This is a genomic window from Parapedobacter luteus, from assembly GCF_900168055.1.
GTDB classification, from domain to species: domain Bacteria; phylum Bacteroidota; class Bacteroidia; order Sphingobacteriales; family Sphingobacteriaceae; genus Parapedobacter; species Parapedobacter luteus.
Genome location: NZ_FUYS01000010.1, coordinates 57,672 through 115,342 on the forward strand (window position 1 = coordinate 57,672; position 57,671 = coordinate 115,342).

The 57,671-nt window shown below is 48.7% G+C and carries 55 protein-coding genes (1 of these 55 only partly in view); 20 read left to right on the forward strand and 35 right to left on the reverse strand.

Annotated features, from left to right (window positions below; all coding sequences use genetic code 11):
* From B5X72_RS16515 to bshA, 6 genes are all read right to left on the reverse strand, one after another.
* Window positions 1-67, reverse strand: partial view of an NADH-quinone oxidoreductase subunit A gene (locus B5X72_RS16515; protein WP_079718026.1) — the 5' portion only. 536 nt of this gene lie to the left of the window's left edge; the window shows 67 of its 603 coding nt (coding positions 1-67); its start codon is at window positions 65-67; the stop codon falls past the left edge of the window.
* Between the two features lie 38 nt (window positions 68-105).
* Window positions 106-1,446 carry a signal recognition particle protein gene (gene ffh, locus B5X72_RS16520; RefSeq protein ID WP_079718027.1) on the reverse strand — a complete coding sequence of 447 codons (1,341 nt, stop codon included), beginning with the start codon at window positions 1,444-1,446 and terminating at the stop codon, window positions 106-108.
* A 106-nt stretch (window positions 1,447-1,552) separates the two neighbouring features.
* Window positions 1,553-2,239, reverse strand: a complete 687-nt coding sequence (locus tag B5X72_RS16525) for a zinc metallopeptidase (protein WP_079718138.1) — start codon at window positions 2,237-2,239, stop codon at window positions 1,553-1,555.
* Window positions 2,240-3,466: 1,227 nt separating this feature from the next.
* On the reverse strand, window positions 3,467-4,030 hold the full coding sequence (gene frr / locus B5X72_RS16535; protein ID WP_079718029.1) for a ribosome recycling factor: 564 nt from the start codon (window positions 4,028-4,030) through the stop codon (window positions 3,467-3,469).
* A 33-nt stretch (window positions 4,031-4,063) separates the two neighbouring features.
* The gene (gene pyrH, locus B5X72_RS16540; RefSeq protein WP_079718030.1) at window positions 4,064-4,771 is read right to left on the reverse strand and encodes a UMP kinase; all 708 of its coding nucleotides are present in this window, start codon (window positions 4,769-4,771) and stop codon (window positions 4,064-4,066) included.
* Window positions 4,772-4,853: 82 nt separating this feature from the next.
* Window positions 4,854-5,993, reverse strand: coding sequence for an N-acetyl-alpha-D-glucosaminyl L-malate synthase BshA (gene bshA / locus B5X72_RS16545; RefSeq protein ID WP_079718031.1), 1,140 nt, complete (start codon window positions 5,991-5,993; stop codon window positions 4,854-4,856).
* A gap of 253 nt (window positions 5,994-6,246) precedes the next feature.
* Here bshA and B5X72_RS16550 point away from each other — a divergent pair, with 253 nt between their 5' ends.
* From B5X72_RS16550 to B5X72_RS16560, 3 genes are all read left to right on the forward strand, one after another.
* The gene (locus B5X72_RS16550; protein WP_079718032.1) at window positions 6,247-6,633 is read left to right on the forward strand and encodes a BlaI/MecI/CopY family transcriptional regulator; all 387 of its coding nucleotides are present in this window, start codon (window positions 6,247-6,249) and stop codon (window positions 6,631-6,633) included.
* Window positions 6,630-8,345 carry a TonB family protein gene (locus B5X72_RS16555; RefSeq protein WP_079718033.1) on the forward strand — a complete coding sequence of 572 codons (1,716 nt, stop codon included), beginning with the start codon at window positions 6,630-6,632 and terminating at the stop codon, window positions 8,343-8,345. Before B5X72_RS16550 ends, B5X72_RS16555 begins: the two co-directional genes overlap by 4 nt.
* Window positions 8,346-8,444: 99 nt before the next feature.
* Window positions 8,445-9,692 (forward strand): DUF819 family protein, encoded by a 1,248-nt coding sequence (locus tag B5X72_RS16560; protein WP_079718034.1) that lies wholly within the window; start codon window positions 8,445-8,447, stop codon window positions 9,690-9,692.
* Window positions 9,693-9,716: 24 nt separating this feature from the next.
* On the opposite strand, the gene B5X72_RS16565 is transcribed toward B5X72_RS16560, so the two are convergent.
* The 10 genes from B5X72_RS16565 to B5X72_RS16610 all read right to left on the reverse strand — a co-directional run bounded on the left by B5X72_RS16565 (window position 9,717) and on the right by B5X72_RS16610 (window position 19,819).
* Window positions 9,717-11,288: a M28 family peptidase gene (locus B5X72_RS16565; protein ID WP_079718035.1), complete on the reverse strand. Its 1,572-nt coding sequence runs from the start codon at window positions 11,286-11,288 to the stop codon at window positions 9,717-9,719.
* Between the two features lie 44 nt (window positions 11,289-11,332).
* Window positions 11,333-11,773 (reverse strand): ribose 5-phosphate isomerase B, encoded by a 441-nt coding sequence (gene rpiB, locus B5X72_RS16570; protein WP_079718036.1) that lies wholly within the window; start codon window positions 11,771-11,773, stop codon window positions 11,333-11,335.
* Between the two features lie 16 nt (window positions 11,774-11,789).
* Window positions 11,790-12,671, reverse strand: a complete 882-nt coding sequence (gene tatC, locus B5X72_RS16575; protein WP_079718037.1) for a twin-arginine translocase subunit TatC — start codon at window positions 12,669-12,671, stop codon at window positions 11,790-11,792.
* A 67-nt stretch (window positions 12,672-12,738) separates the two neighbouring features.
* The gene (gene accC, locus B5X72_RS16580; protein ID WP_079718038.1) at window positions 12,739-14,079 is read right to left on the reverse strand and encodes an acetyl-CoA carboxylase biotin carboxylase subunit; all 1,341 of its coding nucleotides are present in this window, start codon (window positions 14,077-14,079) and stop codon (window positions 12,739-12,741) included.
* 75 nt (window positions 14,080-14,154) lie between these two features.
* A complete protein-coding gene (accB, locus tag B5X72_RS16585) occupies window positions 14,155-14,631 on the reverse strand; it encodes an acetyl-CoA carboxylase biotin carboxyl carrier protein (protein ID WP_079718039.1) in 477 nt (158 codons plus the stop codon).
* A 70-nt stretch (window positions 14,632-14,701) separates the two neighbouring features.
* A complete protein-coding gene (locus B5X72_RS16590; protein WP_079718040.1) occupies window positions 14,702-15,697 on the reverse strand; it encodes a beta-ketoacyl-ACP synthase III in 996 nt (331 codons plus the stop codon).
* Between the two features lie 6 nt (window positions 15,698-15,703).
* Window positions 15,704-16,642 carry a phosphate acyltransferase PlsX gene (plsX, locus tag B5X72_RS16595; protein ID WP_079718041.1) on the reverse strand — a complete coding sequence of 313 codons (939 nt, stop codon included), beginning with the start codon at window positions 16,640-16,642 and terminating at the stop codon, window positions 15,704-15,706.
* Between the two features lie 177 nt (window positions 16,643-16,819).
* Window positions 16,820-17,011 carry a 50S ribosomal protein L32 gene (gene rpmF, locus B5X72_RS16600; RefSeq protein WP_079718042.1) on the reverse strand — a complete coding sequence of 64 codons (192 nt, stop codon included), beginning with the start codon at window positions 17,009-17,011 and terminating at the stop codon, window positions 16,820-16,822.
* Window positions 17,012-17,025: 14 nt separating this feature from the next.
* On the reverse strand, window positions 17,026-17,556 hold the full coding sequence (locus tag B5X72_RS16605; RefSeq protein ID WP_079718043.1) for a YceD family protein: 531 nt from the start codon (window positions 17,554-17,556) through the stop codon (window positions 17,026-17,028).
* A gap of 178 nt (window positions 17,557-17,734) precedes the next feature.
* Window positions 17,735-19,819 carry a fasciclin domain-containing protein gene (locus tag B5X72_RS16610; protein ID WP_079718044.1) on the reverse strand — a complete coding sequence of 695 codons (2,085 nt, stop codon included), beginning with the start codon at window positions 19,817-19,819 and terminating at the stop codon, window positions 17,735-17,737.
* A 174-nt stretch (window positions 19,820-19,993) separates the two neighbouring features.
* Here B5X72_RS16610 and tpx point away from each other — a divergent pair, with 174 nt between their 5' ends.
* On the forward strand, window positions 19,994-20,590 hold the full coding sequence (tpx, locus tag B5X72_RS16615) for a thiol peroxidase (protein WP_245826964.1): 597 nt from the start codon (window positions 19,994-19,996) through the stop codon (window positions 20,588-20,590).
* Between the two features lie 15 nt (window positions 20,591-20,605).
* Complete coding sequence (locus B5X72_RS16620) at window positions 20,606-21,457, forward strand: dienelactone hydrolase family protein (protein WP_079718139.1); 852 nt, start codon at window positions 20,606-20,608, stop codon at window positions 21,455-21,457.
* On the opposite strand, the gene B5X72_RS16625 is transcribed toward B5X72_RS16620, so the two are convergent.
* The gene (locus B5X72_RS16625) at window positions 21,438-22,115 is read right to left on the reverse strand and encodes an epoxyqueuosine reductase QueH (protein ID WP_079718046.1); all 678 of its coding nucleotides are present in this window, start codon (window positions 22,113-22,115) and stop codon (window positions 21,438-21,440) included. The two genes, B5X72_RS16620 and B5X72_RS16625, sit on opposite strands and share 20 nt — an antisense overlap.
* Window positions 22,116-22,265: 150 nt before the next feature.
* On the opposite strand from B5X72_RS16625, the gene B5X72_RS16630 reads away from it, so the two are divergent.
* Window positions 22,266-23,171 (forward strand): pirin family protein, encoded by a 906-nt coding sequence (locus tag B5X72_RS16630; protein WP_079718047.1) that lies wholly within the window; start codon window positions 22,266-22,268, stop codon window positions 23,169-23,171.
* 47 nt (window positions 23,172-23,218) lie between these two features.
* On the forward strand, window positions 23,219-24,295 hold the full coding sequence (locus tag B5X72_RS16635) for a PQQ-dependent sugar dehydrogenase family protein (protein ID WP_079718048.1): 1,077 nt from the start codon (window positions 23,219-23,221) through the stop codon (window positions 24,293-24,295).
* A 40-nt stretch (window positions 24,296-24,335) separates the two neighbouring features.
* Here B5X72_RS16635 and B5X72_RS16640 read toward each other — a convergent pair whose 3' ends face one another.
* Together B5X72_RS16640 and B5X72_RS20845 are read right to left on the reverse strand one after the other, a co-directional pair.
* Window positions 24,336-25,190, reverse strand: a complete 855-nt coding sequence (locus tag B5X72_RS16640; RefSeq protein ID WP_079718049.1) for a transglutaminase-like domain-containing protein — start codon at window positions 25,188-25,190, stop codon at window positions 24,336-24,338.
* Window positions 25,191-25,238: 48 nt separating this feature from the next.
* Entirely contained in the window at window positions 25,239-25,448 is a 210-nt protein-coding gene (locus tag B5X72_RS20845; protein WP_079718050.1) for a hypothetical protein, read from the reverse strand.
* Between the two features lie 240 nt (window positions 25,449-25,688).
* Between B5X72_RS20845 and B5X72_RS16650 the strand changes: the two genes are divergently transcribed.
* From B5X72_RS16650 to adhP, 10 genes are all read left to right on the forward strand, one after another.
* A complete protein-coding gene (locus tag B5X72_RS16650) occupies window positions 25,689-26,255 on the forward strand; it encodes an RNA polymerase sigma-70 factor (RefSeq protein WP_079718051.1) in 567 nt (188 codons plus the stop codon).
* Between the two features lie 4 nt (window positions 26,256-26,259).
* Complete coding sequence (locus B5X72_RS16655; protein WP_079718052.1) at window positions 26,260-27,195, forward strand: FecR family protein; 936 nt, start codon at window positions 26,260-26,262, stop codon at window positions 27,193-27,195.
* Between the two features lie 19 nt (window positions 27,196-27,214).
* The gene (locus B5X72_RS16660) at window positions 27,215-28,855 is read left to right on the forward strand and encodes a carboxypeptidase-like regulatory domain-containing protein (protein ID WP_079718053.1); all 1,641 of its coding nucleotides are present in this window, start codon (window positions 27,215-27,217) and stop codon (window positions 28,853-28,855) included.
* Window positions 28,856-28,955: 100 nt separating this feature from the next.
* Window positions 28,956-29,843: a lysophospholipid acyltransferase family protein gene (locus tag B5X72_RS16665; protein ID WP_176146252.1), complete on the forward strand. Its 888-nt coding sequence runs from the start codon at window positions 28,956-28,958 to the stop codon at window positions 29,841-29,843.
* Between the two features lie 27 nt (window positions 29,844-29,870).
* The gene (locus B5X72_RS21065) at window positions 29,871-30,347 is read left to right on the forward strand and encodes a hypothetical protein (protein WP_079718055.1); all 477 of its coding nucleotides are present in this window, start codon (window positions 29,871-29,873) and stop codon (window positions 30,345-30,347) included.
* Between the two features lie 61 nt (window positions 30,348-30,408).
* Window positions 30,409-31,038: an RNA polymerase sigma factor gene (locus tag B5X72_RS16675; protein WP_139378745.1), complete on the forward strand. Its 630-nt coding sequence runs from the start codon at window positions 30,409-30,411 to the stop codon at window positions 31,036-31,038.
* Window positions 31,039-31,105: 67 nt separating this feature from the next.
* The gene (locus B5X72_RS16680) at window positions 31,106-32,065 is read left to right on the forward strand and encodes a FecR family protein (protein ID WP_079718057.1); all 960 of its coding nucleotides are present in this window, start codon (window positions 31,106-31,108) and stop codon (window positions 32,063-32,065) included.
* A 32-nt stretch (window positions 32,066-32,097) separates the two neighbouring features.
* Window positions 32,098-35,577 (forward strand): SusC/RagA family TonB-linked outer membrane protein, encoded by a 3,480-nt coding sequence (locus tag B5X72_RS16685; RefSeq protein WP_245826971.1) that lies wholly within the window; start codon window positions 32,098-32,100, stop codon window positions 35,575-35,577.
* Between the two features lie 27 nt (window positions 35,578-35,604).
* Window positions 35,605-37,086 (forward strand): SusD/RagB family nutrient-binding outer membrane lipoprotein, encoded by a 1,482-nt coding sequence (locus B5X72_RS16690; protein ID WP_079718058.1) that lies wholly within the window; start codon window positions 35,605-35,607, stop codon window positions 37,084-37,086.
* A 131-nt stretch (window positions 37,087-37,217) separates the two neighbouring features.
* A complete protein-coding gene (adhP, locus tag B5X72_RS16695; protein ID WP_079718059.1) occupies window positions 37,218-38,261 on the forward strand; it encodes an alcohol dehydrogenase AdhP in 1,044 nt (347 codons plus the stop codon).
* 8 nt (window positions 38,262-38,269) lie between these two features.
* Here adhP and miaE read toward each other — a convergent pair whose 3' ends face one another.
* Both miaE and B5X72_RS16705 read right to left on the reverse strand, forming a co-directional pair.
* The gene (gene miaE / locus B5X72_RS16700; protein ID WP_079718060.1) at window positions 38,270-38,851 is read right to left on the reverse strand and encodes a MiaE family protein; all 582 of its coding nucleotides are present in this window, start codon (window positions 38,849-38,851) and stop codon (window positions 38,270-38,272) included.
* A gap of 98 nt (window positions 38,852-38,949) precedes the next feature.
* Complete coding sequence (locus tag B5X72_RS16705) at window positions 38,950-39,531, reverse strand: hypothetical protein (RefSeq protein WP_139378746.1); 582 nt, start codon at window positions 39,529-39,531, stop codon at window positions 38,950-38,952.
* Between the two features lie 231 nt (window positions 39,532-39,762).
* On the opposite strand from B5X72_RS16705, the gene B5X72_RS16715 reads away from it, so the two are divergent.
* Entirely contained in the window at window positions 39,763-40,176 is a 414-nt protein-coding gene (locus B5X72_RS16715) for a hypothetical protein (protein WP_079718063.1), read from the forward strand.
* A gap of 2 nt (window positions 40,177-40,178) precedes the next feature.
* Here the strand turns inward: B5X72_RS16715 and recG are convergent, their stop codons facing one another.
* The 12 genes from recG to B5X72_RS16770 all read right to left on the reverse strand — a co-directional run bounded on the left by recG (window position 40,179) and on the right by B5X72_RS16770 (window position 53,184).
* A complete protein-coding gene (gene recG / locus B5X72_RS16720; protein WP_079718064.1) occupies window positions 40,179-42,284 on the reverse strand; it encodes an ATP-dependent DNA helicase RecG in 2,106 nt (701 codons plus the stop codon).
* A 25-nt stretch (window positions 42,285-42,309) separates the two neighbouring features.
* Window positions 42,310-43,209 carry an EamA family transporter gene (locus B5X72_RS16725; RefSeq protein WP_079718065.1) on the reverse strand — a complete coding sequence of 300 codons (900 nt, stop codon included), beginning with the start codon at window positions 43,207-43,209 and terminating at the stop codon, window positions 42,310-42,312.
* Window positions 43,210-43,593, reverse strand: a complete 384-nt coding sequence (locus B5X72_RS16730) for a RidA family protein (protein WP_079718066.1) — start codon at window positions 43,591-43,593, stop codon at window positions 43,210-43,212.
* Between the two features lie 46 nt (window positions 43,594-43,639).
* On the reverse strand, window positions 43,640-43,780 hold the full coding sequence (locus B5X72_RS21155) for a DUF6728 family protein (protein WP_317043121.1): 141 nt from the start codon (window positions 43,778-43,780) through the stop codon (window positions 43,640-43,642).
* An 88-nt stretch (window positions 43,781-43,868) separates the two neighbouring features.
* On the reverse strand, window positions 43,869-44,735 hold the full coding sequence (locus B5X72_RS16735; RefSeq protein ID WP_079718067.1) for a cupin-like domain-containing protein: 867 nt from the start codon (window positions 44,733-44,735) through the stop codon (window positions 43,869-43,871).
* A gap of 187 nt (window positions 44,736-44,922) precedes the next feature.
* Complete coding sequence (locus B5X72_RS16740; RefSeq protein ID WP_233632681.1) at window positions 44,923-45,852, reverse strand: gliding motility protein GldN; 930 nt, start codon at window positions 45,850-45,852, stop codon at window positions 44,923-44,925.
* Between the two features lie 53 nt (window positions 45,853-45,905).
* Window positions 45,906-47,432, reverse strand: coding sequence for a type IX secretion system motor protein PorM/GldM (porM, locus tag B5X72_RS16745; RefSeq protein ID WP_079718069.1), 1,527 nt, complete (start codon window positions 47,430-47,432; stop codon window positions 45,906-45,908).
* Window positions 47,433-47,483: 51 nt separating this feature from the next.
* Window positions 47,484-48,287, reverse strand: a complete 804-nt coding sequence (porL, locus tag B5X72_RS16750) for a type IX secretion system motor protein PorL/GldL (protein WP_079718070.1) — start codon at window positions 48,285-48,287, stop codon at window positions 47,484-47,486.
* Window positions 48,288-48,336: 49 nt separating this feature from the next.
* Entirely contained in the window at window positions 48,337-49,641 is a 1,305-nt protein-coding gene (gene porK, locus B5X72_RS16755) for a T9SS ring complex lipoprotein PorK/GldK (RefSeq protein WP_079718071.1), read from the reverse strand.
* 341 nt (window positions 49,642-49,982) lie between these two features.
* On the reverse strand, window positions 49,983-50,756 hold the full coding sequence (locus B5X72_RS16760) for a uroporphyrinogen-III synthase (protein WP_079718072.1): 774 nt from the start codon (window positions 50,754-50,756) through the stop codon (window positions 49,983-49,985).
* A 10-nt stretch (window positions 50,757-50,766) separates the two neighbouring features.
* The gene (locus B5X72_RS16765; protein ID WP_079718073.1) at window positions 50,767-51,744 is read right to left on the reverse strand and encodes a DUF4271 domain-containing protein; all 978 of its coding nucleotides are present in this window, start codon (window positions 51,742-51,744) and stop codon (window positions 50,767-50,769) included.
* A gap of 48 nt (window positions 51,745-51,792) precedes the next feature.
* Window positions 51,793-53,184, reverse strand: coding sequence for a 3-keto-disaccharide hydrolase (locus B5X72_RS16770; RefSeq protein ID WP_079718074.1), 1,392 nt, complete (start codon window positions 53,182-53,184; stop codon window positions 51,793-51,795).
* Window positions 53,185-53,329: 145 nt separating this feature from the next.
* On the opposite strand from B5X72_RS16770, the gene B5X72_RS16775 reads away from it, so the two are divergent.
* Window positions 53,330-53,674 carry an MGMT family protein gene (locus B5X72_RS16775; RefSeq protein ID WP_079718075.1) on the forward strand — a complete coding sequence of 115 codons (345 nt, stop codon included), beginning with the start codon at window positions 53,330-53,332 and terminating at the stop codon, window positions 53,672-53,674.
* Here B5X72_RS16775 and hpt read toward each other — a convergent pair.
* Both hpt and B5X72_RS16785 read right to left on the reverse strand, forming a co-directional pair.
* Complete coding sequence (gene hpt / locus B5X72_RS16780; RefSeq protein WP_079718076.1) at window positions 53,653-54,192, reverse strand: hypoxanthine phosphoribosyltransferase; 540 nt, start codon at window positions 54,190-54,192, stop codon at window positions 53,653-53,655. The two genes, B5X72_RS16775 and hpt, sit on opposite strands and share 22 nt — an antisense overlap.
* Window positions 54,189-56,270, reverse strand: a complete 2,082-nt coding sequence (locus tag B5X72_RS16785; protein WP_079718077.1) for a biosynthetic peptidoglycan transglycosylase — start codon at window positions 56,268-56,270, stop codon at window positions 54,189-54,191. Before B5X72_RS16785 ends, hpt begins: the two co-directional genes overlap by 4 nt.
* Window positions 56,271-56,475: 205 nt before the next feature.
* Between B5X72_RS16785 and B5X72_RS16790 the strand changes: the two genes are divergently transcribed.
* The gene (locus tag B5X72_RS16790; protein WP_079718078.1) at window positions 56,476-57,537 is read left to right on the forward strand and encodes an Mrp/NBP35 family ATP-binding protein; all 1,062 of its coding nucleotides are present in this window, start codon (window positions 56,476-56,478) and stop codon (window positions 57,535-57,537) included.
* The last annotated feature ends 134 nt before the right edge of the window (window positions 57,538-57,671 follow it).

Consider the following 57,671-nt stretch of genomic DNA (forward strand, 5'->3'; position numbering starts at 1 on the left):
ATACGATACCCGTTACCCCTATGAGGAGTATTTTGCCAAATTCGGTTATCTGACTCGGGTCGTCCATGACACAAAGATAAATAAATTATTAATTTTCCCGTCTTCCTACCTTCCCATCGGCATCTTGGGCATGCCACGCATCATCCGGGCCATGGCCGCGGGGTTGGACATCTGCTTCATCACCTTGCGCATGTCATTGAATTGCTTCATCAGCTTATTGACTTCCACCAAGTCCGTACCTGACCCTTTGGCGATACGTGCACGACGCTTTTGATCGATGATATCCGGATTTTCCCGTTCATACGGCGTCATGGAGTTGATAATCGCTTCAATGGGCTTGAAGGCATCGTCGTCGATATCCACATCTTTAAGGGCTTTGCCAACACCGGGAATCATGCCCATGAGGTCCTTCATGTTGCCCATCTTTTTGATTTGCTGGATTTGGCTGCGGAAATCGTTGAAGTCAAACTTATTCTTGCGGATCTTCCGTTGCAGTTCAGCGGCTTCTTTTTCATCAAATTGCTGCTGAGCACGTTCAACGAGTGACACAACGTCGCCCATGCCCAGGATACGAGATGCCATCCGGTCCGGGTGAAAGACGTCAAGCGCCTCCATCTTCTCGCCTGTGCCGATAAATTTGATGGGTTTATTGACCACCGACTTAATGGAGAGTGCAGCACCTCCACGGGTATCGCCATCCAATTTAGTAAGCACGGCACCGGTGAAGTCCAGCCGGTCGTTGAAAGTCTTGGCTGTATTCACTGCATCCTGGCCGGTCATCGCATCGACCACAAAAAGGATTTCATGGGGCTGCGTGGCTTCTTTCACGGCCGATATCTCGTTCATCAGTGCTTCGTCGATAGCCAAGCGGCCGGCGGTGTCCACGATAACGACATTGTAACCTTTCTGCTTGGCTTCAGCTACACCGGCCTTGGCAATGCCGATGGGGTCTTTTGATTCCGTGTCGGCGTACACAGGTACATCCACCTGTTGGCCAAGCACCTGTAGTTGGTCTATGGCCGCAGGACGGTACACGTCGCCAGCCACCAGCAAAGGCTTCTTTCCTTTCTTTTCTTTAAGAAATTTTGCCAGTTTGCCCGAAAACGTGGTCTTCCCGGCACCGTTGAGGCCTGCAATGAGGATGACCGTAGGACTTTTGGATAAGTCCAGTTCAGTAGCTGACCCACCCATCAGTGCGGTCAGCTCATCGTTCATGATTTTGGTGAGCAACTGCCCCGGAGAGATGCTGGTGAGTACGTTCTGGCCGAGGGCCTTCTGCTTCACCTCATCGGTAAATGCTTTGGCGGTTTTGTAGTTTACGTCAGCATCGAGCAACGCTTTGCGGATTTCCTTCATGGTCTCCGCTACGTTGATTTCGGTAATATTTCCCTGGCCTTTTAATACCTTAAAGGCTCTGTCAAGTTTGTCCTGTAGATTCTGAAACATCGTCAGTTGCTATATAGATATGAACGAAATGCAAAGGTACAAAATCTGTAATAAAAAAGCCCGCCCCGAATCCCGGGACGGACCACCTAACTATGAAAAACAATGCTTAGTCTCTTCTTCCAAGCAACATGCTGGCGTAATAAAGCAACGTTACCAGGGACGACAATGCTGCGACCACATAGGTCATGGCAGCCCACCAAAGGGCATCCTTGGCTCCGTCATGCTCTACGCTGCTATGGGTAATGCCCTTATTATCCAGCCAGGCCAAAGCGCGTTTTGAGGCGTCAAACTCTACCGGTAAGGTTACGAAGCTGAACAGCGTTGTGATAGCCAATGCGGCTACGCCGATAGCCAATAACCAAAGGTTGCCCGAAAAAGCCATGATTACACCGATCATCAATACCCAGGTGACAAGTTTAGACGCCACGCTCACAGCAGGCACCATTGCCGAGCGGAATTGCAGCCACGAATAGGCCTTGGCATGTTGCACCGCGTGTCCGCATTCGTGGGCAGCCACTGCCGCCGCAGCCACGCTACGCCCACTATATACCTCCGGACTTAGGTTGACTGTTTTATTTGCCGGATTGTAGTGATCGCTCAACTGCCCCTGCGCAGAAATAATCTGTACATCGTAGATGCCATAGTCATGCAGCATCTTTTCGGCGACATCCCGTCCCGTCATCCCGCTGCTAAGTGGCATTTCAGAATAGCGCTTAAACTTGCTTTTGAAACGCCACTGTACAATCATGCTGACCAACATGATTCCGATAAAAATAATCCAATATCCTGCCATCATAATTTCTTTTCGCTGTTTGTTTTTTTTATTACTATTTTGTCGAGTTATTTACTGCAAAAAGCATACCGCGTGCCGTTTGCTGACGATATGACCGTATCTCGACGTGACGAATATAATCAATATGGCACGGCTCTGCAAATCCGTCTTGTCTTCCTGATGGTTTGGTGACATTGTTGTCAGGTGCTTAATTTCCCTTCAGTGCCTTTGAAAAATAAACCCTTGGACCTTACGTAAAAATTCAGGTAGGCCTCCAGTATTGATGCCAACACTGGCTTTCGGTGGAGTAGAAATCCGGTCACGGGACTTCGAAAATGCCAGCTAGTTTTACACCAGTGGAAAAAGCGCTTATTGTAACCCTACGATACTGGTAGTGAGCGTAATCCACAAACCACAAGTTTTAAACGCGCCATAGGTTTTTTGCAACGTCGCGCGTTAATGTCGAAATTTGAAATACCCAGTGCGCAAAGGGTGAGTAATTAGCTGAATTTTTTTAAATTTAAACGTTTAAAGATGAAAGCATTAAGGTTTGAACAAATGGAAAATTTAAATGATGGCGACGCATGTACTTGGAGCCCAGTGGGGGCATTAGCCTCAGGATGGGGTGCTATAATTACTGCCGCGACTGTTTCGGGTCCTGTGGGTTGGGCCGCTCTTGTATAGCTGCCGTTGGCTGGTGCGCTTCTATGTTTTTTAAGCATTGATATGACTGTTTTAAAGTTTGTAGTACTCGGTTTTTTTGTTTATGCATTGGTGCATGTAACATTTTTTTCAGATTTCGATAATAAGATATTCCTTGTTGTCAGTTTCTCCTGTTGTTTAGTGGTTTGGAGTATCATTTTCTTTAAAAAAGAGATAAATAATATCGTCTTCCGTAAAAGGAATCTTTAAAGCAACTTGGAGGCACAGTAGTTTTGAACCAAGTAGGGGTGGAGTTGGTGAGATTGCAATTGCAATGGGGAGGTATTTCGGCAGGGAGCCCTTTTATAACTTGGTTATTGCCCTTTTTTTGTGGCTATTCCGTTTGTTTCTATCTCAGAAAAGCTTCAACTATCGAATGAGGATTTTGATGGTGACGCATTGCCAGCGCCCAGCCCGTTTGGCAGATCAGGTATATGTACTGGGACACGGGGCAACCGTCGGCATGCCTCTGGATAAAAAAGATAAAGCCACTTTTTAGCGTGGCTTTACGACTATGGTATACTGTGGTATGTCCAATAATGGGACTTACACGGTCATAATATCCTTTTCCTTTGCTTCCGCAAGTTTATCTACATCGGTGATGTACTTGTCGGTCAGTTTTTGTACCTCAGCTTCTCCCGCTTTGATTTCATCCTCTGATACGCCTTCGCTTTTCAGCTTCTTAATACCATCATTGGCTTCCTTGCGGATATTGCGCACCGCCACACGGCCTTTTTCGGCTTCTTCCTTTACCTTTCGAACCAAATCACGCCGCCGCTCCTCTGTGAGGGGAGGGATGTTGAGCCGGATGACCGTCCCGTCATTTTGTGGGGTTAGTCCGATGTTGGCATCCAAGATGGCTTTTTCAATGGTAGACAACAGGTTTTTTTCCCAAGGCTGAATCACTAACGTGCGTGCATCGGGCGTATTGATGTTGCTGACCTGGGCGAGAGGCGTGGCGGTTCCGTAGTAGTCTATGTAAATACCGTCAAGCATGGAAGGCATTGCCTTGCCTGCCCGGATTTTGGTGAGTTCGGATTCGGTATGTGCCACGGCTTTTTTCATCTGCTCGGCACTATCGTCTAATTGTAAGGATATCAATTCGTCCATGGTAATTCGCGTTATGGTTTTGGTCAAAGATAGTTATTCTCGTACTAAAGTTCCAATGGGTTCGCCCTCGGCGAGTCGAGCAAGATTGCCTGGTTTGTTCATGTCAAACACGATGATGGGCAGCTTATTTTCCTGGCAAAGGGTGAATGCGGTCATATCCATCACGCTGAGTCCGCGATTGTATACGTCTTGAAACGTAATCTCGTCAAAACGGGTTGCCGTGGGGTCTTTCAACGGATCGGCCGTGTAAATGCCATCTACACGGGTGCCTTTGAGTACGACATCGGCATTGATTTCAATTGCACGGAGCGATGCGGCGGTATCCGTGGTAAAATAAGGGTTTCCCGTGCCCGCACCGAAGATGACCACCCGTCCTTTTTCGAGGTGACGTACCGCACGACGCCGGATGAAAGGTTCGCAGATTTGCTCCATCTTGATGGCCGTAAGCAGACGTGTTTTGATGTCCTGCTTCTCCAACGCATCCTGCAAGGCCATGCTGTTGATGACGGTAGCCAGCATGCCCATGTAATCGGCCTGCACGCGGTCCATCCCTGCCTTTTCGGCACTGAGCCCGCGATAGATGTTGCCACCTCCGATGACGATGGCTACTTCCATGCCCTTGTCATGAATTTCTTTGATATCCTTAGCGTATTGGGCTACGCGGTTGATGTCAATACCGTAATTTTGGTCGCCCATAAGGGCTTCTCCACTGAGTTTGAGTAGGATGCGTTTGTATTTCATATAACTTGCTGTCTTGGACAGGGACTTCCAAGCGGCAAAGATAAGAGATTTTTTTTAACTGCCCGTTTTCACTGGCATGTGATTAAGCATTTTGCTGCACACTGTCGATAACCTCTTGGTAATATTGCTCATATAAAGGCATGATGTTGGCCAGTTTAAAGTCTTTGGCGCGTTCTAACGCAGCTTCCTTAAATTGCGCTAAGCGTGCACTGTCTTCCAAAATATGGATAGCATTTGCTGCCATGGAATCCACATCACCCACGTCACTGAGGAAGCCCGTCACGCCATCGATGTTCAATTCCGGCAGCCCGCCGGTGTTGGACGATATGACCGGTACTTTGCAGGCCATGGCTTCCAGGGCAGCCAGTCCGAAACTCTCGGAGCCCGAAGGAATAATAAACAGATCGGACACCGACAGAATTTCCTCGATAGCATCCTGCTTGCCGAGAAACCGGATGTCGTTTGCTACGCCCAGTTCGCGCGACAATTGCTCCGCAGCGGTTCGCTCCGGTCCGTCGCCCACCATGAGCAGCTTGCTGGGTACTTCTTGCTGTACTTTCTTGAAGATTCGAATAACATCGGTGGTGCGCTTCACTTTCCTGAAATTGGACGTATGCACCAAGATGCGCTCATCTCCCGGAGCGATGGCCTGCTTGAAATGCTGGCGAGGCTTGAGACTGAAACGATCTAGATCCACAAAATTGGGGATAACACGTATTTCCCGCTGCACGTCAAAATAACTCAGGGTCTCTTCTTTCAAATTTTGGGACACCGCAGTGACGCCGTCCGATTGGTTAATTGAGAAGGTTACCACCGGGCTATAGCTGGCGTCTTTGCCCACGAGCGTGATATCTGTGCCGTGCAAGGTAGTCACCACGGGGATGTGGATGCCATAAGTGGCCAAAATCTGCTTAGCCATGAACGCAGCCGATGCATGGGGTATTGCATAATGAACATGCAGCAAATCAAGTTTTTCAAACCGTACCACATCCACCAGCTTGCTGGCTAAAGCCAGCTCATACGGGGGGAAATCAAACAACGGATATTTGGATATCGTAACCTCATGATAATAGAGGTTCTCTGAAAAAAAATCCAAGCGGGCCGGTTGGCTGTACGTGATAAAATGGATTTGATGGCCGTTGGCCGCCAAAGCTTTACCGAGTTCTGTGGCCACCACACCGCTTCCGCCGAAGGTGGGATAGCATACGATACCTATTTTCATTGGCTCCCTTCAATTGCTTGCCACAAAATACGGATAAATTTTCCGATAGGATGTTCACATAAACGTAAAAAGATTGGTATAATCATCAAAGCAACTGGGAGAAAACTGAATAAATTATTTAGAAACTAAGCCGTTAGTTTTATATTTGCTTTATATAGGGTGTCGGTATTCCGCTGGCGCCTGCCTTGAGGGCAGGCGTCCGGTAACATGAAGTGTGGTCTGGCAATATTTCACAAAGCAAAATAAACAATCGATGAAAGAACTAAAAGAATTGACACGTGCGGAAGAACAAATTATGCAGGAATTGTGGGATCTTGACAAGGCATTTGTCAAGGAAATCATTGACAGGCTGCCCGATCCCAAGCCGGCTTATAACACGGTGTCTACCATTGTGCGGATTCTGGAGACCAAGGGTTTTGTTTCGCATGAAGCTTTTGGAAAGAGCCACCGGTATTTTCCGTTGGTTTCAAAGGAAGAGTACCGCACGTTTGCAACCGGCAAACTGCTGCATGGTTACTTCAACAATTCGGCGCGGAACATGTTGTCGTTTTTTCTGGAAGAGCAGAAATTGGATCTCAAGGATGCGGACGAGCTTCTGCAACTGCTTGAAGAGGCAAAAAAGAAAGGGGGAAAGCCATGATTTATCTGGTGCTAGCCAACCTTTACCTTTGCATTTTCTACGCCTTTTACCGCGTCCTATTGTGCAAACGGACTTTTTTCCAGTGGAACCGGTTTTACCTGCTCGCAGGGCTGTTGCTCGCCTTTACACTACCGCTGCTCGAATACCCCGAGTGGAATACCTATGCGGGCAGTTATCCGGAATACCTGATCGGTATACAGGCGAGCGAGCCGGTTATCGTGGAGGCTGGCGCGGCAGTGGCGGTACAGCCGTCGCCGTTTTCGCTGCGCAATGTATTGACTTATGGTTATATCGGCGGTTGCATATTGACTTTTCTTCTGTTTCTGCGCAGCCTGACCTTGACCTTGCTTATGCTGCGCAGACACCCGGAAGGCGAGGCCTTTTCGTTTTTCAGCGCTGTACGGATCGACCGCACGCTTACCGGACATGACCAGATACGCCTGCATGAGGAGATTCATGCCAGGGAATGGCACAGCGTCGACATCGTGTTGATCCAGCTGGCGAAGATATTCAATTGGTTCAATCCCATCGTATATGCTTACGAGCGGGCACTCCGGCTGCAGCACGAATACATCGCCGACGGGAAATCGGCTGCAGGCAATGAAATGGGCTATGCCGAATTGCTGGTGGCCCGTGCGATAGGTGTCGAGCCTCAGGTATTGGCACACACGTTTTCAAGTAAACGGCTGCTTAAAAACCGCATTGCCATGCTGTTGCGCGACAAGTCGCCCAGGTGGGGGCTGCTTTCCTACGCCTTGTTGCTGCCGATCATCTGCGGAATGATGGTGGTTTCATTTGCGTGCAACCAACAACTGGAACAGCAACAGGGCAATGTAGTGGTCTATGATGAGGCTGATACGGTCACATCGGCGATTCAGGATGATGCGAAACGTTTTAAAGCGTATCTGGGCGGGAATATCGATTATGCGGCGGAGGCCATACGCGAAAATAAACAGGGGACAATAGCCTTTACTTACGAAAAAGCCGGGACGGGAAGTATCGAACGGGTGACATTTCTCAATGAGCTGTGGAGCGGTCAACAGGCCGACATCCTGAATGTGCTGCAACGTGAGCAAACAGGACGCCTGGCGCCTGCCGGTAAGTACCTTGTCGCCATAGATTTCCGAATCAGCGGGCAGGAGTTGAGCCAGGAGCCGCCACCGCCGGTCCCCGTATCAAACGGCTACACGCCGTTGGGTACTATTGTGATCATCGGCTATTCGCCGGACAGCCCGCCACCGCCGGCGGTAGAGCGGGCGCCAGCAAAACAGGAAGCCCATACATCTGGCCAGCGCTCCATGCCCGAGTTAGCCCCCGATCTTGTTGAAGCGGAACCGAACCCTACCCTGGCCATCGCCGTACCGGAAGAAAAACCGGTAGAAGAAGCGACGGACGTGATATTTCAGTCCGTCGAAATCCAGCCGGAGCCACCGGGTGGATTCCGGGCCTTCATGGAATATATTGCAAGAAACTATGATTATCCTCAGGAAGCTATTGAGGCCGGGGTGAATGGGCAAGTGCAAATTGCATTTATCATCGAAAAAGACGGTAGCCTTGCGGATATCCGGGTGGTAAGGGATTTAGGGTATGGCACAGGTGAAGCCGCCGTGCGCGTATTGCAAAGCAGCAGCAATTGGTCTCCGGGTATACAGAACGGCAGACCTGTGCGGGTGGCATACACCCTGCCCATCCGCTTTAACCTGCAAACGTGATTGGGATGATGTTGAGGTTTAAGGTAAGCCCGGCTCCGTGCTTTTTTTATTACCTTTGGCTCCGTGCTGAAATAGTTGTTTACTACCCAATCACCGATCATGGATAACACATCAAGTGCATCAGCCTGGATTACCGACGACGTGGCCGTATTCGGCTTGCTGATGGTCATCCTGGCCGTGGTTTTCTATACATCCAACAGCAAACACCCGGGCCTTCGCAAGTTTTACGCGATCCTGCCACCGCTGTTACTTTGTTATTTTGTGCCGGGTTTGTTTAATTCGTTCGGTGTGATATCGGGGAGCGATTCCCAGCTTTACAGCATGAGCTCAAACTATCTGCTGCCGGCGTGCCTGGTGCTCTTTACCTTGAATATCAATTTCCGCGAGGTGTGGCGGCTGCGTAAAAAAGCAGGTTTGCTTTTCTTTACCGGCATGATCGGTATTGTCCTGGGCGGGCCTTTTGCCGTTTGGCTGTTTTCGCTGATAGCTCCGGCAGCAGTATCAGGTGAGGTCTGGAGAGGATTGGCCACATTGGCGGGATCGTGGATAGGTGGTGGGGCCAATCAAGCGGCTTTATTCCGGATTTTTGAACCGTCACCCGAGATTTTTGCGGCTACGGTGGCGGTGGATGTTTTTGTAGCCTATGGCTGGATGGCCGTATTGCTTTACGGTGCGGGCAAGCGCCAACAGCTCGACCGTTACTTTAAAGCATCGGCCAATGAAGTGGAAGAGCTTACAGCGCGTATGGAGGAATATAGCAGGCAACGTACCGAAGCTGCGAGCACGAAGGATTACATGGTCATGCTGGGTGTCGCCTTTGGCGTAACCGGCATCGCTCACTTGCTGTCCGGTGTTATTGCAGACTACATCAGCGTCCATGCGCCGCAGCTCGATAAGTTTAGTCTCACTTCCAGTTTCTTTTGGCTTATTATACTTGCTACCTTGATGGGGGTGGGGTTATCATTCACTAAAGCCAGAAGACTTGAGACGATGGGTGCATCGCGCTTAGCCACGGTTTTCCTGTATATCCTTGTTGCCACCATTGGCATGCAGATGGATATTTTCAAGGTTATGGACAATCCTGCGCTGTTTCTGGTAGGCTTAACATGGTTATTATTCCACGCGTCGTTATTGTTCGTCGTAGCCAAACTGATCAAGGCGCCATTTTTTTTCTTGGCCATCGGCAGCATGGGCAATATCGGCGGGGTCGCATCTGCTTCGGTGACTGCTGGGGCTTTTCATCCCTCATTGGTACCGGTGGGCGTATTCATCGCCGTCTTCAGCTATGCGATTGGTACTTATGCCGGATACCTGTGCGGAATACTGATGCAGTGGGTAGCACCGTAATGCTTGCCAAGGCAGGATATACACTCACTCCTTGTTCGAATCGACCACCAGGCGCTTATCGCGATTGGCGATCTCCCATGCCGTATGGAACGCCAGACGGGCCCGTTTTGCCAACATCTCAAAATTGATCTTATCCACAGTGTCGGCAGGGGTATGGTAGTCCGGGTGCAATCCGCTGAAATAAAATACGACGGGGATGCCATGCTTGGCAAAGTTATACTGGTCTGACCGATAGTAGATACGCATAGGGTCTTTCGGATCATCATACATGTAATCCAATTCCATATGCGTGTATTCGGCGTTTGCATTTTCGTTGATGACCTTCAATTCGGAGCTGAGTTTATCTGATCCGATTGCATGTACATAGTTGTGGTTGCCACGGAGGTGCTTGTCATCGATGCGGCCAATCATGTCCATATTAAGGTTTACTACGGTATTTTCCAGCGGGAAGACTGGGTTCCGCGAATAATAATTTGAGCCCAGCAATCCTTTCTCTTCAGCCGTAAAGGCGATGAAAAGGATACTTCGCCGGGGGCCATGGCCCTCCGCCTTGGCTTTAGCGTATGCGCGTGCCAGTGTCAACACACCCGTGGTGCCCGAGCCGTTGTCATCTGCCCCGAAGAAAATGGTGCCATTTTGGTTGCCTTCATGATCGTAGTGCGCGGAGATGACCACCAATTCATTTTTCAGGTCGGTGCCTTCGAGGTAACCCAATACATTGGGCGATGTAAATGGCTCGCTGACCGAGCCAAAGGTCGTGCTAAGCCTCGCCTTGTAGGTCGTACTTTGCGGTTGTTGTGTATTGTTGATTTTTTGTTCCAATGCTGCAACAGAGGTCTTTGCCCTGGCTAAGAGCAGATCGGCCATTTCGGTGCTGATATTGGCTACCGGTGTCGTATTGGGCGAAGGTTGGCCAGCCCCTCCCTCGAGCGAAATTCGGGGCTGTACAAGCCGGCCGCCGAAGCGTTCGAGAGACTCTTTGATGGTGCTTGATACGGCGATGATGAGCTTAGGTTCCCTGGATGTAATGTTTTGCAACCGTTTGGTACGAGATGTTACCCATTCAGATGGTTCATTACTGCCGCTAATCAGGGAGTTGCCTTGTGCGTTCTTGGGTTCACCCTCGCTCAATAGCAATACGACCTTGCCCTTGATGTCGATACCTTTAAGGTCATCGTATTGCGTCTCGCTGATGCCATAGCCGATAAAAACAATTTCTTTAGCATCGATACGGCTTACAGGGCCACTGCCCACGAAGTAAAAATCTTCGCCATTGGCAAATGGTTTACCATTGATGGTAAAATCCTTGACGTCAAAGCGCGTCCGTGTCAGTTTTACAGGCTGGAAATAAGAGCCGTTCACAGGAGCGGCCAGTCCCAGTTTTTCAAATTCTCCGGCGATATAGGCAGCTGCTCGCTCGCCTCCGGCCTCACCGGTGCCGCGGCCTTCGAATTCGGCGGAAGCCAGTATGGAAAGATGTGCCTTAGCCGTTTCAGGGTTAATTTCAGCAGCGTATTTTTGTTGTACCGGATCCTGCGCTACAATGCATCCGCATAAAACTGGTATAAAGAAAAGTAAGGCTAAAAACTGCTTCATTGTGCTATGTTTTGATAGTTAATATTAGATTTTCGGCTTCCGGCTCAACACGAAATTTTACCTACGCGATTGGCATGGCGTCCACCCTCAAACTCGGTCGTCAGGAACGTATCAGTAATGGCTTTCGCCAATTCGACATCGATAAATCGTGCCGGAATGCATAATACATTGGCGTCGTTATGCTGGCGTGCCAAGGAGGCAAGCTGCTCCTGCCAGCAGATGGCAGCCCGAATTCCTTGGTGCTTGTTCGCGGTGATGGCCACGCCGTTTGCACTGCCGCAAACGAGAATCCCATATTCGAATTCGCCACGCTCCACCGCAGATGCTACCGGGTGAGCAAAATCGGGATAATCCACCGAATCGGCAGTGAAGGCCCCGAAGTTTTTAACGGTATATCCTGCATTTTCCAAAAAGCTTACCAATGCTTCCTTGTAGTCAAATCCTGCATGGTCACCGCCAATGGCAATTGTTTTTTTTGCTGTCATGGTGTATTGTAGTCCGTTATTTTTCGTCGTTATAAAAATCCAGTTCGGCTTTCATTCGCCTTTTTTCCACCCGGCTTGCAACGATGATACTTACTTCGTAGAGCAAAAACATGGGGAAGCTCACGGTAAGCATGGTGATGACGTCAGGCGTAGGGGTGATGATCGCTGCGATGATGAGGATAATGACAACGGCATACTGGCGCGATTTCCGCATAAACTGGGGCGTCATGATGCCCAGCTTTGATAAGATGAAGATGATGATCGGCAACTCGAACACGATGCCGCATCCAAGTGTGAGCGTCGCGACAAATGACAAATAATTATTAATGGTGATGGTATTGGCGATATCCTCGCTGATGGAATAGTTGGCCAAAAAATTCATGGCAAGGGGCACCACAATGAAGTAGCCGAATAAAATCCCTACCGCGAACAACAAGCTGGCATAAAAAACAAATCCGCTGGCAGATTTGCGCTCAATATCGGTTAGCGCCGGTTTTACAAACAGCCATATTTCATACAGCAGGTACGGAAAGCCCAGTACAACGGCAATGATAAGCGACGAATTGATTTGTAGGATAAATTGACCTGCCATCTGCGTGTTGATGATTGTGCCCGGTACTTCGGTCACGCAGAAATCAGGTGCATTGATCCACGCTCCGATTTTGCACATCATCCGATAAGTCCAGAATTCGGGGCTTTTAGGCCCCATGATAATGTCATCAAAGATAAAATCGTAAAACGAAAAGGCCAGAATCATGAAGACGGTCACAGCGATGGCCGATCGGATAAGGTGCCAGCGAAGCACTTCAAGATGGTCAAAAAACGACATTTCGGCTTCCAGGTTCTTGCCTTTACTTTTGATGGCATCGATCAGTTTCTTTCCGGATAACTTGCTCATGGTGATATAAAAAACAAAAATACCATTCTATTTGATAAGAATGGTATTTACTTTATGGATCTTGCATTTATTCGCTCAAATCAAACGTTTCCATAAACTTCGTAGTGAAGTTGCCAGCCCTGAAGTTGGGGTCTCGCATGAGCCTTAAATGCAGGGGGATGGTCGTTTTGATTCCTTCGATGACAAATTCGCTTAACGCACGCTCCATGGTGCAGATGGCTTCTTCACGGGTTTGGGCTACACAGATGAGCTTGGCAATCATCGAATCGTAGTTCGGCGGTATGACGTAGCCGGAGTAGGCGTGGGTATCTACCCGCACCCCGTGGCCACCGGGCGAATGGAAGTTGGTAATCCGGCCCGGCGATGGCCTGAATCCGTTGAACGGATCTTCCGCATTAATGCGGCATTCGATGGCATGCATCGTCGGCTCATAGTTATTGCCCGAAATCGGGATGCCTGCAGCCACCTTTATTTGCTCCTTTATGAGGTCGAAGTTAATGACCTCCTCGGTGACCGGGTGTTCCACTTGAATCCGCGTATTCATTTCCATGAAATAAAAGTTGCGGTGCTTATCGACAAGGAACTCAATGGTGCCGGCTCCTTCGTAGTTAACGGCTTTGGCACCTTTAATAGCCGCCTCTCCCATGGCCTTGCGGAGCTCTGGGGTAATGAAAGGAGAAGGTGCCTCTTCGATGAGTTTTTGGTGACGCCGTTGGATAGAGCAGTCGCGCTCAGACAGATGACATACCGTGCCGTACTGATCGCCGACTACCTGAATTTCGATATGCCGGGGATCCTCAACATATTTTTCGAGGTAGATTCCGTCATTGCCAAAGGCAGCGCCGGCTTCCTGGCGCGCAGAGTCCCATGCGGGTTCAAACTCTTCGTCTTTCCATACAATACGCATACCGCGGCCGCCCCCACCGGCAGTAGCTTTAAGGATCACGGGATAGCCTATCTCATTGGCTATTGTGATGCCTTCTTTAACGTTTTTAACCAGTCCATCCGATCCGGGAATAGTCGGTACGCCGGCACGTTTCATGGTGTCCTTGGCTGAAGACTTATCCCCCATCTGCTGGATCTGCTCGGCAGTAGCACCGATAAACTTGATGCCATACTGCTTGCATATCGACGAAAATCGAGCGTTTTCAGAAAGAAATCCGTATCCGGGATGTATCGCATCCGCGTTGGTCAGTTCGGCGGCGGATATAATGTTTGGTATATTGAGGTATGATTCTTTACTGGGGGGCGGGCCTATACAAACGGCCTCATCGGCAAAGCGCACATGAAGGCTATCGCGATCGGCAGTTGAATATACAGCCACGCTTTTAATGCCCATTTCACGACATGTGCGGATAATACGCAATGCGATTTCCCCACGGTTGGCTATTAATATCTTTTTGAACATGAATGTTAGCTATCTTCTATGGGTAGTGTATGCTTACTGTATAATCTTACTATTAAAACGGGTGGCACAGTAGGATTATTTGGGTTCAACCAAGAATAATGGCTGATCATATTCCACAGGCTGTGCGTCATCTACCAGTACTTTTACGATTTTTCCGGAAACTTCAGATTCAATCTCATTGAATAGTTTCATTGCTTCCACGATGCAGACAACTTTTCCAGCGGCGATTTCATCACCTACGTTTACAAAGACCGGTTTGTCTGGTGAAGGTGAGCGATAGAATGTTCCGATCATCGGTGATTTGATGGTCACATAGTTGGACGTATCTTCTGATTTCGGAGCAGACGGCTGAGGTGTCTCTGTGGGCGCGGGCGCAGGAGCCGCCGGAACAGGAACTGCTGCCTGAGCAGGTACCGTTGCCGTCACATAAGTGGGGGCCTGGTTTGTTTTTATTGTGATTTTGAAATCTTGTTCTTCAATAGATACTTCATTCACGCCCGATTTAGCCACAAACTTAATCAGGTCTTGAATCTGTTTGATATCCATGCTCATTGCTTAGTAGGTTTGATAATAAGAATCAAAAATATAATCTAGTCTGTTAATTAACAATTAAAAAGGAACATTATTGCCCATATGCCCATTTCAGGTATACAGAGCCCCAGGTAAATCCGCCACCGAAGGCAGCGAGAATGAGGGTGTCACCCTTTTTCAATTGGCTTTCCCATTCCCATAGGCACAAGGGGATGGTAGCAGCCGTCGTGTTGCCATAGCGCTGGATGTTCACCATCACTTTCTCTTCCGGAAGCCCCATGCGGTCGGCGGTGGCATCGATAATACGTTTATTGGCCTGATGGGGAACCAACCAGGTAACATCATCGGCGGTGAGGTGGTTGCGTTCCATGATCTCCGCGGCGACATCGGCCATGTTCGTTACCGCAAACTTAAACACTGCGCGACCTTCTTGGTAAGCATAGTGCATATCGGCATCCACTGTAGCATGCGAAGCAGGATGAAGTGAGCCGCCAGCTTTGATATTAAGATAGGGACATCCTGAGCCATCGCTCTTGAGGATGGAGTCCATCACGCCCAGGCCTTCTTCATTGGGTTCCAGCAGTACGGCGCCGCACCCGTCGCCAAAGATGATGCAGGTTGTGCGATCTTTGTAATTAATCACAGACGACATTTTGTCGCCGCCCACCACGAGTACTTTTTTGTGCATGCCGGATTCAATGAATTTGGCGCCGGTAGTCAGGCCGTAAATAAAGCCAGAACAAGCCGCCTGTAAGTCGTATCCCCAAGCATTTACGGCACCTATTTTGTCGGCAAGGATGTTTGCCGTAGCGGGAAATGGCATATCAGGCGTCACGGTGCAAAAAATAATCAACTCGATTTCTTCGGCGCCGATACCTCGTTTTTCAAGCAAGCCTTTCACAGCAGGCACAGCCATATCAGATGTCGCTTTGCCCTCACCCTTTAATATCCTGCGTTCTTTGATGCCCGTACGTGTGGTGATCCACTCATCGTTGGTTTCGACCATGGTTTCGAGCTCTTGGTTAGTCAAGATATAGTCTGGTACGTATCCGTTTACAGCCGTGATGGCAGCATGTATTTTTGACATATAGTTTTAGTTGAAAGCGGATTTGATTTTTTCAATAATATTGGATTCAATCATGCTTTTGGAGAGCAGTATCATGTTTTTTATGGCTTCGGGGCTGGAAATACCGTGGCCGATGATAACGGGAGCATTCACCCCCAAAATGGGGCTTCCGCCATACTGCTCATAGTTAAAGCGGTCGAAAAATGCATCATTGAATCCTTTCTTTCGTGTAAGCACATAAAAAGATTCGGCGAGCTTGAGTACTACATTGCCTACGAAGCCGTCGCATACGATTACATCGGCCTTGTCGTCAAACAGTTCGCGCCCTTCAATATTGCCTACGAAACGGATGCGATTATTTTCTCGCATGAGCGGATGGGCGCCGAGCGTCAGCATGTTGCCTTTTTCTTCCTCTTCACCAATATTGAGCAAACCTACGGTGGGCTCTTGAATACCGTAAATGTGTTCGGCAAAGAGGCTGCCTAACAGGCCGAATTGAGGAAGCATCTCGGGTTTACAATCCGCATTGGCACCCACGTCAAGCAAAATGCCAAAACCGCTTTTGATTTTGGGAACGTTGGTCGCTATCGCAGGGCGGATGATGCCGGGAATGGTCTTCACGCTGAATACGGCACCTACCAGCATAGCACCGGTGTTGCCAGCGGAGGCAAAGGAGTCGATGGCGCCATCTTTAAGCAGCTGGAATCCGCGACTGATGCTCGAATCTGGTTTTTGTGCGATTGCCTTGGTCGGATGTTCGCCCATGCCGATATTGTCTGGGGCATGTACGTATTCAAAAAAAGCAGGGTCTTCTCCTGCTTGCTCGATGTATTGCTTAGCAATGTCTTGGTCGCCTATGAGTACGATTTTCTGATCTTCCGAAAGCAGCTTCAAAGCCAGAAGGGCTCCTTCTATGGTTGCTTTCGGCGCAAAATCACCACCCAATATGTCTAACCCAATCTTCATCCGTTATTGTTTTTCTTCCGTAAAAGTTTACTTTTTAAGGCCGGAAGGAACCGCCGTGTCGATTTTTTGTTTGTCGCTATATGGCAGTTTCGATCCAATAATACGCAAAAACACCCCAAAGTAACGTATAAAAATTGGTTACACGTTATGGGATGTTCAATTTTTTGAAAGATCAATTTAGACGGTGGCAGCGTTTTCGATGATCAGTTTGCCGTTATAATAAAGGTTGCCGTCGACCAAGTATGCGCGGTGGGGCAGGTGCACAGCGCCTGTTTCCTTGCAAGTCGCTAAGGTAGGCCGTTCTGCCTTATAGTGTGTCCTTCTTTTGTCTCTCCGAGCTTTGGAGGTCTTACGTTTTGGATGTGCCATCTCGTACTGTTATTTTAGTTATATTTTATGTTTTTTAATGCATCCCAACGGGGATCTGTCTGTTTTTCTTCGTCCTGTTCCGGTGCAAGGCCGTTCAATTTTTCTAATACCGCCTTATCACAAGTAATATCGTCTCCCTGTTCGCTGCACTTGATATAATGTGGCACAGCGACATTAATGTATTCATATAATAGCCCTGCGATGTCCAATTCATGCTCATGCTTGGCCAACACCAGGATTTCCTCCGTGCTTTCCGTCATGTCCCCGTCCGTGAATTTGACGATTAGCCGTTCGTCAATAACGGTTTTGGAAGGAAATGAGGAAAGGCAAACGTCGCATGTCAGGTTGATGGTGCCTACAATATGAAACTGGAGTATCATCATGCTTTCTTGTTTGTGTAGGTTGACCGACACCTTGAGATTGCCGTCTTTCACTATGGAATAGTCATAACAATCAAAGAACGCCTTATCCACATCAAATTCGAAGTCATGCGTACCCAAACTCAACCCTGTAAAAGGTATCCGATATTGCTTCAAATAATTCACCGTCCCACAATTGAGCCTGCAAAGGTAAATATAAATTATAAGATATGAAAGTTTTTGTGATGATAAAGTATTGTGCCGCTATACCGTTTATGATATATGGCCTTAAGAAAAACATATCCAGCGCGGACACTCGGTCGTCTGCACTGGATATGTACATGCTGATGCGCGAAATACCCTTTTAGTAGCCGGGGTTCTGCATCATTTGCGGGTTGGCGTCGATTACGGCCATCGGTATGGGTAGCAATTGATGTTTTGGTTCATTGTAACCTCGGGCAGCAAGAAGTTCGGCGGCGCGTTCCCAGCGAATTAGATTGGGAAACTGAAAACCCTCCCGCTCCATGTCGCTAATCCAAAGATCTTGATATTGGGCTGTAAGCTCTTCCTTGGATATGCTGGGCGGCAATGGAGGCATGCCTTTTAGCGAGCAAAGCATGTTGAATGCATTTACTGCTGCTTCCGTGTTTCCCAGTGCTGCATTAGCTTCGATGTTCATCAGGTAAGTCTCCCGCAATCTCAGAAAAGGCAACTGGTCTCGTTGATAAAAGTAATCCTTCATAGCGCCGCTCAGCGCTACTGGGGATGCCCAGATGATTTCGGCACTGTTGGCACGGAAAACATGCTGATCGGGAACGAGCGAATGGTGTCCGGCTGTGATAATTTTAGCGGTCAATGCAGCTACTACGTCGTACTCCGCTCTCAGCAGGGCTAGTTTAGCCAGTAGCATATCGGCCGATCCCCTTGATAATAACGCAGGATCCTCAACCCGTTCAGGTAAACGGCTGGAAGCTCCTTCGAGTTCATCCTGTATGAAGGTATATACGTTGTCTACTTGCTGGTTATTAAGTTGTCCATGTTCGCCTTGCAAGGGAATATTGCCGAAGTACGTCAATAGCCGCAGGTAAGCAAACGCGCGGAGCAGTTTCAGGCTACCAGTGGATGCAGCCGACTGTGGGGCTCGTTTTTCAAGGGTATTGAGGTGCTCAATTAATCCGTAGCCTCCTTGCCATAGCTGCGTAATGAGCGGATGGGTTGCGCTGAAGGAAAAATCACCAATGCCTTGAAACCTACTATTCAAGGGGGGGCGCAGCTCACTTTGCCTGACGTCGCCAGCAAGCAGGGCGTCCGTAACAGCTAAATCGGCTTGCCAGTTGGCTAAATTGATCCGGAAACTTGCTAACTCATCGGCCAATTGCGCTTCTGTCAGCGGTTTGTTTTCTGCGTTATTTAGGTAGCCAATCAATACATCGATGGATGTGACCCGGCTATCTGACGCGGTGGCTTGCTCGTGAGGTATCGCCACGCGATCGGCTCCGTCTATCTTGCCGTCGCTGTTTGCGTCCAACCAGCGGAAATTGCCGGGCCGGGCGCCACCCTGTGTGGGCGAATTTTCTATTTCTGTTGCCGACTGAAATACGGTTATGGCCGCTAATCCTGTAAATAAACCATTTTCCGGCTGCGCGCTTTCAGCGAAAATATTGCTGCGGTCATCTTTAGATGCTTCGATAAAATACCGGCCAGGCGTGATGTTCGCAAATATGGCCTTCCCAGACGTATCCGTAACGGCGTTGTATGCAGGAACACTGTTGGCATAGTCCGTTTGCGAAGCGTAGAGAAACACCCGCGCGCCGGCGGCAATTACTCCTTTGGGGCGGTCGAGGCTCCATTCCATAGCGTCCCATACGGTGATTTCGAGCGTGGTGGTTTGGAGTGCGTCATCTACGGTTGTACCGGTCAATGGTTTTTTTACGGTGTAAATGATCTGGCGGCCGTCAGGGGCGATTTCGCCGCTGACAGGGACGCCATTGATCCAAACCCTTTCGCCAATCTGGGTCACCCGCAGTGTCTTGCCGCTAAGGCTGGTTAACGTTTTCCCATCTGTCAGGTCGCTCAGGTCGAAAACACCTTTAACCAAGTGATCCATCAAGACAGAGTCTGTGAGGTCATTGACCGAGAAGTCGTCCAGTGGCTCGGTGGCTGCGATCTTGCTGATAGTCTGTATATCGTTGTCCACAGGATTTAAGGGCGCAAAGACGGTCAGCCCATCTGTGATGTCTTCTTGCTGAAGCGACAACGTTTTCAGTGCGTTTGTAAATATGCTGATGCTGTCTGCATCGGCCATGTGCCTTGTAATGTCTTGAATGACTTCCGCAGGCGTGCGGTCTTCTATGTTATCATCCGGTATAGGGTCTTTTTTCTTACAAGCCCAGATGAGGCTTATGCCGAATAGGCTGAACAAACACAGTTTAGTTAAAGCATTTTTCATTGGTTGTTTGATTTTTGTTTATACCGGATAAAGGTATGGCTTCGATAGAAGCTAAAAAATACTCACTATGTGGTATTTTTGCTGTGTGGAGGACTAGTTTGTATCATTTTCATCGAACCGTATAATAAACGGGCATCAAAACGTTAATACAATAATGACTTCAGTAATAAGGCCATGAAATATCACCATATAGTCCGGCTAATGTGCTGCTTAGGTATCACGGTGCCGTTTGTGTGCTCACCTGTTTCCGCCCAGCAAAATACAACTTCGCCTACCACCATCACCATGCGTGGTATGCCGGTACATACGGTTGGCACCCTGCCAGCAGTGGGAACGCAGGCTAAAGATTTCACCTTGACGAACGTGGATCTTGCGGAAAAGACTCTAAAGGACTTTTCCGGAAAATACGTCATCCTCAATATTTTTCCAAGCGTCAATACCGGCGTGTGCGCGTTATCTGTACACAGGTTCAATGAGGATGCGGCAAACCTGCCCAACACCAACGTGTTGTGTATTTCCAAAGATTTACCCTTTGCACAAAAACAGTTTTGCGGAGCCGAAGGCATCGATAAGGTGGTGATGCTATCCGATTTTCGATCAGATTTCGGTATGCAATACGGTGTGCAACTGGCCGACGGGCCGATGCGGGGTTTATTGAGCCGGGCCGTGGTTGTCATCGATCCGCAGGGAAAAATCGTATATGAAGAACAGGTGTCCGAATTATCACAAGAACCCAATTATGCGGCTGCCTTGGCAGCCGTGAAACCCTAATAAAAACCGATGAAGATGGATCAGAAAATCATTAACCTCTACGACCAGTACACACACAGTCAGCTCACCCGCAAGGAGTTTATGAAGCGGTTGGCCATGCTTGCAGGCAGCACAGCTGCGGCGACTGCCTTATTGCCATTGCTGCAAAACAATTACGCAGCTGCAACTCCGTTTTACAGTGACGATGTTACTTCCGAAAACATCACCTATCCCGGTGTAGATGGTGATGTAAAAGCCGTGTTAGCTAAGCCCAAAAATAAAACAGGTGTCGGCGGTGTCGTCGTTATCCATGAAAACCGGGGGTTGAATCCGCACATCATTGACGTTACCAAGCGGATCGCAGCCGAAGGGTTCGTTGCTTTGGGGGTGGATGCATTGTCTCCGTTCGGCGGTACGCCCGCCGATGAAGATAAGGGGCGCGAACTCATCGGTAAGCTGGATATGGACCAGACGGTCCAAAATTACTTAAAGGGGCTTGATTACCTGCGTACGCTCGACGGGAACAATGGTAAAGTGGGCTGTGTAGGTTTTTGCTGGGGAGGGGCGATGGCTGGACGACTTGCCGTGAACGACCCGCGATTACAAGCTTCCGTGGCATACTATGGTAGCCAGCCGGACATAGCCGATGTGCCTAAGATTAAAGCCAGCGTGCTGCTGCACTATGCCGGGCTCGACGAGCGGATAAACGCGGGTATCCCAGCGTATGAAGAAGCATTAAAGGCAAGCGGTGTAGACTATCAACTGTTTGTGTACGACGGCGTAAATCATGCCTTCAATAACGACACCTCACCCACGCGGTACGATGAGGCGGCGGCCAAGCTGGCATGGCAGCGGACGATAGGCTTTTTTAAGAGCAAGCTGGGGTAGCCCCCTCATCGCCGTAATAATTCTTGCCAAGCTCGATCCGCTCACGGCCATTCTGCAAGCGCCAGTGGTTTGTGTCGCGCAGGGAATATGCACAACCACAGTATTCTTGCATATAGAAACGTTCGCGTTTGCTGATTTCAAGCATACGGGAAGAGCCTCCCTTCTTGCGCCAATTATATGTCCAATACGTAATACCGGGATAATGGCTGGCAGCACGCTCGCCGCAATCGTTGATCTGTTCGAAATTCTTCCAACGGGAGATGCCCAGTGAGCTGGTGATGACCGGAAATCCATGTTCATAGGCATACAGTGCCGTTCGCTCAAAGCGCATATCAAAGCACATTGTACAACGGATGCCGCGCTCAGGCTCATGTTCCATGCCTTTTGCACGGACAAACCAATTGTCTACGTCATAGTCGGCATCCACGAAAGGAATACCATGCTTTTCGGCAAACCGGATATTTTCATCTTTGCGCAGGTCGTATTCCTTGCGAGGGTGGATGTTAGGGTTGTAGAAGTAAATCGTGAAGTCAATATCCGACGCAATCAGCGCTTCCATCACTTCTCCCGAACAGGGTGCGCAGCAAGAATGGAGCAGCAGTTTGTTTTCACCATTCGGTAATTCCAGTTTCTCGCGTGTAAATCCCGTAGTTTCCATCTTCGTACCCACTTGTTTGAATGTGCAATATTAGTGATAAAAGGACATTGTTGCAAGTGATTGGTGGAGGTGTTTCCGTAAATGGACGGGTAATTCATTTTTTTATTCGTATGTTTGTTTAGTCCTGTCACGTAATAACATTTTTATATCATGTCAAACGTAGGAATGATCATCGAGGAGCGGCCAGCAGATATTGGCAACTTCATGGTGGGAAGATTACTGCCTTTCCGGGGCAAGCGCATGGTTGGTCCTTACATTTTCATTGATCACATGGGGCCGGCTAAACTGAGTGACACGCAAAACGTGGATGTACCACCTCATCCGCATATCGGCCTGTCTACACTTACTTACCTCTTTGAAGGAAGTATGATGCACCGCGATAGCTTGGGTACAGCGATGGAGATACAACCCGGGGCGGTCAATTGGATGACAGCCGGACGTGGAGTGGTGCACTCCGAGCGGACTCCTGAATACCTTCGCCATTCTGACAAAAGCCTGCATGGCTTGCAGATCTGGGTGGCTATGCCCAAAGAGCTCGAAAATTCGGAACCTTCCTTTCATCATGTGGAAGCCAAGGATATCCCCTATTGGGAAGAGGGCCATGTCACGTTTAGGCTCATTGCTGGCGAAGCTTTCGGCCGTCGTTCGCCGGTACCTGTACACAGTAGGCAGTTTTTTCTGGAAATACACAGCACCGCCGACCAGCAGCTGGATATTGGCCGCGAGTTGTTTGGTGAATCGGGCCTGTACATCCTTAAAGGCAGCATAGAGAGTGATGGGCATATTTACTCCCCGAGGCAGATTTTGGTGGCCAAAGAGGCTACGCTGTGTACATTTACTATCCATGCGGATACCAGTATTTATATTTTTGGCGGGGATCCTTTTCCGGAGGAACGTCATATTTATTGGAATTTCGTGTCGACCAAGCGTGAGACGATAGAAGCGGCAAAGCAGCGTTGGCTCGAACAGCGGTTCGATCCAGTGCCGGGAGAAACCGAATTTGTGCCACTTCCCGAGCAGGCTCAGCGCCCACGCCAGACCGGGCCTACCGAATAAGTGCGGACATGCGCAAAAATTCATACCTTTGTCCAAAATCCCTTTGGATGAAAAAGTCAGTTGTTTTTTTTGCCCTGGCAGCCGGTATACTGCTGGCTTTTGGAGGTTGCATGCGCAATGACGATGAGCCCGCATTACCCACAACCCCGATATCACGGTTGTACGTTTCATTTGAAACCTATCAGCAAAGTGAGTCGGAAGATCCCATAGACAACGTTGTTGTTATTGATCCCGCGGATGCTACGCCCATGGCCATTACACTAAATTACAATTCGGGTGCACTTGGCGGAGGAGCTATTCATTTCAGTCCCAACGCGGGCCGTGTGTTTCAGACTGGGTATGCTGATACCATCATCCGGGTGATGAGTGTAAGTAATTTGGGGATACTGGGAAGTTCAGGGAATTTTGGGCATCACGAGCTGCGTGCAATGCGGGGTGTCGCCTATCACCAACCCCGTGAGATGTTATATGTTGCGAACAATATGACCCCAACCGCCATTTACGGATTTTATCAACCGGCAAACAGAGCGGGTTTTACAAGGCCTAACCGCGTGTTCCAGCTTGGTGCAGCAATGCGCCCATGGGCAATACAGCTGTGGAACGACAGCCTTTTGGTAGCCAACTCAGGAACAAACGGCGGCGTGGCGCTGTACAGCAATCTCGGACAGGGCGACTCGCTAGAAGCCGACTTCCAGCCTGTTTCGACGGTCCGGATTGAGGGCGCTACCAGCATCCGGGGTATCGCGTTTGTCGATTCACTGGACGTGTTGGTAGCGGTAGACTATGGTACCGGCACACAATGGGAAGGCGAGCAAGTGCACGACGGGCGGATTTATGTCATCGAAGGAATAAAGGCTTATTTTGAGCAGGCATCTGCAACGGTGACACCGACGCGAACCATCAGCGGATCACTGACGGGGTTATCTGGCCCGATAGATGTTGCCATCGATCCGCGTTCGGGCGAGAGCCGCAGCATTTTTGTGGCCGATCAGAATCGGCGGACCATTTCCCGCTTTAAGCTGTCAGATAATGGGAATGTCGCGCCCGAAACGACGATCACATTCAGCTCGCCAAGCCGCACGCCCTTCAGCATCTTCCTGGACGCAAGGGGGATCCCGCAATAGCTTGTCAACGTAAGTTGCTAGCACACGAACTCACCGATGCTTATTCAAGTACTGCAAGCATACGGTTGATCTCTTCCGTTTTGGCCGCGTTGCCAGCTTGGGAGTAGGATGTGACCAAGTTGCGTAGTACGCGCATGATGATATCAAGGTTGCTGCAGGGCAGCACGAAATTATCGCTCGGACTGAGGTTAAGCTGTTTAAGGAAAGCGATCACGTCATGCCTTCCGAATATCTGGCCTCGATTAAAGGCATTGATGTAGAACAGGACACCGTGCTTGTTTTCTACCGGGGCGTGGTCTTCCGTGTACGCGAGGATAAAATGTTTCGGGAGGTTTACTCCATAAATCGGGATGTCGAGCTTTTGGGCGACAATGCTGTAAACACAGGCAAGGAGAATGGGGTTGCCCCTGCGGCTTTCCAGCACCTGGCCGATATAGGAATTTTGCGGATCATGGTAGTTGCTTGTATTACCAGAGAATCCGTAAGCATTGTAAATGATGTTATTGAGTAGGCGCACTTTCTCCACTGCGCTCATGCTGTAAATCATTTCCAACCAAGCGTCGCGTTTAATGGCTTCTATCTGGTTGATGATTTTCTGCTCGTCCATGTCGGGGTACTGGTATTTGTTGATAATAATCAGCCCCTGCAACAAATCAAAAGAACCGCTGACTTTCCAAAGTTCCAGTTCTTGCAGCACATCTTCAAACTGTATTTTATGAATAAGGTTTTCGATGCGAGTTTGCAGCACCACATCGAAAGATTGCTCCCACACGGATTCCAACCGGGTGATGACCTCCGGCCCCATCGTGATCAGTTTTTGTTCTACATGCCGGAATACCTCCGCATCCGGATCATCGAGCAGTTTGATCAGTGAATCTAACTCTTTCTCGTTCATTAATACAAAGTTAAAAAAACTATTTGATATCAGCTGCAACACGTGCCATTAGCCAGAACAGAACGACAAATTTAAGGTGTTGGACAATTCGCAAGCCGGCAGACGGATACTTGCTCCCGTTAGAGGCAGGTGGTCTGCATCCACCACTATACCGCGTACGGTCATCGGTTGCGCATGTGCGGCAGGCATCCTACCGACTGTTGCGATGAGGCACCACAGCAACATGCAAATGTTTTGGTAAGTAATTTTTTGATTCATGGTGAAAAAATTGATTGCTGCAAAAGACGGATCGCTAAACGAAGCGAGCGACCGAGCCAATTGGGACATACATCGTTGTGATGTGTTTTTGCTTTAATGTATTGATATACAATATTTTGCGTCGTGTTTTGTTTTTGTTAATAAATTTTAACTGATGTGTTAAGCGGTGATTGGTGGGGATGTTGTAATAAAAAAATGTTGAATAAGGGTAAAACAAACTTAAGTTGTCTGCATAAGTAAATGGAAGTAACTTTGGCCAAAACAGAAACATTGATACATCCCCGTCATGAGCGTGCCTTTGAAGAGGTATTTAAAGCAAACTTTAAAGCATTGCACGCTTACGCCTATACGGTGCTACAGGATGAAAGTGTAGCTGAAGAAATTGTACAGACCGTTTTCTTGAAGCTGTGGGAAAACCGGGAACGGCTAACAATCCACACGTCGCTAAGGGCTTATCTGTATAAATCCGTCTATCACGACAGCCTGAATCACTTGAAGCATAAAAAGGTTCAACGCAAATATATCGCGGAAGCAATGATGAGCTACAAACAAGAGGAATCCACAGTCGCGGCGGCAGATAAGGAGCTATATCTGCAATTGCATGAGGCACTCCGGCAGTTGCCTGAAAAATGCCGGACCGTGTTCCAGCTTAGTCGCTTTGAAGAACTGAAATATCAGGAGATCGCTGATAGATTAGGGATTTCGCAAAAGACCGTAGAAGCTCACATGGCAAAGGCGCTGCGACTATTGAGGCTCCGATTAGCCGATTTTCTGCCGTTGTTGATTATCGTATTACCTAATATATGATGCTATGGATGATGTATTGCTCACAAAATACGTGCTGAATGAAGCAAATGAGATGGAGGCTGCGAACGTGCGCAAATGGATTGCCGCTCATCCCGACAACGAAAAGTATTATTTGCAGTTCCGGTTCGTTTGGGAGGCCAGTCAGCGGCTCGCTCCTGAGCACCGTGTAGACGAAGAAGCCGCTTGGCAACGCTTTTTACAACGGCGTGAACGCGCCGGTGGTGCCTTGCAACGGTCGCGCCAGGGGGTATCTCGCCGTTTGGGCTGGTTGCGGATCGCTGCCGGTCTTATCTTGGTATCGATCGTGGCTTACTATTTCCTGTTGTCTGGAGAACGCCAATTGCTGGGTGCTGACTACAGCGCCACCGACGGGCCGAGCACCGATACATTGACCGACGGCTCTATCATCACATTGGATGTACAGGCATCATTGCGATTTTCAAACGGGCCATTTCAACGTCAGCGGCAGGTGAAACTGCATGGAGGCAATGTGTTTTTCAGAGTTGCCCCGGATGGGGATAGACCGTTTGTCATCCAATCCGGAGAAGTAACAGTAACGGTACTTGGCACAGCTTTCCATGTGAGGCGGAGTGGTGATGAGACAACCGTTGCCGTCGAAAGTGGAAAAGTGAAGGTGGATGGACTCGGCCGTGTGGTAGAACTTACAGCCCGTCAGCAGGTAACCATCAATACGCTGACACGGCAGTTTGAACAGGACGTGAATAGTGGTTTAATACTGGATCACACACCGCTTTGGCGAATTGCCGAATTATTGGAGGAGACCCATGGAGTAACTATTGTGATAGCCCGTGATCAACTGCGCGACTTGCCCATGACGACTACGCTACGTGATGGAACGTTGGATGAGCGGTTGAATATTATTGCCGAAACATTGGGAGTGACCGTCGCACAACAGGGCGACACGATTGTATTCAAATAGCTGTTTCTGTCCCGGCATAATGATAAATTACCCGAACCACCAACCCCTTCTGAAACTACTTTCAATTGGTTGGGCCATCGCCATAGCGTCGGTGTGCCAAGCTCAAAGCTACCTCACACGGGATATCTCCATCAAAGGAGGGCCTAATCAACGAATCGGAGATCTGTTGTCGGCGGTAAGTCAAGATCAGGGGTTTTACTTTTCCTATAATAGTAACGCTATCGCCGCCGATAGCCTGGTCAATGTACCGAACTATCGTGGTCCACTGATTAATTTTCTTGGACGTATGCTCGGCCGCAGCTACGAATTTAGGGAGACGCCCGGCTATGTCATTATTCGTTACGCACCGGGTACGATGAAATTGGCCTTTCGCGTAGAGAAAGAAAGGGGCAGGCCATTGGTCATCGAGGGGCAAGTCAGCGATGCCAGCAATGGCATGGGGGTGCCCTTCGCCAGCATCTATGATCGCCAAGCGCTGGTATCTACGTTGTCTGGGCCCACGGGAGATTTTAAATTGAGTATCAAACGGCCGGGAGAGACTATATGGCTTACGGTGAGCAAGGAAAAGTACCGCGATACCACATTGGCTTTGCTGCCGCCCGTTCAAGTCGGGTCAAAACACAAAGGACGACGGTATTGGTTGTTCTTGGGTGACGGAAGCGGAGGCGGTTTGGAAGGCTCGGCATTCGGGCGGTTTTTCACCAGTTCGAAACAGCGTATCCAGCGTATCAATTTAGGGGGATTTTTCGCGTATAGTTCCTATCAAGTTTCATTGACTCCGGGGTTAAGCTCACAAGGACTGTTCAATAGCCAAGTGGTCAATCAAGTGTCGCTGAATGTCCTTGGTGGTCATACCGCCGGCGTAAATGGTGTTGAAATAGCGGGAGGCTTTAACATCAACCAGCAGCGTACACGCTATTTTCAGGCCGCTGGCTTGTTTAACCTCGTAGGTAATGACATGGAGGGTGTACAGCTGGCTGGAATTTCTAATATCGTTATGCAGAAGGCCTCCGGTTTGCAGTTGGCTGGCGTGAGCAGCCACGCCAGCATGACAAAAGGAGTGCAATTATCGGGCGTTTTCAACGTGGCGGAAGATGTAGACGGCATGCAAATAGCTGGGGTAGTGAACACCGGTGGAAACGTAAAGGGCGTCCAGCTTGCCTTGGTCAATGTGGCTGACAGTAGTGACTACCCCATCGGAATGATTAACTTGGTCAAAAATGGTGAAAAAAGCGTTACGGCCGCAGTGGACGAATCCAGCATGGCGCAGCTGGCCTTCCGCTCGGGTGGGCGGATATTATATGGTTTGTTGGGGATAGGATATTACCTGAGTGATAGTCCCATGAGGTATGCGCTCGAAGCGGGAGTGGGGGCGACCGCGTTGCGGACAGGCGCTTTCATACTGCAGGCGGAAGTGGTCAGCAGGGCCAGTACGGATTTCAAAGCGGATATCGAACAACGGCTGTCTTTACGTCTGCTTCCCCGAGTCAGCTTCAACCAACATTGGGGCTTTATAGCGGGCCCTACCATCACATATACCTATCGTGATAAGGAAAATGGCTCTTTAAATCCCATAAGTGGATGGAAATGGTACCACAATAAAGACGCTGGCCGGGCGTTACACATCGGGATGATGGGTGGGGTATCTTACCGGTGGTAGCTTATTGTAATTCCGTCTGTTTCTGCATAAGGGTAAACGTGATTGAGCTTGTCTTTACTTAAATGCCAAATCGTTTACAATACTTATTAATATGCAAAGCATGAAAGTAACACGATGGGGAGCCGCCGAGTTCCTGGTGAGAGCGGCGTATATTGTTGCCCTGTTTCCCTTTATCTTGCTTAGCCGCCTGCCCCATTGGCTACTTTTGGCCACCGTTGGCCGCTGCTGTTATTTCTTTACATACTCGATAATCCGCTATCGCTACCAGGTGGTGCTCCAAAACCTGTCTCGCGCATTCCCGGAGAAACCTTACGCAGCGATCGATGCACTGGCAAAGGATTTCTATTGGCATTTCGCGTGTCTTATGGTAGAGATTATCCAATCGGTTTCCATCAGTAAACAGCAATTGGCTGGCCGGATACACGTCGCCAATGCCGATTTATTGAAACACTACCATAGCCAAGCAAAGCCCATGATTGCCATACTGGGACATTATGGCAACTGGGAAAGCCTTCATATTCTCCCTACTAAACTGTCCTTGCCTGTAAATGCCTTGTATAAACCGTTATCAAATAGGCTACTATGCCGTATGGTAAGGCATATCCGATCGCGATTTGGGATGCAGCTCATACCAGCGGAGAAGGCTGCGCGGTTATTGATGAAGGCAGAAGGCGAAGCTGCGTTGAGCCTGTTTATCGCCGATCAATTTCCGGGATGGCACAAGGGGCATCCCATGGAGTTGCTGCATCAGCCAACGACCTTGTTTGCAGGTGCGGAAAAACTGGCGAAGGCCATTGATGCGGTCGTTTTTTACGCGGAGCTCCAGCGAGATGGTAGCAACGGGTGGAACGTGCATTTCTCGTTAATCACAGACCAGGCCAGGGAAACCATGGACGGTCAGATTACCCGGTGCTTCGGCGAACGCCTGCAAGAAACTATCCGTAGGGCGCCCGCATATTGGCTTTGGTCACACAAGCGATGGAAGTGAAAACCGATTTCTGTTATCTTTGCCGCGGTGTACGTTCGCTTTTATATCGATTACCTCATTCATTTGCTGTCTGCCAAGTCCAGGCACGGCACGCATTCGCCTTTTGTATACAGGTTGGTGGATGAAGTCTTTTATGCCAGGCCGCAGGCTGACGAACCACCTGACAAAATCAAGCGATTGACCGTTCGGCTTATTGATCGATTTAAACCCAAGCGGGTATATAGGGTGGGCGATAGGCTGCCGGATGAGCCGCTGGATTTTGTCATCGCCGAAGGCACTGATGCCGACCGGATAAGCTACCAACTACACAAGCTTTGGACTGCGCTTCATCCGGGGAGCGTAGCGGTACTCGAAGGAATCTATCGCAACGAGGGAATGAGGCGATTGTGGCTGTCCCTCAAAGCCAAGCCGGAAGTAACCGTGACGGTCGACTTATTCCATGTAGGATTGGTGTTCTTCCATCATGGGCAGGCCAAGGAAAATTTTAAGATCCGATATGCGTAGCTCCTTACATGAACCGAGTTTTTACAGCAGCTTAATCTCCAGTTAATATGACACGGATAACTTGGCACCGTCTACAGTGTACCAAGTGGACGAGGAGAAGAATATGCAAACCAGGCGCTATGCGGGTTGTTCGGACGAACAATTGATGGCTTATATACAGCGTGGGCATGAACAGGCTTTCGAGGTGCTGTATGATCGGTATTGGCACGAACTTTACCGGTTTGCATGGAACGTGTTACGGTCTGAAGCCGATGCGAAAGATGCGGTGCAGGAGGTCTTCGTCAGTTTTTGGATGCGGCGCGATCAAATCGAAATCACGACAACACTTGCGGCTTACCTGCATAAAGCTGTCCACTATAAAGTACTAAACAGCGCTTCCCGGCTTTTGGAAGGCAGCCGGACGCATCTACCGCTTTCTTATGAGATGGCTAATGCTTTTGCGATGCAAATCGATCCGATTGCTTTAAAGGAGCTGGAAGACACCCTAAGCCGTCAAATGGCGAAATTGCCTCCTGCTATCGAAAATGTACTTCGGATGAGCGTCGAAGAGCAACTAAGTACCGCAGAGATTGCCCGCCACTTGGGATTATCTGAGCAGACCATCAAAAATCAACTGACGGCGGCACGTAAACGTATGCGCATTTTATGCCGCGATATGGTCTTTTCAGTGCTTTTCTTTATGTTTTTTTAATGATTTCTTAATCGGGCCGGGTAGTACAGCACCCCCCTTTTTTGGATAGTATGGCAAAGATGAACATATGGAGCCATCACTATTCAAAGCACTCATTGATCGATACCGAAACGGAACGGCTACCTCGTTCGAAAAAGAGCTCGTTGAAGGCTGGTTGAAAGAACAAGAGCAAAGGCCACTGCCGCTTCATGAAGTAGACGAGCGACGGATAAAGACGGAGATGCTCTTCGCGATACGTAGACAATTGCGCTCAGCGCGCATGGGGAAATTGCGCAGGTTGGTCCGCGCGGGGGCTGCAGCGGTATTGATCGCCGGACTTGCGCTATTCGGGTGGTACCTGTGGCCGTCTCAAGAAACGCTCCCTACGTTACGGATCACACAGACCGGTGCTGGCGAGCGCAAGCAAATCGTGCTGCCTGACCATTCGGTCATCTGGCTTAATGCAAACTCACGCGTGGAATATCCGGAAAATTTTAGCTCGGGCGAACGCACCGTGCACTTGGTACAGGGAGAAGCTTTTTTCGAAGTGACGCCCGACACATCCAAGCCTTTTACCGTCAGGACTGATTGGTTTGATACGCGGGTGCTCGGTACATCTTTCAATGTGCAGGTACATCCAGAGACGGCTGAAGTGGGGGTTGCTGTGGAAACCGGTAAGGTAGAGGTCAGACCTACGGATACGGCTAGCGCGCAGCAGGTCTTTAGGCTGACGCGTGGACAAGGTGTGTTATACAACAAGGAAGCCAAAGCCATGAGCTATACAACGGGTTCGGAAACGCCGGGAATATGGCGTTCAGGTGGGCTCAGCTTCGCACAGCGTTCGCTGAAAGACGTGGTGCGCGCCTTGGAAGATAAATATGCCACGACCATTGTGCTTGAGGTAGATGAACGCCGGGATTACCGCTTCACCGCTACCATTACGCCACAGACCTCATTAGATGAGGTGTTGTCTTCCGTCTGTCTGGTCAATAAACTTATCCGGGTAGATCAAGACGGGTTGATCGTGTTGCGCGAGCGAGCGTTTTAATCAGGTTTTTTTATGACATAATAATACATTGTATGGAATCAAATCGACAGTACTTAACAAAACGGGCGTTGATGTACGGAGCTTTTCTATCGCTATGCTGGGGCCCCGTAACTGCTCAGCAATACGCGCATGCCAGCCATGCGCCGGTACAGCACACACGAGTCTCATTGGAGCAGGCATTGAAAGCGGTTGCTTCGCGCATCAATAAGAAATTGGTGTATGACACTAGGCAGCTGGCGGGTAAGCAGGCACATACAGTAAGCGCCGGATTGCCTGCAGACCGGTTGTTGGAAGAGATCTTGACCAACACGGGGCTTACTTATCGGGTTGAAGGGGATTTGCTGGTGATTTTTCCGGGAGATGTGACCGACGGCGCGAGCAGCAACCGCAGCATCCGCCAGCAGCTGACCGTGCGCGGGCACGTCAAATCGGCGGATGGTGAGCCATTGGTCGGTGTTTCGGTCAGTATCAAAGGTACGACCACCACGGTGTCAACGGGAATCAGCGGCCAATATAGCATCACAGCTCCGGAAGATGCTACCCTGGTGTTTGCGCTTATCGGATTCGTAAAGCAGGAGCAAGCGGTCGCGGGCCGTACGCAGGTGGATGTCCTGTTGGAGGAAGACAACCAAGCATTGTCCGAAGTGGTTGTAACTGCACTGGGTATCAAACGCGAAGAGAAGGCGCTTGGTTATGGCGTATCGGTTGTGAAAGGCGAAGATCTGACGGATGCCATTTCAAACAACTGGTCGGACGCATTGAAAGGTAAAGTGGCCGGCCTCAACCTCACCCAGACAGGTTCCGGACCATTAAACTCTACCCGCATCAACCTGCGGGGCGACCGTTCGTTGGACATCAATGGCAATGAGGCGCTGGTTGTAATAGATGGTATCCCCATGATCAATGGCAAAATCAGTTCTGGCGTAGATCAGGCCTATGGAGCTGGCGCAAGTGGGGTAGACAAAGATATTCCTATCGACTTTGGCAACGGGCTTTCCGATATCAACCCGGATGATATTGAATCCGTGACCGTGCTGAAAGGAGCCGCTGCATCGGCTCTTTATGGCAGCCGTGCTGCCAATGGGGCATTAATTATTACCACCAAAAGCGGCCGTAGGCGTGAGGGAGGTATCGGCATTACTGTCAATTCCAATACCAGTATTCAGGATGTGCTACGTTGGCCGGACTGGCAGTATGAATACGGACAGGGCAATAACAACCGCAATGCAAACGGCGATCTCTATTACTCCTACCACCTTTCCGAAGACGGCGCCAATACGGGGTCAACTTCCAGCGCATTTGGTCCGAGATTCGACGGTCAATATTATTTCCAATATGATCCGGAAATAGAAGGGCAGTCCGTGGACCGACGGCTATGGCGACCATACACAGACAATATCAAAGGTTTTTGGCGCACAGGACTGAACTTTACCAATAGCGTTGCACTGGATGGGGCCACTGATCGGTTTTCGGCGCGTGCATCACTGACCCATACCAAAAATGAATGGATTATGCCCAATACCGGATTCGAGCGTATCGTGGCATCCCTGAACAGCAGTGCACACCTTTCAAAAAATCTTCAGGTCAATGCCAAGATGAGCTATACGGCAAAAAGCAGTGATAACCTGCCCGGTACCGGGTATAACAACCAGTCGATCGGCTATTTCATGATATTCCAGAATCCAAATGTCGACTTGGAGTGGTATCGTCCGATTTGGAAACAGGGCAAAGAGCAGTTGGAGCAAATTCATCCGTTTAGCTCCTATATCGAAAATCCTTACCTCATTGCCTATGAGATGACTAATGGCCTGAAGAGCAATACCGTGGAGGGCAATTTGCAGGGCATTTATACCTTCGACGACCGGTGGAGCCTCATGGTGCGTTCGGGCTTGAATATGCGACAGGATAAAAGGGACAACCGTAGACCGTATAACACGGCTAATTTTCCGCAGGGGTACTACAAGGAGCAAGATGTGTACTTCTTTGAGTCGAACACGGATATGTTGCTCACCTACCAGAACAAACTTACACCCGCCATTGACCTGCGTGCTTCTTTAGGTGCGAACGCAATGCGGTACGAGTCAAAAACGAACAATGCGATAGCGCGGGGGCTGCTGCTGCCCGGCATCTACAAATTGTCGAACGCCTTGGAGCAAGCACTGGCAGATAATGATTTGCAGCGGCGCCGTACCAACAGCGTCTATGGATTCGTCAACTTTTCATACCGTGATTTGGTGTTCTTGGATATAACCGGAAGAAACGACTGGTCATCCACGTTGCCCGATGGCAATAACTCATATTTTTATCCTTCGGTAAGCAGCAGCTATATCCTTAGCGATATTTTCTCCCTGCCGGATGCTTTCACCTTTGCAAAGGCACGCCTTTCATGGGCCATGGTGGGCAATGACACTTACCCGTATCGTACGGCCAAATACTACAGCAAGACAGATTTCCCTGGCTCTGCGGAAGCACCATCGGTGCTTCATAATGCTGACCTAAAGCCCGAAATATCCCGCTCATGGGAAGCTGGCGTCAATGTAGCACTGTTTAACAATCGCATCAATACGGATGTAAATGTGTATACCATCACCACTGAAAATCAAGTGCTTTCCGTGCCTTTGGATATTACCACGGGTTATAGCAGTGCGTTCATCAATGCCGGTGAAATCCGTAATCGCGGCATTGAGGTAATGTTGAGCGGAAGTCCTGTGAAAAACGACAACTTTTCGTGGACGGCCACGGCGACTTGGTCTACCAATAACAACAGGATTCTGTCATTAAGCGAGGATGTGGAAGGCGAGGAGCAAATTATCGCTACGAGCGGTACAGCTACCTTGCTGGCCACCGTAGGCGGTAGCATCGGCGACATATGGGGATTTGGGCTGGTGCGCAATCCTGAGGGGCAAGTGGTGTTTAATGGTGAAACAGGATTGGCCCTCCGGCCCAATGATATTAGTAAAATCGGTAACGCATATGCCGATTGGAGGGCAGGCTTGGTCAATGAGTTTCAATACAAAAACTGGCGATTCAGCGCAACCATCGACGGTCAATATGGTGGTTTACTGTATTCGCAGAGCCATCATAAGATGACCGAACAAGGCAAACTTCGCCATACGTTGCTGGGTCGTGAAACCATGACGGTCATCGGCGAAGGTGTGGTCTTGAACGACGACGGCAGCTATTCGCCCAATACAACGCCGGTGCCGATCCAGACGTGGTACGGTGATTACTACCGGCGGGCGAATATTGAGACGAATAGCTTTGACGCTTCATACCTGAAACTGCGGGAAGTCCGGTTGGAATACAACCTGCCGGTTTCAGTGGTGTCACGTTGGCGCCTCGCGGGTGCCAGCATTGCCGTGTATGGCCGTGATCTGGCGATGATTTCGGACTTTCCGATTTTTGACCCCGAGACGGCGAGTCTTAATGGCGCCACTATCGTGCCGGGGGTAGAAATGGGGCAATTGCCCACGCCAAGAACATGGGGCGTAAACCTGAGGTTTCAATTTTAATTAAGGGATTTTTTAACGCTTTTGATCATGAATATGTTAAATCGAAATACGATAACGGGGAGTTTAATAACCGTATTGTTGGCCACATCATGTACGCGGGATTTTGACGAAGTCAATACCGACCCCAATAAGATTGAAAAAGTGACGCCAGGTAGCATGCTCACACCGACAATTTATGGGATGAGTACTTATTTTACGGTACGGAGCTATGATTTTACATGGCAGCTGATGCAGGTAGGGTTGCCGCACCCCAGTTCGGGCAACGCGGCACACTGGTATTACCTGCAGGAAAATTCTGGCAACGGTACATGGAATACCTGCTACCGCCTGCTGCGCAACCTCCGCGAGATGGATGAAGCGGCTGATGAATACGACCAGCCCATCTTTAAAGCAGTTGCTGCAACCTTACGTGCCTATATCGTTGGGATACTGACCGATAGCTTTGGGGATGTCCCGTTTAGCGAGGCTATGCAAGCCGAAGAAGGAATTAACCGGCCCCGATTTGATACGCAAGAAGAAATCTACCACAGCCTCATCGAACAGCTGGAAGAGGCAAACCGCATCTATGCAGCCGGAGGGGATATGGTGGGCAACGATCTGCTTTACGGCGAGGAAGCAACGGCGGGCGATCAGGAGCGAAACTGGCGCAGGTTCAACAACTCATTGTTGATGCGGATGATATTGCGTATGTCTAAGCGCACCGAGCAGAACAGCTACCAGCGTTTGCAAGCGATGATTGACAACCCTGATGAGTATCCGGTGTTTACATCAAATGCAGAAGCTGCGCTGGTCAAAATATCAGGGTTGACCCCCTATGACTATGCGTGGGGCAGAAGGCAGGATTATGTCAATTTCGAAGCAATGGCTGAGTTTTTCGTGGATATGCTCAACGAGTTAGCGGATCCCCGCCGACCGTTGTTTATGACCCGTGCAAGGCGCTTAGAGAATGGCGAATATGTCGATTTGGGCTATCGCGGTATTCCCAGCGCCCACTCGGGGGATGCTTCGCAGTTTAATTATGATCCCAGCACACCTAACGGTGATTTGATGGTATACACCACATTGGGCACTGAAATCATCGAGGTGATGATGAGCTATGCCGAAGTGGAATTTATCAAAGCCGAGGTTGCGTTTTTCCGCGGCGATATGGCGGCGGCAGAAGCAGCGTACCGGCGCGGGGTGGAGGCAGCCATCACACAGTGGAAAGGTGGCGTAATGCCGGATGATTATTTTGAAAATGAAGCAGCACGGTTTGACGGCACGTTTGAGCGTATCATGAATCAAAAATACTTGGCATTATTTTTCAATGATTACCAGCAGTGGTTTGAATATCGCCGGACCGGATATCCCGAGCTGCCCAAGACGCCTCACATGCTGCATCAAGGGCAGATGCCTACGCGTTTTATGTATCATACCGATGTGCGCCGGTTCAACCGGGAAAACTACCAAGAGGCTGTACAGCGCATGGGGGCGGATGATTTCCATACTAAAGTATGGTGGGAGCGGTAATGGAAGGCAAAAAGTAATCACTGTCATCTTTTAATCTGCGGCGCAACATCTATAGGTTCTCGGGATCGTTCTATCTTGCAGCATCAAAAAAGGGATAATGAATAATTTACCTGTCTATAAAATGCAAGATTATGATTCCTAAAACGATGAAAGCTGCAGTGGTTCGTCAGTTTGGAGCTCCGCTGCAAATCGAAGAAGTAGATGTGAGGCCTCCAGGCCGCAACCAATTATTAGTGAAGGTGGTGGCCAGCGGTGTATGCCATACCGACCTGCACGCTGTAGAAGGCGATTGGCCTGTTAAACCCAAGATGCCTTTGATACCGGGCCATGAGGCGGTCGGCTACGTAGTCGCTGTAGGCGAAGGCGTAGCCGATATCAAGGAAGGGGATGCCGTAGGAGTACCCTGGCTATATAGTGCATGTGGGCATTGCGAGCATTGTATCACGGGCTGGGAAACGTTGTGTGAGTCGCAGCAAAACGGCGGTTATAGCGTCGATGGTGGTTTCGCTGAATATGTGCTGGCAGATGCCCGGTATGTGGGGCATCTGCCCAGCAATGTCAACTTCATCGAGATGGCACCCATCCTTTGCGCTGGGGTCACGGTCTATAAGGGATTGAAGGAAACGGAAACCAAACCTGGCGAATGGGTGGCTATATCGGGCATCGGCGGGCTGGGGCATGTGGCCGTTCAGTACGCGAAAGCAATGGGCATGCATGTCGCAGCAATAGATGTAGGCGATGACAAACTCGCGCTTGCGAAACGACTGGGCGCCGATTTGGTGGTCAATGCCCGACAGCAGGATCCGGGTGCTTATTTGCAACAGGAAGTGGGAGGAGTACATGGTGCGCTCATCACAGCGGTATCGCCCATCGCATTCCGGCAAGGATTAAGCACGCTGCGCCGTAAAGGCACTATTGCGTTGAACGGATTGCCACCGGGTAGCTTTGATCTTCCTATCTTCGAAACCGTCCTCAAGCGCATTACGGTGAGGGGATCAATCGTGGGTACTCGGAAGGATTTGCAGGAGGCTATCCAGTTCGCCAATGAAGGGAAAGTCAAGGCCAACGTAACGGCCGTAAAGCTGGAAAACATCAATGACGTGTTCGACAAAATGAAAGCAGGGGAGATCGAGGGTCGGATGGTGCTCGATATCGCGGGCGAATCAGCAGCGTAATCGCTTTTTTACCCATGAATATGTTCCTTCTTGCCGTATGATTTGATAAGCTCCCCTTCGAAAATGAGCCATTCTTTCCAACGCCGGTCTACATCAACATCGATGGTGTAACGGCGGGCGAAATTCAAGAAGGTTGTATAATGGCTGGCCTCGGATACCATCAGGTCATGGTAAAACTTGGCCAGCTCGTTATCTTTGATGTTTTGGGAGAGCACACGAAACCGCTCACAACTACGGGCTTCTATCATGGCAGCAAAGAGCAACCGGTCAATGAAGGCCGTATTGCGGCTGCCGTCCTTCTTGGTGAATTTCATCAGCTGGTTTACATAGTCGTCCTTGCGTTCGCGACCGAGTGTATAGCCGCGTTGCTTGATGATGTCAATGACAAGCTGGAAGTGCTGCATCTCTTCAATAGCGATGGCCGTCAACTCATGCACCAAATCCTGATGCTCCGAATTTTGCGTAATCAATGAAATGGCATTGGAGGCTGCCTTCTGTTCGCACCACGCGTGGTCCGTCAGGATTTCCTCCAGGTTGGTTTCTGCAATATTAGCCCAGCGCGGGTCGGTCAACAATCGAAGTCCAAGCATATGCTAATTGTGTTTAGGCAAACTTACACATATTTTCGAAAATGAATGGCAGCCATCCTTAGATAAGGGGCTGCCATTCATTTATTGTTGTTGACTGCTTATCGTGCCGCAATAGCGGTGCCTGAAGAAGGAAAGCTATTGGCGCGATCGATAGCCTTTGCAAAATGTTGCTCTGCTTCGCGCAATAGCGGTAGGGTTTCTTCATTGATCAGACTGGCATATTTTTTCTTGGCTTTTTCAAACTGCTTTTTCTCGTTGTTCAGCTCAGCCTTTAATTGTGCTTGCAGCTTGGCGATCTGCTTTTTTTCGTAGGCGTCCCGCTGAGCATGTTTTTCAGCGTATGTCACGTTGATTTCTTCAATGGCTTTCTTGCTTTCATTCACACGGACTCCATTGTCTATGTCTTGTTGGTATACGCCGATAAAAAAGTTTTTATCACGTTCTAATTCTGCGTGGTTGCCACGGCTTTCTTTGATACGTGCTTCCGCCAGTCCGTACTGTTCCCAGAGCACATCCACATTGCGCTGGTGGAAAGTAATGGCCTGTTTAAACGCGGCGACGCTTTTTTGATCGTTTACTAACTCCTTATCATTGGAGGCATCATAGGAGGTGTTAGTACTTGCAATGCCGTTGCTTGCTACTGCTGCGCAAATCATGGCGCTTAATACAATTGATTTCATAACTATACTGTTTTATGTTTTTACTTCTGTTTCTTTATTCTTTATCGATAAGACGACAGATGGCCAAAAACGTTGCACGGAAAACGGGCTGAATAGACAAACGGCACGTAATTGTCGACGAATGGATAGTGTATTAGACGAAAGGGGGATATTCGTAGACAAAGGATTCAACAAGGTAACGGGGCTGTAGCGAAAATTTTGTATATTCGTCTACAAGAAAAGATAGCTGATATGGAGAGAAAGGTGACGTTTTTGGTAGGTCTGGTAGCTGTGTTGATGGTATTCGCATGTGAAAAGCAGACCATCATGGGTAGTCCTGAAGCAGAAAGCTTACAGTTGGAAGCGTTGCGTCAGGAAATCGACTCGCTGGCAGCCCAATATCCTTGCGAGGATGTGACGGAATGGCGTTTTACCGCAATCGGTGAAAAGGCTTGCGGTGGCCCTGCGGGCTATATTGCTTATACAACCGAAATGGACACGGTCGCGTTTCTGGAAAAGGTAGCGACCTATACGGAGTTACAAAAGGCGTATAACAGTAAGTGGGATGTGGTCTCGGATTGCATGTTGCTGTTGCCGCCGAGCCGTATCGACTGCGAAGACGGCAAGCCAAAATTGGTGTGGGATGAATCGCTTGGCGATAGCTGATTTCAAGATATCTTTTCCCAAGCAATGGTTGGTTCGCTTTCCGTGAGGTATTCCCGTAGCAAGATATTTTCCGGTTTGGTTAGTTTGGGGTCATTTTCTAAAATGTGGATGACGCTGTTGCGTACTTCATTCAATAGTGCTTGATCGGTGGTGAGGTCCGCCAGTTTCAAATCCAATATTCCGCTTTGCTGCGTACCCGTAATGTCGCCGGGGCCGCGTAGCTGGAGGTCAACTTCGGCAATCTCAAACCCGTCATTGGTGCGTACCATGGTTTCCAGGCGAAGTCTGCTCTCTTTACTGAGCTTCTGGCCGGACATCAGGATGCAATAGGATTGCTCGGCACCGCGCCCTACACGCCCCCGTAGTTGATGCAATTGTGATAGTCCGAAGCGCTCAGCATTTTCAATGATCATCACGGATGCATTTGGGACATCCACGCCTACCTCGATCACCGTTGTTGCAACCATGATTTGGGTTTCACCTTTGATAAATCGTTGCATCTCGAATTCTTTATCCTTTACCGGCATTTTGCCATGCACAATGCTGATGCGGTATTGGGGTAGTGGAAATTCTTTCATGAGGGTTTCCAGCCCCGCTTCGAGGTACAGTAAATCCATTTTTTCGCTTTCCTTGATGAGTGGATAGACGATATAGACCTGTCTTCCCTTTGCAATCTCGTCTTTCATGAGACCAAACATGCGCAAGCGGCTGCTTTCATAAAGATGCAAGGTTTTGATGGGCTTGCGCCCTGCAGGCAGCTCGTCGATGACCGATAGGTCCAGATCACCGTACAAGGTCATGGCTAAAGTACGGGGGATAGGGGTAGCTGTCATCACAAGCATATGGGGAGGGGTATGGTTTTTACGCCAGAGCTTGGCCCGTTGCTCCACACCGAAACGATGCTGTTCGTCAATTACAACAAACCCCAGATTTTTGAAACGCACGGAATCTTCAATCAGGGCATGGGTGCCCACAAGGATATCCAGTGAGCCATCCTCCAATTGCGCGTGGATAGTCTTACGGTCTTTTTTAGCAACCGAACCGGTAAGCAGTTGTACGGAAGCAACGCTATCGCCCAATAGTTTTTTGATACTGTTGTAGTGTTGCTGGGCAAGTATCTCGGTTGGGGCCATTAGACATGCCTGGAAACCGTTGTCTACCGCCAGCAGCATGCTCATCAATGCAACCACTGTTTTGCCGCTGCCTACGTCGCCCTGCACGAGGCGGTTGAGCTGTGCGCCTGAAGCAGTATCCTTCCGAATTTCCTTGATTACGCGTTTTTGAGCATTGGTAAGCGAAAAGGGGAGATGTTTGCTGTAAAACGTGTTAAAGCGGCGGCCCACTACGTCGAACCGGTGTCCCCTGAATTTTTGGGTATTGAGCAGCTTATTTTTTAGGAGCTTCAATTGAATGAAAAACAGTTCGTCAAACTTGAGCCGACGGGTGGCTTGGGCGAGTGCCTGTCGATCACGGGGGAAATGGATGGCCACCAGTGCGTTGGGCAACGGCATAAGTCGATGTTTTTGCAGTACATAATCGGGCAATACTTCTTGCAGGTGGTGGGCAATGCTCTCCAATAACGCCGCTTGTAGCTTTTGGATACCCCGGCTGTCAAGCATAAATTTTTTGAGCTTCTCGGTCGAACTGTAGACCGGCTGTAAGCTCATATTGCCAGCCTGCTTGGCACCCGGATGGTAAAGTTCCATTTCCGGATGGGTTATGGATAGCTGGTTGTTGAATACGTTTGGTTTCCCATAAATGATATAGGCTGCACCGACTTTGAGTGATTTTTTGAGCCAGCCAATGCTTTGAAACCAGACCAATTCCATGGCGCCGGTATCATCCTTAAAGTGCCCGATTAGGCGTTTTCCCCGGCGTTCGCCCACTTCTTCAAGATGGATCAAGCGACCGATAACCTGTGCCGCCGGCATATCGGGCTGCAGTTGCTGGATTTTGTGGAACTGTGTGCGATCGATGTAGCGGAAAGGGTAATGCTGTAGCAATTCACCAAATGTATGGATACCCAATTCGCTTTTAAGTACTTCGGCGCGGTTGGGGCCGACGCCTTTTAAGTATTCGATGGGAGTTATGGTGCTGAATGATGCCACAACGGTCTTAAGTTTTCAACGGTTTTTATGCGAATTTATGAAAAACCTTTCGAAGTGCACCCCAATTAAATAAGAATACCGCCATCAACAGCACACAGTAAGCCAATAATTGATGCGTATTGATATGTTCATGAAAATAGACGACGGCCACGACAAACGCAATAATCGGATTGATGTAGATCATAATACCTACCGTAGATGAGGATAGGCCGTTAAGCGCATACATGCTCATGTACAGCGGAATAATGGTAAATATGATGGCAATGATGATAATATTCAACCAAAATTTTGGATCAAGCGGCACAGGATGTTGCTGCCAAAGCAACAGCGGCACGATAAGCAAGCTGCATATCGTCAGTTGGGCCGCCAAAACGTTCAATTTGTCTACCTGTTGGATGATCCGTTGGGCAACCAAGTACAAGGCATAAAAGGAAGCGATACCAACAGACCACGAAACTTCATAAAAAGAACCCCGAGCCAACATCGCAACACTGATAAAGGCGATACCGATACTCACTTTTTTAATCGTAGACAGGCCCTCCTTGAGAATGAGGAATCCGGCTAAGGTGGTGATCAAAGGGCATACCAGGTAGGCAAAGGCCGCCGATTGGATACTCACGTGATTGACCGCATAGATAAACGCAAACCAGTTGCCCATGATGAGTAACGAAGCGATAAACATGAGCCATCCCAGTTGTTTCCGCTTTGCCGGCGATAGCTGTCTGATATGCTTGACGTCTGCTCGTAGCTGACGTCTTCGGAACGCGAAGATGAATAGCCAAATAAAGAACACCGAAACAAAAATGCGGTAATACAGGATATCGCCCGCTGGCCATGCTTTGATAGCACGCAAGGGAATGGACATGAAGCCCCAGAGCGCGGCAGCAAAAAATGCCGCCGAAAAATACTTTATACGGCCTTGCATCTACTCTTTATAGGCAATTACGGAAATTTCTACATTGACATTTTTGGGTAATCCTGCTACGGCCACCGTTTCGCGTGCCGGGGCCTCCTCGGTAAAATATTCCCCATAAACACTATTAACTGCGGCAAAATCATCCATGTCGCGGAGGAAGATGGTGGTTTTTACAACATCGGCGAAGCTATAGCCCGCCGCATTGAGCACCGCATTGATGTTTTTGAGCACCTGATGTGCTTCATCGGACACCGTACCTTGGACCAACAATCCCGTATCGGGCGAAAGGGCAATTTGACCAGAGACATACAGGGTGTTGCCGGCCTTAACGGCTTGATTGTAGGGGCCAATAGGTGCCGGTGCTTGCGTGGTGTTGATTATTTCCTTGTGCATAGACATAGCTGTATAAGATATATGAGATGAATTTTTTGGCTCATCTTCAACGAAAAAAAAAATGCGATATAATTTTGTATAGAATAGCCAGCAAAAACAGGATGATGGCTGTTGCATTTATCGCATGCATGACCCGGAGATTGAAGCTATCGGGCCGATTTGGATCTTTTTTTCTGAAAAAATACATGGTGCTACGAAGTTACGGCAGCGGGAGGAAAAAAACAACCACTTTGGAAGCGCCAAAGTGGTTGTTTTTCCTTGATAGCAGTCAGCGCTTATTTTACTCTTCGGAGGGCCTTTTCCGCACGTTTGTTGGCCGTGCTGATTTTGTAATTAAACCAGCGATCTTTAAAAATTTTCCGCATGGTATTGTCAAAGTTACGGGTGATGACCAGGTTGCGGAATCCACGCCACCTATCATATACTTTTGACGGTAGTGCCCTTACGCTAATGGAATAGCCTTCCGTGACGTATTGGATGTAATGCCACCATCCGGAAGGCATAAATAATGTTTCGCCGGGATGTATCTCGGCTTCGTACCCGTTCAAAAACCTCAATGCCGGGAATTTTTCGTAATTGGGGGTTTTGAGGTTAGCGATGCTGTGAAAGTTATAGGGCAGTTTGTACATCAGATCGGATTGCTCCAACGGGAATAGCCAAATTTTCTTAATACCCTTGTACTGGGTAAGGAAAACATGGGACATGTCAATGTCAAAGTGATTGCGTGTGCTGGAACCTTCGCCACCAAAAAAAAGATAAGGCAGCCATTTTAACACTTTCCCTCCCGTCACATCGTTGTAAATCAGATCGTGGTTGAGCTCGGGTTTCAACTTCATCAGGTTGAACAGAAAAATACGCAAATCGGTTGGCTCCCGTTCAATCAAATCCAAATATTCACCAAACTTCATCTTCGCGACTGGCGCGCTGGCGGCCCGGTCGTTGGAAGCATCTTCCCGCCCATGAAGGGAAATCTGGGCATCTCCGGCTATTTCCTTGAAATAGTCATAACTCCACTTTGTCCAAGCGGGGCTATCTTTACTGACAAAGTCGTCCAAAATGACAGGAACGCCTTTGTTCATGTAGTTTTTGATAAAGTCAGCCGAGCTTATCCCGGAGATTTTTTCTACTTTTTTTAGTTGCACGACTTAATATCTGTTTGAAAGCTTACTGTTAAACGCTTGAATGCAAACTTAGAAAATCTTCATATGCTCCAATATGGTGTACACCAATTTTACATTCGCATTATAAAAGATTAATAACGATTTACGTGCCAAAAATAAAAAAAGCCCGTGCCGTGTGACGAAGATCACTTTTCTGTCATGCCAACAATCAATAAGACCACAAGTCTTGTTCAAAATCAACGAGGCTCTTTTTGATGCGTTCGGCCTCATACAAGCGTTCTAGGCCGTTGTCAATGTAGTCGCGGATACGCAAATCCTCCGGATTGGATTGTTTGACAATATAACTTGCAAACAGTCGTTTGATGAACACATCGTCGTAACTTAATCCGGTTGCGTCATTATGGCGCGATGTCACTTCTTTATTGATAAAAATGTGTCTGGCTTCCGGGAAATAAATCCAAAAAGCGGGATAAGCATCGGCCGTTATCGAAGGGCTTGCTGCTGCGCTACCCATACCCGGAATATCCTCAGGCGCCCCTGCACCGAAATCGCCGGTGGCTCCCCCCGTTATTTCATCAACTTTTGGCGTGATTAGCGGAGCAATCCCGATGATCCGGGGCTCGAATACGGAACGTTGTTTGTCGAAAATCCAATCCTCCTTGATGCGGAAGCGAACGATATCGTCCGGATTAAATGATGCCGCCTCGAAGTGGGAGGCAATTACGTTGCCATTTTCATCGAACTCTTCAACCAACGTGCTGTCCGAACCGAATCTGCCCAATACTTGATCAGGAGCAAGGCGGGTCTTGAAACTGTCACCAGTGGGGTCGTCCTCCGTAGGCGTAGGATCATAAGCCGTCAGCTCGCCCGCCAGTACGGCTTCCATAATCACATCGATAAGCCTGGATTTAGGAGAGGCATAGAGGCTATTCATCTTTTCACGCACATCGAATTCACGCCATATCCGTTTCACATAAGCTACGTCCGTGGGGCGTATGATGGGATAGGGTATAACCTCCCTGCCCAAAATGTCCGATTTGACGTAATAGCCGTCTACCGGTGGTTCTTCAGCTGGGATGGGGGTAGTACTGTTGGAAAGATTACCCTGTTGTGCTGATGCCGTAACGGCAACGAACATTGAGACCAAAAAACCATACACTTTCATTATCACAACCTCCTTGAATCGCTAAGTTAATTAATTCTGAACGAAATTGGATCTAATTCTTGCTGTATACCGTCAGGTCCTACCGCAATGATGTTGTAAAAAAACACAAAAGAACCCGGCGAAACCGAACTCAATGCATTCTGCATTGGCCCGGAAAATGTTCCGTCGGTGCCTTGGTATGGACCCATTGGATCGACCCGTGGTTTTTGTATCAACATGGAAAACCGCGAAATATTGAATTTGGCATCAAACTCAAAGTCATCAAGCGCGGCAAAAATTCGGTTTTGCCCTTTGATTTGGGCGGCGGCCACCGCCCCACCTGACCGACCGGCTACACGAGCTTGTGGTTTGGGTATGCGCTTTACACGGAAATTTGTCGAACCAAGGGATTGTGTTTGATCACCTATCCTCGCCGATACATTGATGCTTGCCGTACCAGGCTGAGTCACGCGGGCGACGTATTTACCGCCTGAACCGGATACGCTGACCCCTTCTCCGCTCACCGCTAAGCTCTCTTTGGGAATTCCCGGAGCCGAGACAGATATCGGGTTGTCAACGCCAATGTATAGCACATTCATGGCATCCGGCGACACGACGGCCGACGGGCGAGCCACTTGGTATGTTTGCGGCTCCGTGACGTATTCCTTCACGGTACCATCGGTCTGCTTCACGCGGATGGTGCCCGTCCAATTGAAGACACCCTCACTGGAGGTGTTGACCGAATATGTGGCTTGACCGTCAGTGACCGGCAGCGCATTGTTCCCTACAAATATTTCAGGATTGGATTTCGAGTCATAAGCAGTCAAGAACACCTTGGCTGTATAGGGCTGCCCCTGAATGATGTAAGATGATGGCGCCACCGCTACGGCTGCAAACCTGTCTAAGTTTACCACGGCCATGTCCATCTCACCAAAGATATGTTTTACAACTGCCGCTTCCGCATTTTTAACATCGGCTTTGATTTTTTCCAAAGCGGTGATAGCCGCCGTCAGCGGGATACCATCGCCAAAATTTGCCTGTTCCCACGATTTTTGAATGCCGCCGCGTGAAGGTGGATCCTGGGCATCCAATGAAAATGTCACCTCATTGTTGGACAATGCAAGTAGCTGTTCGCGGGTCTCATTGATAAGGTTACGTAGCTTTTCTGCACGTTTTTCCTTTTGTTTGATCATAATTCGGGGGCTGATGCTTAGGTTGTCGCGCTTTCTGACATCTCCCGTTGCTTCATTTTGTCCGCCCCCTTCCAACTCGAGTAGTGTTTTTAAGGAATCGATATAATTGGACAAGTTATTGGCCAATTGGGTAGCTTGTTCTGCTTTGTTTAAGATGGGTTGTGCCCGATCCGGCTCATCTTTCAATTTAGTGGCCCTAAAGGCGTTAAACATATTGTCTATACCTTCCTGTGTGTTTTTGGTGGAAGTACCCAAGCTTATTTCAAGGTTTTTGAAGGCATCGAGCACAGAATCACTTACGTTCAACGCCACCAATCCCAATAGGACAAGGTATAAAATGCCCATCATTCGTTGCCTGGGGGTCTGTTTTCCTGCTGCCATGTTGTAATTTACTGTTTACGGTTTGTGGGTTGTTGCTATTTACCTAATAAATTACACGCGTGGTTGATTCATGGCGGCCAGCATATTGCCGTAAATGGCATTTAGCGAGGCGAGGCTCTTATTCAAATGGCTCACCTGCTCTTTGAGCTGTTGCGCATCGGTAGCCGATTCGCCGAAGTTTTTCAGTGTTTGTGCAATGCTGTCATAATGTTGGGTGATGCTCTTCAGCTTACTGCCTGACTCTTTGAGCTCAAGCTCGTACACCGCGTTAAGTTGTTGCAGATTGGTTGCAAGCTTATTTACCTGTTCTTGATAAGTCTTGGCATCGGTGCTGGCGCTGCCGATATTTGCCAAATCACTGGAAGCCTTTTCAAAAGCGACGTTCAGTTTATCAAAGCTATTGGTTGCGCCTTTTATTTTTTCAGTAAACTGGCTGGTTGCCAGCGATGCATCGGATACATTGGAGATGGCAGCCACCTTTTCGCCGAATGTACGCAGACCATCGCCAAGGTTTCCGATTAAATCGGGGCTTATTCGGGCATCTTGTAACATCTTGTCAAGTGCTGCGGTAGTGCCTACATTTGACACGGGTGATGCGGCAACGGAAGCTTTAGGTAGTTCGCCTTTATAATCTTCGGCCAGTTCCGGGTACACCCGTGTCCAGTCCACATCTTTCTCTTCCGTTTGAAACCCTAACAGAAAAAATAACACGGCTTCGGTGCCAAGCCCCAACACAATTAACCAGTCCCCCGCCGGCCAATGCTGTAGTTTTGCCATGAGTCCGATAATGACCACGGTCGCTCCCCAGGATACGATGTTATTAATACCTACTTTAAATTTACGTTTTTCTGCCATGGTAGTACTGAAATAAAAATAAGTTGTTTGAAAGTTGATTATGGTTTTGTTAATTATTCATTGGATCTACACCCGGATACGCCGACACACTTCTAAAGCCGATATAAGATTTGGCGGTATCTTGATATTCATAGGCACGTGCAGAATTTTGCAAAAAGTACCCAACATCTTTCCACGAGCCGCCTCGGATGACTTTACGCTGCAGAGACTGGGGGTCTCCTGGTTTGGCGTCATATCGATAGGTGGGATTCATGTCATGAACAAAAGAGGACGCAGACTCATTGAAGGAAGAAGAAGTCCACTCCGCCACATTGCCGGCCATATTGTACAGACCGAAGTCGTTGGGGAAATATGAGTAGACGGGAGCGGTATATGCAGCGCCGTCGTCAATGTAGTTCCCCCTTCCAGGCTTGAAATTGGCCATAAGACAACCCTTTGCATTCCGTGCGGAAGGGCCTCCCCAAGGATATGGTGAGCCGACGCGGCCTCCTCGAGCCGCATATTCCCATTCTGCCTCAGAAGGCAGCATATAAGGTTGTCTGATTTCGCGATTTCCGCCCCGGCTCCGCTGGTGATTCTCAAAAAGCCGGGAGCGCCAGGTATTAAAAGCCTGGGCTTGGCGCCAGGTGACACCTACTACAGGATACTCGTCAAACGAAGGATGTGAAAAATATCCCTCAACCATGGGCTCATTTTGGGCATAGCTGAAATCATTAAGCCAGACAGTCGTGTCCGGATACACCAGAATGGTGTCACGCCGGATAAAGTCAGAACGTGTTTTCGTAGGATCGTTTTTTGCAGCGGTAGCAGCGCGTAAGTCATACCACTCATAATGATAGCGCAGTAAACGCACATCAAGTTCGTCCTTCCCAAAAATGCGGTCTTCACCTTGATAGTACATTTGCCGCGTGCGCTCACGGACGGCCTGGTCCTTCGAATTCCATAACGAGCGCTTGCCGTTGTTTACTTTGGACCAATCGATGTATCGTTCATTAGTGCCCTCCACCTGTACAAAGTAATTGTCATCCTGTAAAAAATTGTATATCAAAATGGAGTCACGAACCCAATTGACGAATTGCCGGTATTCGCTGTTGGAGATTTCGGTATCGTCCATGTAAAACGACGATATGGTAACCTGTCTGTTTTGAGCAACCTGTGCAAAGGTGATATCCTGATCCGATTGGCCCATGATAAATGTGCCGCCTGGAACGAGCACCATCCCATGAGGAACGCGGTTGGTTTTTAAACGCTCACGTTTTACGCCAACCAACTCACCTCCGCCCGAACGACTACAACCAACTGAGAAAATAACGAATATGAAGATGGGAACTAGTAGTAAATATCTTTTGTTCATTTAGATTCTATTGATTATAAGCAGAATGCCATGGTCACTAATGGTTTTTAACTTTACAAACAATTTTCGTGATTTATCCATAAAGTCCATGATTAATAACCCGTATGATAGCAAATTTCAAACCAAAAATATCTTCAAATCGTTTGTTTGCTTCATTGGCGCAAATGTAATTATCTTTTCTAACATGCTCAAAATAACGTTTTCTATGTAGATGGAATTCTGCGCTAATCGCTATCAGAACGACGGCATAAATTTATTAAAAGAAATGATATTTCCCGACCGAAGAGAAAGATATTTTTAAAAAAAGCCGTCCCAGCGCAATGCAGCACGTGAGAAATGGCCTATTTGTTTGCCATTTTGATGTATTGTTCAACCGCCATGGTCATGCTGGGCGCTTCGGGTGTTGGGGCTGCTATATCCAGGATCAAACCCCTGTCTAATATGGCTTGATGAGTGCTGGATCCGAAGGCGGCGAGACGTGTGTTGTTTTGCTTGAAGTCGGGGAAGTTTTCAAATAGGGATTGCACGCTGGACGGGCTGAAAAAGACGATAATATCGTAAAATACGTCTTTTAAATCGGACAAATCGCTTACCACCGTACGGAAAAGCACGGCGGGTGTGACCTGATAGCCGTTTTCCTGCAGCCAATTATAGGTTTCTTCATTGGCTACGTCAGAGCATGGATATAAAAACTTTTCTTTGGCATGTTTCTTTAATACATCGGCCAAATCCTTAGCTGTTTGCTTGCCAAAGAAAATCTTGCGTTTGCGGTACTGGATGTACTTTTGCAGGTACAAAGCGATGGTTTCCGAAAGACAGAAGTATTTCAGGTCTGCAGGTACGTCGTAGCGCATTTCTTCGCAAATGCGGAAGAAATGGTCAGCAGCGTTGCGACTGGTGAAGATGACTGCAGTGAAATCCGCGGGATTAATCCGCTGCTCTTTACGGACATCGCGTGCGGGGACACCTTCCACATGAATAAAGGCTCTGAAATCAAGCTTTAGGTTATACTTTTGTGCCAAAGCGAAATATGGTGATTTCTCGTTCTCGGGCTTAGGCAACGTCACTAAAATGCTTTTTACTTTCTTTGCTCTATCTGCTTCTGACACTTGCATGTTTTTTTCCTTAATTACTGAGTACTTTTATCAAAATAAGTACTGGAGCGATTTCGAGGCAGCAAAGATACATAAATAAATAAAACTTTGAAAATCGGTGATTGGTTAGCAAGTTGGTAGCCGTCTTTGCAAACCGGAAAATGAACAAACAGGATACGACAATCAACGTCATGGGAATGACCCAAACCATTTGGTTCTGTGGAGCTAAACTTAATACTAATATAACGGGCAGAAATACCAGCGCAGCATTAAAATAACTTAAATATAATATCGATACATATTCACGCACGAGGCGTTGCATATCAAAAACAAATCCCAAAAATCGCGTGGCGATAATTTTGAGTATAAACAATACCATGACAAAAACGGAAATCCCGAAAAAGGTCTCAATGCCGTTGGAACCGGTATGCGTGCTATAATACAAACTGCATAAGTAGAGGAACAGCCCCAGCGCAAAACCAAACAATACATATAAAAAGACAAAAGGCCAGGAACTGTACAAGGTGTCTTCCTTGTTGATTTGTAATAACATGCGATCGCTGTAAAATGCTTGGACGATGGATGCCACTTCATTGGGAAACGCAGCCCGCACAATTCCGAGGAAAAGCAAGAGTATGCCGATGGCCATGATAATCCACGGCTCGCGACGGGGCTTCTCGTCGTCTATCTTGATGTCTTCTTCCAATGAACGGGCAAATGCCAGCCAGCTTATGAAGTCGCCTTTTTCCACGACCAAAAGCTCCCGCAAACTATCAGCGAATTGGTTGGGCCGTTCAGGATCTGGCATACCGATGTACTGCATACGCAATGAGTCCTGCACACGTGCAATGGAGTCAGCCAGTCGTTTTTTTTCAGCGATTTGCGCTTGCTTTGTCGAATCACGTGCGGATAAGATCAGCGGCTCTTGCGGTAAGGCATTTGGCGCATGGGCAAAAACAGCATAGGCATGGACAAACCAAAAACTGACTACCAATACAAACCACTTCATTGCCATAATCAAATTAAAGGCAGTAAAGTTAGGCAAAAATCAATGGTTTTAAAGGCTCTTGATTTTTATGCTGCGGAAACTTACCCGGTCGCCGTGATCCTGTAGCAAAATATGCCCCTTGTCTGCCTGGCCGAAATTCTCCCAGTTTTTGTACTTGCTTTCGCTGACCAATCTTTTATATTCGTCCGAACCGCGTACATATTGCACGACCTTTTCGCCGTTGAGATAGTGGGTGACGGTGTTGTCCGGTGCTACAACAATCCGGCCTTTGTTCCATTCGCCGATATTACGTGTCGAACGGCTGCTTTTGTTAGCCTTGATCAAGTCATATAGCGAGGCCAGTGTACGGTTTCCGTCTTTACCCATTTTAGCATCCGGATGCCGCTCGTCATCCAGTACTTGGTACTCCAGCCCAATAGCCGACCCTGTATTCTTTTCGGAAAGCGTGACGAAATATTTTACGCCGCTGTTGGCACCTTCGGTGAGCTTAAACTCAAACGACAGGTCAAAAGCACTAAACTGCTCGGTGGTCACGATATCACCCCCATTGGTAGACTCTCCGCCATCAGCGGGCAATACCGTAATGCTGCCATCCTTGATATCCCATCCTTTGACGGGGAATGTGTCTTTATATGCACCTACCCAGCCGGTATTGCTGGTTCCGTCGAAGAGCAGCTTGTATCCACTTTGTTCTTCATAGGCTGTGAGGCTATTTGGTGTCAAATTTACGGTGTAGATGCCGGACGGAAAATCCTTCGGTTGCAGATTTTCGGTTTGAATCCGGATATTTTTGAAATAGACCTTTTTCCCAGCCAACGAGGAGTCGTTAATGCTATGCACCTGTAACCCAATGAAGCCGGTGGCATCGATGGTGTCGACCACATGGGCTACCGGGATGTCGTTTATCCATGTTTTTGTTTCATTGCCAATAGCCTCGATGCGAATATGATTGTAAGCGTCCTTTTTATAAGCCGTTTTGGCTTCTTCATTCAAGTCAAGTGGATAAAGCCAACCGCGGCGTGCTTCATCATAAATGCCGCCTGTCCAAGCCCGAGGTGTAGGGTCTATTTCCACCTGCCTTCCGTAAACTCGCCCGTTGCCGTTTTCATTGATATGGCTGCGCGTCTGAACGCCGGAATTGGTTGTTTCCCCTTCCAGTTTTACTTCCAACTCAAGGATAAAATCGCCATACTCCTGTTCTGTAATCAGGAACGAATTGGGTGTGCCCGCAGTCATTGTTCCGACGATAGCACCGTCTTCAACCGCGTAAGGGGCCTCGCCTCCCACTGATCGCCATCCCTCCAACGTTTCACCGTTAAACAAGGATTGCCAGCCATCACTTGTTGCTGAGGTGGTACATGAGGCGGACACGGCGCTCGCCAAAACGACGGCAAACAAACCATTTAACCGCCGGCTTTTGCCATATGATGAAGTGTTCATAATGCTATTGATAAGTTAATCAAATAAATAGTTTAGCTTTGTTGCTGCTGATTATAATTGATTTTTTTTCAATTATAGCTTAAATTTTTGAGCTGCAGCACGGATGACGTTGATTTTTTTACGAAAACGATGTCGTAGGCAAGGTATGGAGATAAAAGGCACGGCAAACTTTTTTGAACGGGTGTATGAAATTGTCCGGCAAATTCCGGAAGGGCGGGTGACCTCCTATGGGGCCATTGCGCGTTCATTGGGCGCTGCTGGGTCTTCACGGATGGTGGGGTACGCAATGCGCGCTGCTCACCGGGCCAATCCACCCGTGCCCGCTCACCGCGTGGTCAATCGCATAGGTGTCCTGAGTGGCAAAATGGCGTTTGGAAGCTCAACGTTAATGCAACAGTTGCTCGAGAACGAAGGGGTAGAGGTGGTGGATGACCGAATAGTGAATTTCCGTGCGGTTTTCTGGGATCCTCAGGAAGTGATTTCCTTGTAAATATCGGGCAGCGTCCGCCCGAGGCCTCGGTAGTCTAGCCCATATCCGACCACAAAAGCGTTGTCGATCTCAAATCCTACATAAGCGATATTGTCAAAAGTATGGGTCACCGCACTGGGTTTTAGCAGCAGCGTACACACCGCTACTGAGGCAGGGTTTTGTTTGTTTACCAAATCAAGGGTATGCTTGAGGGAGTTGCCTGTATCGACAATATCCTCAACGATAACGATATCCCGGCCCTCCAGGTCGACGTCCAAGCCGATCAGTTCCGTTACTTGATCCCGCCGGGCCGAACCGTCATAGGATGAAAGTTTGACGAATGACACCTCGCAGGCGATATGGATTTGTTTCATCAGGTCGGCCATGAACATAAAACAGCCGTTGAGCACGCCGACAAAAATCGGGTGTTGATGCTCGTATGCCACATTGAGCTGTATGCCGATAAGCCGGATCCGCTTCTTGATTTGGTTGTAGTCAATGATGCGCTCGAACTCTTTTTGATTGATGGTTACTTTCATTGCGGGTCCTCCGGATTTTCTTCCTGTTTTTTATCCTTGCTAAATATGCGATCCAACAGGCCACGTACTTCCTCCAACTCAGCGTCAAAGTCGGTAGCAGGCATCTGAAGCTGCAAGGTGTCTACCGCCGGTCTTTCCGGACGCAGGGCTTCGCGTAAGCGCACGGTATAAAAGCCATAGCTCGTCGAGGAATCGGCAGGTGCCAAACCGCGCCTTGCCATAATATTGCCGATATAACTGAAATACGGAGAAATATATGACTTAAGACTGCCATCATAAGCGAAGGAATATAAGCCCGTCTTAGGTCTGGGGACGATGCTCGCCAAATAAATACTCTCCCCAAGGGAGAGCTGAGAGGGATGTTTGCCGAAGTAATACCGCGACGCTTCGCTGATGCCATAGACATTGCGCCCCCATTCAATAATATTGAGGTAGACTTCGTACATCCGTTCTTTGCTTACTGCATGGGTGCTTTCCATCAGCCATACGATGAGTATCTCTTCCAGTTTGCGTACTATCGTTTTATTGCGGTTGAGGAATACATTTTTGACCAGTTGCATGGAGATGGTGCTGCCGCCACGTCTAAATGCTTTTTCCTTGTAGTTTATAGCAATGGAAGACCGGATGGCCTCCTCAACAAAGCCGTTGTGGCTAAAGAATGAAGGATCTTCCGTAGTCAGGATGGCGTTCTTGAGGTTTGGCGAAATCTCCGCAAGCGGAATAAAATTCGGATTTTCGGGGCCTACAATAATCTCGCGCACGGGCTTTCCCTCTTCATAGGGCGTATACACAAACGTTGTGTTGATTTTCGGAATATTAGCCTTGCCCCATGCATTGACGTTAAATCCTTCTTGCTCCATTTTTGAACTAAACTGGACACTATCTGGATTGCTGGTGTCAAGAAACGCTTCCAGCTTGTATTGGATTTTGCCGGATAGGCGTATGCCTTCTAATGATTCAAAAAGCCCATCCGGAAATGCATCAAATAGATCCTGTGCGTCCATCTCGGGAGTTACCAGCGCAATGGCGTAAGTGGTGTCTGGGAACGCCGTATAGCGGATAAACGGGTGGATTTGCAATTTCTTGACGGTTATGGTTGATTCCTTGGAAAGCTCCACTTCGCTATCACCAACGATGATCTCGGCATCGACGTGGGCATCGGGCAGGATAACATCTTCTTGGGCGATACGCCAATGGTTGACCGTTAGGTTTTTAACCGCCCACTCACCTTTAATATGCAAGAATTCGTTGTTGGTCCAGTACACTTCCCGCAGGCGGGTCTCGATCGTGTCAAAACTCAATTTTAAGCCGAGCTTCTGCTCGAGCAAAGGCAGTGCGATTTGCTGGCCGTTGGCGTGTACCTTTACATAAAGCTGTCGTCTGCCCGGATTGAGTTTCCCCGAAACCTGCCACGCCGCTTCGTTGTCATTGAGGAAGATGGCAGAGGTGAGACTACCATTGTCAATGTCGGCCTTTGGAATGCTGATTCGTTGTTGAATACTGTCGTCGCGATAGGTCAGCAGTAAGTTACGCAACTCCATGTCTTCAGGAATTTTATAAAGTATGTTGTTGAGCATCCGGTTGGCTGTGTTAGCCATATTAAGATTGCCCTCCTCCGTATCCCCCGTAAGTTCGGAGGTATAGGTTGCCGTGGTATCCGCTTCCCTAAAAAGGAAATCGTAATTCCCGATGCTGTCTCTTTTGACGAGTTGGATGCGGGCGTCGTGTACACGTAGACGGCCGAACCTGACGTCACCTGTGATCAAGGGAAATAATTTTACGCTTACGGCAATTGATTTCACGCCAGCCAGCTGGTCCTTGCCTTGCGGGATAGCTTTTACATCTTCAAGTGTGACGGTGGTCAGCCCAGAAAAATAGGCCCTTCCTATCGTGAGGTCGATTTGATGTTCGTCGGTTAATGTAGATTGTATCCGAGCAATGGTAGATGCCAGTAGTGCCTCCCGCTTATGGTATGCAACCGCAAAAGCGACGATGCCACTCACGACGACGACGCCCAATATGATACCTCCAATGACAAGCTGCCGTTTGGTTATTTTATTTAACAGTTCCCTAAACATACAATTCGTAACAATACCGGTCTATTCTGTGTGCCTAAATACGGGATAAATATCATTAAAAACAAAGATATGGCAAGTTTGTGTTTGGCGTTTGGCAGTTTCCTCGTATGATAATTTTCCTTTTAAGGCCGGCGGGAACGCCCAAATTTAGTTTTAAATGACTATTTTTGCTCGGTTTGTACTTGCAAACAGCGATAGAAACGAGATGATTACGAAAGAACAAGTGTTGCATGCGTTGAGCCATGTAGATGATCCGGATCTGAAGAAGGATCTGGTCACGCTGAATATGATTCGGAATGTGGAAATCACGCCGTCGAAAATTCGGTTCGATGTGGTGCTTACCACCCCGGCATGCCCATTGAAAGGGCATATCGAACATGCTTGCCGCAATGCCATCGCGCTCTTCGTGGATAAAGATATTGCCGTAGACATCAATATGACGTCCAATGTGGTTGGCTCCAGGCACAGCCAGTTGGCCAACATCAAAAATATTATTTTGGTCGCATCTGGCAAGGGGGGGGTAGGTAAATCTACCGTCGCTGCTAATCTGGCGCTGGCCCTGCAAGCTACCGGCGCCAGCACGGGACTCCTGGATGCAGATATATACGGGCCATCGCTGCCCATCATGTTTGGGCTGGAGGGTGCGCATCCCAAGGCTTCCAAAACAGCCGATGGCAAGACGAAGATTGAGCCCATTGAAAAATACGGCTTGAAATTACTGTCTATTGGGTTCTTTACCGATCCGAATCAGCCCGTTCCTTGGCGCGGCCCAATGGTCAGTACGGCCGTCAAGCAGTTGTTTAATGATGCGGACTGGGGCGAGTTGGATTATCTGATAGTTGATCTTCCTCCGGGCACGGGCGACGTACATATTACCGTAGCCCAGGGTTTCCCCATCGCCGGAGCGGTGATAGTCACTACGCCGCAGCATGTTGCTTTGGCAGACGCCGTTCGTGGCATCGGCATGTTCTTGATGGATGCCATCAATATTCCGCTGCTGGGCGTTGTCGAAAACATGGCTTACTTCACGCCGGCAGAATTGCCTAATCATAAATACTACATCTTTGGCAAAGACGGCGGTAAACGCTTGGCTGAACGATTTGAAGCGCCGTTTCTGGGCGAAATCCCGTTGGTGAAGAGCATCAGTGACTCCGGAGACAATGGCTTGCCAGTGATGTTGGACGAAAACAGTTCAGCACGTGCCGCTTTTCTTGAAATTGCCGGCAAAGTAGCACAGCGGCTGGCGATTGTACAAGCTGCCCGGTAACACTCTCCTTCGGTACGCTTAATAGTGTAAATGGTGTAGTTTTGTCCGCTTTTCGCCATCCTAAGGCCCCGATGCGATGTCCCGTTTGCGGCCTGACTTCAGGCAGGTCTCCATACTAATGACTTAAACCAACC

Bases quoted from the DNA above. Each gene is read 5' to 3' on its own strand.
- ffh (WP_079718027.1), bottom strand. From the start codon at position 1,446: ATGTTTCAGAATCTACAGGACAAACTTGACAGAGCCTTTAAGGTATTA.
- B5X72_RS16525 (WP_079718138.1), bottom strand. From the start codon at position 2,239: ATGGCAGGATATTGGATTATTTTTATCGGAATCATGTTGGTCAGCATG.
- frr (WP_079718029.1), bottom strand. From the start codon at position 4,030: ATGGACGAATTGATATCCTTACAATTAGACGATAGTGCCGAGCAGATG.
- pyrH (WP_079718030.1), bottom strand. From the start codon at position 4,771: ATGAAATACAAACGCATCCTACTCAAACTCAGTGGAGAAGCCCTTATG.
- bshA (WP_079718031.1), bottom strand. From the start codon at position 5,993: ATGAAAATAGGTATCGTATGCTATCCCACCTTCGGCGGAAGCGGTGTG.
- B5X72_RS16550 (WP_079718032.1), top strand. From the start codon at position 6,247: ATGAAAGAACTAAAAGAATTGACACGTGCGGAAGAACAAATTATGCAG.
- B5X72_RS16555 (WP_079718033.1), top strand. From the start codon at position 6,630: ATGATTTATCTGGTGCTAGCCAACCTTTACCTTTGCATTTTCTACGCC.
- B5X72_RS16560 (WP_079718034.1), top strand. From the start codon at position 8,445: ATGGATAACACATCAAGTGCATCAGCCTGGATTACCGACGACGTGGCC.
- B5X72_RS16565 (WP_079718035.1), bottom strand. From the start codon at position 11,288: ATGAAGCAGTTTTTAGCCTTACTTTTCTTTATACCAGTTTTATGCGGA.
- rpiB (WP_079718036.1), bottom strand. From the start codon at position 11,773: ATGACAGCAAAAAAAACAATTGCCATTGGCGGTGACCATGCAGGATTT.
- tatC (WP_079718037.1), bottom strand. From the start codon at position 12,671: ATGAGCAAGTTATCCGGAAAGAAACTGATCGATGCCATCAAAAGTAAA.
- accC (WP_079718038.1), bottom strand. From the start codon at position 14,079: ATGTTCAAAAAGATATTAATAGCCAACCGTGGGGAAATCGCATTGCGT.
- accB (WP_079718039.1), bottom strand. From the start codon at position 14,631: ATGAGCATGGATATCAAACAGATTCAAGACCTGATTAAGTTTGTGGCT.
- B5X72_RS16590 (WP_079718040.1), bottom strand. From the start codon at position 15,697: ATGTCAAAAATACATGCTGCCATCACGGCTGTAAACGGATACGTACCA.
- plsX (WP_079718041.1), bottom strand. From the start codon at position 16,642: ATGAAGATTGGGTTAGACATATTGGGTGGTGATTTTGCGCCGAAAGCA.
- rpmF (WP_079718042.1), bottom strand. From the start codon at position 17,011: ATGGCACATCCAAAACGTAAGACCTCCAAAGCTCGGAGAGACAAAAGA.
- B5X72_RS16610 (WP_079718044.1), bottom strand. From the start codon at position 19,819: ATGAAAAATGCTTTAACTAAACTGTGTTTGTTCAGCCTATTCGGCATA.
- tpx (WP_245826964.1), top strand. From the start codon at position 19,994: ATGAAATATCACCATATAGTCCGGCTAATGTGCTGCTTAGGTATCACG.
- B5X72_RS16620 (WP_079718139.1), top strand. From the start codon at position 20,606: ATGGATCAGAAAATCATTAACCTCTACGACCAGTACACACACAGTCAG.
- B5X72_RS16625 (WP_079718046.1), bottom strand. From the start codon at position 22,115: ATGGAAACTACGGGATTTACACGCGAGAAACTGGAATTACCGAATGGT.
- B5X72_RS16630 (WP_079718047.1), top strand. From the start codon at position 22,266: ATGTCAAACGTAGGAATGATCATCGAGGAGCGGCCAGCAGATATTGGC.
- B5X72_RS16635 (WP_079718048.1), top strand. From the start codon at position 23,219: ATGAAAAAGTCAGTTGTTTTTTTTGCCCTGGCAGCCGGTATACTGCTG.
- B5X72_RS16640 (WP_079718049.1), bottom strand. From the start codon at position 25,190: ATGAACGAGAAAGAGTTAGATTCACTGATCAAACTGCTCGATGATCCG.
- B5X72_RS20845 (WP_079718050.1), bottom strand. From the start codon at position 25,448: ATGAATCAAAAAATTACTTACCAAAACATTTGCATGTTGCTGTGGTGC.
- B5X72_RS16650 (WP_079718051.1), top strand. From the start codon at position 25,689: ATGGAAGTAACTTTGGCCAAAACAGAAACATTGATACATCCCCGTCAT.
- B5X72_RS16655 (WP_079718052.1), top strand. From the start codon at position 26,260: ATGGATGATGTATTGCTCACAAAATACGTGCTGAATGAAGCAAATGAG.
- B5X72_RS16660 (WP_079718053.1), top strand. From the start codon at position 27,215: ATGATAAATTACCCGAACCACCAACCCCTTCTGAAACTACTTTCAATT.
- B5X72_RS16665 (WP_176146252.1), top strand. From the start codon at position 28,956: ATGAAAGTAACACGATGGGGAGCCGCCGAGTTCCTGGTGAGAGCGGCG.
- B5X72_RS16680 (WP_079718057.1), top strand. From the start codon at position 31,106: ATGGAGCCATCACTATTCAAAGCACTCATTGATCGATACCGAAACGGA.
- B5X72_RS16685 (WP_245826971.1), top strand. From the start codon at position 32,098: ATGGAATCAAATCGACAGTACTTAACAAAACGGGCGTTGATGTACGGA.
- B5X72_RS16690 (WP_079718058.1), top strand. From the start codon at position 35,605: ATGAATATGTTAAATCGAAATACGATAACGGGGAGTTTAATAACCGTA.
- adhP (WP_079718059.1), top strand. From the start codon at position 37,218: ATGATTCCTAAAACGATGAAAGCTGCAGTGGTTCGTCAGTTTGGAGCT.
- miaE (WP_079718060.1), bottom strand. From the start codon at position 38,851: ATGCTTGGACTTCGATTGTTGACCGACCCGCGCTGGGCTAATATTGCA.
- B5X72_RS16705 (WP_139378746.1), bottom strand. From the start codon at position 39,531: ATGAAATCAATTGTATTAAGCGCCATGATTTGCGCAGCAGTAGCAAGC.
- B5X72_RS16715 (WP_079718063.1), top strand. From the start codon at position 39,763: ATGGAGAGAAAGGTGACGTTTTTGGTAGGTCTGGTAGCTGTGTTGATG.
- B5X72_RS16725 (WP_079718065.1), bottom strand. From the start codon at position 43,209: ATGCAAGGCCGTATAAAGTATTTTTCGGCGGCATTTTTTGCTGCCGCG.
- B5X72_RS16730 (WP_079718066.1), bottom strand. From the start codon at position 43,593: ATGCACAAGGAAATAATCAACACCACGCAAGCACCGGCACCTATTGGC.
- B5X72_RS21155 (WP_317043121.1), bottom strand. From the start codon at position 43,780: ATGTATTTTTTCAGAAAAAAAGATCCAAATCGGCCCGATAGCTTCAAT.
- B5X72_RS16740 (WP_233632681.1), bottom strand. From the start codon at position 45,852: ATGTTCGTTGCCGTTACGGCATCAGCACAACAGGGTAATCTTTCCAAC.
- porM (WP_079718069.1), bottom strand. From the start codon at position 47,432: ATGGCAGCAGGAAAACAGACCCCCAGGCAACGAATGATGGGCATTTTA.
- porL (WP_079718070.1), bottom strand. From the start codon at position 48,287: ATGGCAGAAAAACGTAAATTTAAAGTAGGTATTAATAACATCGTATCC.
- porK (WP_079718071.1), bottom strand. From the start codon at position 49,641: ATGAACAAAAGATATTTACTACTAGTTCCCATCTTCATATTCGTTATT.
- B5X72_RS16760 (WP_079718072.1), bottom strand. From the start codon at position 50,756: ATGCAAGTGTCAGAAGCAGATAGAGCAAAGAAAGTAAAAAGCATTTTA.
- B5X72_RS16765 (WP_079718073.1), bottom strand. From the start codon at position 51,744: ATGAAGTGGTTTGTATTGGTAGTCAGTTTTTGGTTTGTCCATGCCTAT.
- B5X72_RS16770 (WP_079718074.1), bottom strand. From the start codon at position 53,184: ATGAACACTTCATCATATGGCAAAAGCCGGCGGTTAAATGGTTTGTTT.
- B5X72_RS16775 (WP_079718075.1), top strand. From the start codon at position 53,330: ATGGAGATAAAAGGCACGGCAAACTTTTTTGAACGGGTGTATGAAATT.
- hpt (WP_079718076.1), bottom strand. From the start codon at position 54,192: ATGAAAGTAACCATCAATCAAAAAGAGTTCGAGCGCATCATTGACTAC.
- B5X72_RS16785 (WP_079718077.1), bottom strand. From the start codon at position 56,270: ATGTTTAGGGAACTGTTAAATAAAATAACCAAACGGCAGCTTGTCATT.
- B5X72_RS16790 (WP_079718078.1), top strand. From the start codon at position 56,476: ATGATTACGAAAGAACAAGTGTTGCATGCGTTGAGCCATGTAGATGAT.